Below are 55,044 nucleotides of genomic sequence, written 5' to 3'. Positions count from 1 at the left end.
TCCCCGGACCTCAGCCTGACCGACCACCCGGCCCGCGCCTTCCTGGCCGACCTCGGCGAGCGGTTGCCCAAGCCCTCGGCAGCGCTGGTGATCTCGGCGCATTTCGAAGCGCCGGGGCTGGTGCTGGGCAGTGCAGCGACGCCCGCTACCTGGCACGACTTCCACGGCTTTGCCGATGCCCTCTATCAGATGCATTACCCGGCTCGCGGCTTGCCCGAGATGGCCGGATCGTTGGCAGCCGAGCTCAATGACAACGGGATCGATACGCTCCTGGATCCCAAGCGGGCGCTGGACCACGGCATCTGGTCACCACTTTCGCTGCTGTGGCCGCAGGCCGAGGTCCCGCTGATCCCGGTCAGCGTGCCAATGGGGGCCGGCGCCGCCATGCAGCTCGAGATCGCCGCCTCGCTGGGCCGCTGGGCGGAAGCGAACGACCTGATGCTGATCGGCTCCGGTGCCGCCACCCACAACCTCGGCGCCCGGCACTTCATCCACGATGCGCCGGATACCTGGGCCAGGCAGTTTCACGACTGGGTCATCGACGTCGCCGCACGCGGCGATCTCGACGCGATGAAAGCGTGGCGGGATGCGCCGAACGCCCGCTACGCGCACCCGACGCCCGAGCACTTCCTGCCGTTGCTGATGTGCGTGGGTGCCATGGAGGGCCGACCGCTTCGGCCTCTTCACGAGAGCTTCATGTTCGGCAATCTGAGCATGCTGGCGCTGGGTAGCGAGGCTGTCGCTGCCTGAACTCCATCTCGTGTTTCCATGCTTCAAGACCCGTTTCAGGGTGAGTAATTATCCATGACGCGCTGATACTGACTCGGCGCCGCACCGATGTGACGACGAAAGAAGCGTGTGAAATGCCCCTGCTCGGAGAAGCCCAGCTCCTGAGCCAGATTGCCCAGAGAGCCTTGGCGGTTATCGGCCAGCCACTGAAACGCCGAACTCATGCGCCCCATGTTGGCCAGCATTTGGGGGGTCATCCCCGTGGTTTTCTTGAACAGCGAGAAGAAATGCGCGCGTGATAGTCCACACTGTCGAGCAATCACATCGAGATCCAGCTCGCCCGGCGCGGATTCGAGAATGAGCCCGATGCCTCGTCGTATACGGACGTCGTAGAAATCGCCCGCAGTACCCGCCTTCAATCTGGCCAGATGATGCCAATCGGAGTGCTTTTCGACGATCGATATCAAGAGATCAAACAGCAGGCTCTCCATTTTTTCCCGGGGCATCGGCCCAAACCCGAGCATCTCGCCGATCAGGATATCCGCCTGACGACGCATGTGGGGGGTCAGTTCGATACACGGCTGCGCGAAAAAATCGGGGCGAGCGCTGGTCGAGAGATCCGTTTGAAGCGCCGCGAGCCAGCGTGGTTCGATATACAGTGCCAGGATCACGCTCTCGGATACGCCGGCTTGGTGGTCGTAATAGTGAGGTTCCCAGGCGTTGACGAGCACGGCGGTGTCATCGGTGAGCGGTAGTCGACGCCCGCGCACCGAGAAATAGGTGTTCTGCCCGGTGGCCTTGATGAGGACGTGACACTCGGAATGGGCATGAGGCACCAGCGGCTCGTCCATATCCAACAAGGCGATTCGTCCGAACCCCCCATGAAAGATTCGATAAGCATTCGACATAGTGCCTCTCGGTCATCCCGATTATGTTGATGGCCAACAGCCCACAATATCATTCCGAAGCCGATCCAACGGTGGCATTGGACCAAAGATGAAACCGCTCACGAAGCGATGATTACCTGACGTCACGCCATCCCGATCTCGCCAGGTACCACCGCGCCTGCCTGTCACCGATGCACCGCCTAGACCCGGCTGCCGTCGACAGGAGCCTTCTCGCCCGGCGTTGCCGATACGCCATCGACGGGGGCCTCGCGCAATATTGCCGATACCACGATGCCAGCGACCAGTGCCCAGAATGGCGAACTGATCCCCAATAAACTCAATTTGCTCATCGCCACCACCAGCGCCACGAAGGCCCCGATCTGATAACCGGCCTGTTTGTTGAAGGCTTGCTGGAAAGCCGCCAGCAGCACACCGATCATCGCCACACCGGCAACACTGGCAATCAACGCCTTGGGCAGCGCCATGATCAGCGGCACCGCACCGCCCGCGAACAACCCGAAGGCGCAAAACAGCACGCCATTGACCAGCGTCGCGCCATAACGCTTTTCACGGTCGGCGCCGGCTTGATCGGAGGCGCAGATCGCCGTCATCGGTCCGGCAATGTTGGCGTTGTGCCCGCCGAGCAGCCCGGCCACAATGCCGCCGATGCCGCTGATGATCGTCATCGCGTTGACCGGCGGCCGATATCCCTCGGCTAGCAAGACCCCCGTCGCCTGGGCGTTTTCCGCCCCAAGCACCAGCGCTGCCAGCGGGATCGATATCGCCACGAAGGCATCGAACGAGAAATTCGGCCAGGTGAACTGTGGGGCCACCATCGCGATATCTACGCCGCCGGTCTGGATGGCACCCGTGAAATAGGCCATCAGAAAGCCCACTACCGCAGCGACCAGTACCGGGGGAACGGACTTCAAAAAGCGTGATGTCAGAAAGAAGGCAACGAGCGCCATTCCGGCAATCAGCGGCGCGGCGCCCACCGAGTCGACGGCCCCGACGCCGAAGCGAATCAACGCCCCGGCGATCATCGCCATGACGATCGGCATGGGCAGCCAGCGCATGATGCGCCCTACCCAGCCGCTGAGGCCCAGCAGAAGCACGATGAGGCCACTCAAGATGAACGCTCCGACCGCCTCGGCGAACGGTATCGTTACCAGCGCGACGCTCATGATCGCCGCCCCCGGGATGGAATAGGCTCCCGTAATGGGTTGGCGATATCTAAGCGCCATGATCAAGCTGATCAGACCGCCGAGAAAATAGACCGCAAATAGCCACGCCACCGTCTGCCCATTGGTCAAATGTCCCGCGTTCGCCGCACTGATCACGATCAGCGCGGGTCCCGAGCAACCGAACAGCGCTGCAACGATTCCGGTACTGATGGACTTGAAGGAAAGAGCCGAACGCAGGTCTTTCCCCCAATGGATACGGTCTCCTCCCGGCAACGCAGCCCGGGTATCTTTTTGAGACATGGCGTGACTCCTCGTTATCGTTTTCTAGTTATCGTGTCGTTGCTGGTGAGCGTTCAGCGGTCGCCGAATTTACTCCCCGCGGAACACCGCCTTGCGTTTGGCATGAAAGGCTTCGACCCCTTCGCGGAAGTCGTTCGAGCTGCGCAGACGGCTGTAGCAGTGGCCTTCCATCTCGATGGCAACCGACAGCGGCGAATCTTCGTTGTCGTTGATCAGCTTCTTGGCGGTGCGCTGTGCCAGCGGCGAAAAGCGACGCAACTCCTCGACCAGCGAGCGGGTGGCGGCTTCCAGCTGATCATCCGGTACGCATTCGGTAGCGATACCCCATTCCAGAGCCTGCGCCCCGGTAATGCGCTTGGCGCGCATGACCATGTGTTTGGTGCGGGTAATGCCGATGATCTTCTGCAGTCGAGCGGAGCCGCCGGATCCCGGAATCTGGCCCAAGTTCTGCTCGGGCAGGGCGTAGCGTGTGGTTTCGGAGGCGAGGCGGAAATCACACGCCAGCGAGAGTTCGAAGCCGACGCCGAAGGTATAACCGCGATTGGCGACGATGACCGGCTTCTCACACCGTGCCGGTGCCGCCACGTTCCACGCCAGCTTGGAGACATGTTCTGGCGAAGCCTCCAGAAACCCCTTGATGTCACCGCCGCTGGAGAAATGCTCTCCTTCGGCACGCAACACGATGACTCGCACATCGTCGTGGGCGTCGAGCGCCTCGAATACCTGCCGCAGCACCTCCCGCTGCGACATGGCGATCACGTTGAGCGGCGGACGATTGAGAACAATATCGGCCCGCTCGTGATCGGCATCGATTTGCACCTCGAAGCCGTCGAACTCGGAAGCCAGAAAATCCTTGATCGCGGGTTGAGTCATGACAGTTCCTTGATTGGGTTGAATCGGTCGTGGATCGGATCGAACGTGAATCGGACGCGAACCGACAGTTAGTCGGTGGCCAGGGAGTCGGCGCGGTCATCGAGGAGCACGCGACGCAGGACCTTGCCAACGGCGGATTTGGGAATGTCTTCGACGAAGATGTAGCGGCGCGGGCGTTTGAAGCGTGTGAGGCCAGCTTCGTTGCAGTGCTCGCTCAGAGCGTTTTCGTCCACCGCGCCACGCACCTTGACGAACGCCGTGACGATTTGGCCCCACTGCTCATCGGGCAGCCCGGCGACCACCACTTCCTCGACCTGCGGATGCAGCGAGAGCACGTTCTCGATCTCGGCGGGGCTGACGTTCTCGCCGCCGGTGATGATCAGGTCGTCGACACGGCCGGTGACGAACAGATCGCCGTCCTCGTCCAGGTAGCCCATGTCGCTGGTGAAGTACCACCCATCGCGGAGCGACTTCTGGTCGGCTTCGGGGCGCCGCCAATATCCCGAAAAAGCCTCGTCTCCGGCCAGGTCGGCGATGATTTCACCCTCTTGTCCCGCCGGCAGGACTTCGTCCGGGGATGCCGCATCGACTGGTACCACCCGGATGCGCTGATTGAGCGAGGCGCGACCGGAGGAGCCCGGCTTGCGGTTGGCTCGTTGATCGATGGTGAACGTGTATATCTCGGAGCAGCCGTAGTGATTGACGAACAGACTCGGCTCAAACGCAGCTTCGACGCGGGCCATCAGACCGGCGCTCATCGCCGCCCCGGCGAAACCGATCTTGTCGACGCTGGCCACACGCTCGGCTCGGAAGGTCGGATGCTCGATCAGCATGTGATAGAGCGTGGGAACGAGATAGAGGTTGGTCACCCGATCGCGCTCGATCGCTTCCAATGTGGCTTCCGGGTCGAAGCGCGGCACGCAGACGAAGGCGCCATCGATCAGCGCCATCGACAGCAGCGAACGTACCCCCATGGTGTGATAGAGCGGCATGACGCCTAGCGTGCGTTCGTCGTGGCGATAAAGATTCTGGGCCACGTGCGCCATCGCCGCAGCGCGCTCCGCTTGGTGCGTTCGCGGTACTCCCTTGGGCCTTCCGCTCGTGCCCGAGGTATAGAGCATCAGCGAGATATCTTGGGGTCGAGCGCGACACAGCGTCTCGCCCTGCCCGCCGAGCAGCGACTCGAATGCCACGGCCGCGTCGTCGCCGCAGCCGCCCACCGCGATACGAGAAATGGCGTAGGCTTCCTCGCAGGCCAGAACTGCCTCGGCGCCTGCGGCATCGAATGCGACACCACGGGCCTCGGCGTCTTCCAGACAGTAGCGCACGTCCCGGTCCGTCGAGCGCCAGTTGATCGGGGTGACGATAATGCCGGCAAACTGACAGGCCCAGTGCAGCGTTGCCATCTGCCAACGGTTTTGCATTACCACGATCAGATGGTCTCCACGGCCCAGCCCCAATGCTTCCAGCCCGCGTGCCACGCTCTGGATATCCTCGAGCCATTCGGCGTAGCTGCGCCGGAACTCACCATCCGTGATCGCTATCGACCGCGGACGTCGTTCTACCGTTGCGAGAAAACTGCGGCCAAGGTCGAACATTAGGGTGTCTCCTGTCGGTTGTTCTGTCTGGCCCGGGCCACTGCCAGCACGGCCTGGACGATGCCGGTGTAACCGGTACAGCGGCAGAGATGACCCGACAGCATGTCGCGCACCTCGGCTTCGCTCGGGTCCGTCACGCGGCCCAGAAATTCGTGGCAGGACATTAGTATCCCCGCCGTGCAGAATCCGCATTGCAGCGCGTGATGTTCCCGAAACGCGCGCTGCAGATCGTTGAGCTCGCCCTCTTTTGCCAACGACTCGATCGTTTCCACACGACGGCCTTCGACTTGTACGGCGAGCATCAGGCACGATCGTGTGGCGCGTCCGTCGACCATCACGGTGCAGGCGCCACATACGCCATGCTCACATCCGACGTGTGTCCCGGTAGCGCCGAGCGAGTGCCGCAGGAAGTCGCACAGCTGCGTGCGCGGTTCGGCATAGGCACTGCGCTCGCGACCATTGAGCGTTAGCGTGACGCGATAGCGTTCATCGAGCCGGACGTACATCGGCGGTCTCCTCCTGGACGATCTCTTCGGTCATCAGTCGCCGTCCCATTTCTCGTACCAGGTGACGGCGGTAAGTGGCAGAGGCGTGAATGTCGTCCTGCGCCTCGAGAGACCAGGCCAACGTGTTGAGGGCGTCGTCGAGATCGACGTCGCGGGGAATGCGTCGCACCACGGGCCGGTCGGCGACACCGCCCACGCCGAGGTGGTATTCGGTTTCGCCGATGTCGACGGCCAAGGCGACGATGGCGAAATCACCATGGCGCATGGCGACCTCCTGGAAGCGATAGCGATGCCCTGCCTTGCTGAGCGGAAAGCGCACTTCGGTGATCAACTCGTGGGGACGTCGAGCGGTGGTCAAGATCCCCTGAAAGAAGTCATCCCCGGTCACGCGACGCGGTTTACCACGCTTCGTCTCCAGCACCACTTCACCGCCCAGCGTGGCGAGGCATAGCGGCAGCTCGGCACTGGGGTCGGCGTGAGCGATGGACCCGCAGACGGTGCCGCGATTGCGGGTCTGGAAATGGCCGATCCAGGGCAGCATCTGTGCCAGCAGCGGCACTTCGTCAGCGAGTGCGGCGTACTCCGCCAGTTCGGCCTGGGTGGTGGCGGCGCCTACCGCAAGATAACCGTCGCGTCGCTCGATATAACGCAGCTCGTCGACGCCGCTGATGTCGATCAGCACCCGGGGCTGACTCAGGCGCATGTTGAGTACGGCCATCAGCGATTGGCCGCCGGCGATGATTCGAGCATCTTCCCCGCGTTCGACCAGTTGCTCGATGGCCTCGCGACGGGTCGTGGGTCGGTAGTAATCGAAGGCAGCGGGTTTCATTGGTCACCTCCGCGCTTGCCGGTCAGAGCGCGCAATCGTTGCCATAGCGATCTTTTGCTCGTGCTGCCACTCAACCGTTGCGAGAGCCGCGAGAAGATCTGACCGATGAGCATCTTCGAGGCGCTGGAGAGCATGCGTCCGCCCACCGAAGCGATCTTGCCGCCCACCGTCACCTCGTAGTCGTAATCCAGGCGGGTCTTGCCGCCTTCGATTTCGCTGAATCGAATTTTTGCCGCCCCAGCGGCATCGCCCATCCCGCTCTTGCCAGCACCGGAGAGACGCAGCGAGTGCGGTGGCTCGAGTTCGGCCAATTCGACGCGGGCATCGAAGCGGGCCCGGATCATGCCGACACCGACGGTGACGTCGGCGCGATAAGCGTTGTCGCCGGTCAGCTCCAGAGAATGGCAGCCCGGTATCATGGCTTTCAGCGTGTCGGGATCGAGAATGCTGTCGAAAACCTGCTGCGGCGACGCGGGAATTTCGACACTGTCACTAGCGCTCAGCTTGGAACCTCCACCCGCCGACGCCTGCGGGCTCTCTTCAGCCACACCTTCCGGCCTTGGCGGTTCCTCGATCCCCATCAGCATGCGGACTTTCGATGGCGTCAACGGCAGCTCGATGGCCCCCGGTTCGACCGCGTCACCCAGCGCATCTGCTACCGCGTTGGCAATGCACACCGGCGTACTCATGTTGTTGCCTTCACCGACGCCTTTCGCCCCCAGCGGCGTGAATGGGGAGGGCGTTTCCATGTGCAGAATGGTCGGATCCGGCACTTCAACGGTGGTGGGGATCAGGTAATCGGCCAGCGTGCCCGAGGCAAAGCTGCCATCCTCGTTGTAATGGAAGACCTCGTAGAGCGCGGCACCCACCGCCTGAGCGAAAGCGCCGCGCACCTGCCCGTCCACCAGCTGCGGATTGAGCATGCGTCCGGCGTCATGCAGCGTGACGTAGCGGTCGATCGTCACGCGACCGGTAAGCGAATCGAGCTCCACGCCGCAATAATCGAAAATGAAGCCGTAGCAGAGCGAGCTGTTGATACGCTCGTCGTCATCGGGCGCCGTCAGTTCGGCCGGCGTCCAGAAGGCGGTTTCGCGCAATCCGCCCGTTTCACCTTCAGGCAGCGTTCCCGGCGCCCAGTGAGTCGCGCCGGCGAGACGCTGAAATGACGTGGCGTGGACACCGTCGGCGGTATAGATTCGCCCTTCACCGAAGCGGATGTCCTCGACCGACACCTGCCACTGTTGCGCGGCGATGGCGTCCAGACGCGCACGAATCTTGAGCGCCGCGTTATGGACGGCGCCAGCCACCGCACCGGCAAAACGACTGGAATAGTTGCCCGAGGCGATCGACCAGGCATCCTTGCCGGTATCGAGCTCTACATCGACGCGGATGCTCTCGAGGGAAATTCCCAACACGTCGGCGACCACCTGGGCCGCGACGGTTCGATGCCCCTGACCTTGGGGCGTGGAAGAGACGTGGACGCTGACGCTACCCAGCGGGTCGACACTGATGGTGGCGGTACTCACCGCGCCGTTCTTGGGCCCGGCACGGCGCCGCTCCTCCGGCGTCTGCGCCATGGTGATGTAACCCATGTTGGAGATCGACGGCTCCACGGCCACCGTATAGCCGATTCCGTAATGGCGACCTTCGCGACGGGCAGACTCCCGACGCTGGCGCAACTCTTCGAGGCCGCCCTGCTCGACACCAAGTTCGATGCCGCGTCGATAATCACCGGAATCCAGCAGCGCCCCGGCGGCGCAGCGATAGGGAAAAGCCTCGGTGGGCACCAAGTTGCGACGAATCACATCGAGCGGGTCAAGATCCAGCGTCACGGCAATACGCTGCATCAGTCGCTCCAGTGCAAAGTAGACCTGAGGCCCGCCGAACCCACGATTGAGGCCGGTCGGCATCTTGTTGGTCATGACGATACGATTGCGAACCTGGAGGTGATGAATGTCGTAAGCGCCAGTGAGATTGCCGTGCATTCGATAGGTGGTGGCAGGCTCCGGGGCCCTTAGATAGGCGCCGCAATCATCGAGCTGATCGAAACGCAAGGCCGAGACCCGCCCGTCGCTCGCAAAGGCCGCTTCAATCGTGGTGACTCGGTTGGTGGCCGACGATGCGCCCTGCAAATGCTCGAGCCGATCCTCGACCCACTTCACTGGCGCCCCGACCTTGCGTGCCGCCAGCCCCATCATCACGACATAAGGAAAGACGCCCTGCTTGATCCCGAAACTGCCGCCGGAATCCGGCGGCGTACGCAGTCGCAGACGATTGGCGGGCACTTGCAGGGCGCGCGCCATCACCGAATGAATCGCGTAGGGCCCCTGGAAGTTGGCCATGACGTCGTAGCCACCCTCAGCGGGATCGTACTGGCCCAGAACGACGTAGCACTCGATCGGCGTGCAGGCACTACGGGGGTAGCGCACCTTGAGGGAAAGTCTGTGCGCTGCCTGCTCGAAAGCGGTATCCGCATCGCCATAATTGAAATAACGATCATTGACGACGTTACTGCCGACGGCCTCGTGCAGTACGCTGGCGTCATCGTTAGTGGCCATTTCGGGATCGATGGAGACGCCAAGAACGTCGTATTCGACCTCGACGGCATCCAGCACATCCTCGGCCAGATAACGATCCTCGGCGATGATCACCGCCACCGGTTCACCGACGTAGCGAACCTTGTCGACCGCCAGACACCAGTGCTCCATGGGCTGACGGACTCCCACGGGAAATGGCGCTGCCCAGCGTTTGACGTCTTCTCCCGTCAGCACACCTCGCACGCCCGGTATCTGCAAGGCAGCCTCTATCGCGACCCGCTGGATTCTGGCGTGCGCATGGGGCGACCGAACGACCGCCGCATGCAGTGTTCCCGGCGGGACGGCGAGATCGTCAGCGTAGCGCCCTAGGCCTCGTAATAACGCCTCGTCTTCGACACGCGGTTGACGCTTGCCGACGTAGGAGCGCGACTGCTGATGATGAAGCGGTGCTGCTGAATTCATCGAAGCCCCCTCGGTGGGCGTGAACCTGTGCCGAGGAGTCTATGATCGAGGGGGATTTCGATGCATTGCCGGTCGATACGGAATTTAGCCGCAGAGTCGGGCGGTTTACCGCTGAGTCTGATTTCAAGACCAAGGTCTAAAGATGGCTACCACTCGAAACCGGCGAGCGCTTCGATCTTGAATCTGAAGTCGCGTAAAGGAATGGAGCCTGGGAGATAGGCGATGAGAGAAACGGGCCTGCGTGGGGGAGCAGGCCCGGGAGGGTAGTGATCGGCTCCGCCGAGCCCAATCAGCGAGAAGCGATGATCTCTGCGGATACAGGCGAAGGCGAGAAAGAACTCACTCCCGAAAGTTGTCGTACTGCAGCGGCAAGTCGGGACCCTGCTCTCCCTTGAGCAACGCGATCGCCTGCTGCAGGTCGTCGCGCTTCTTGCCGCTGACGCGGACCTTGTCGCCCTGGATCGCCGGCTGCACCTTGAGCTTCGAGTCTTTCAGCAGCTTGACGATCGCCTTGGCGTCGGGCTGTTCCAGGCCCTGCTTGAGCTTGACCTGCTGGCGCGCCTTGACCCCGGAGGTCTGGGCGTCCTCGATCTCCATGCAGCGCGGGTCGATCCCGCGGGCGATCAGCTTGTTGCGCAGCACATCGATCATCTGCTGAAGTTGGAACTCGGCGTCCGCCTCGATCGACACGGTCTCGCCCTCCAGCGAGAAGCTGGCATCGACGCCGCGAAAATCGAAGCGGGTCTGTATCTCGCGGTTCGCCTGGTCGACGGCGTTGGTCGCTTCATGGCGATCGAATTCGGAGACGATATCGAAAGACGGCATGGGGATAGTCCTCAGTAAAAAATCCACCGCAGATGCGGCGAGGGTCAGTCGGCTGACGCCGTATCGGGCGTCCCGGGAGCGTCGAGTCGCTTGTCCATCTGCCAGGCGGCGCAGCCATCGGCATAATAGTCGTCCAACCAGCGATGGGCGATGAATCCCATCCGGCGATAGAGCCCCATCGCGACACGGTTGTCGGCACGCACCTCGAGCAGCAGGCGCTGGCTGCCGCGCTCCCGTGCGGCCTCTTCCAGCGCCTGGAGCAACTCCCGCCCCAGCCCGGTGCCGCGAGCGGCCGGATCGACACAGAAGGAGTAGAGCCGCGCCGTGACGCTGTTGCGCCGAAACAGCAGCGTGCCGTAGCCGACGACGCGCTGATCCTCGGCAACGGCCAGCAGGTTGACGGCATTGGCGCGGGTCAGCAGGTGCGCCAGTTGGCGGCGGCTGAAGCGATCACTGTCGAAGCAGCGCTCTTCCAGTTGGTACAAGGCGTCGCAGTCGGCGGGTAAGCCGCGACGAAGCGTGCGGAGCATGCGTGCGCTCTCATCAGATTCATCTAGAATTTCAGTGTCTTCAGGCCTTCATCGCCCTGAAACCGCGCCGGCGGGCCTCGAGAGGGGCCTTTCAAGCGCCGACGATGCTGAAATTATTTCACGCCGGCAACGACTTGTCGCCGCCTTCCCGTCGTCGCATGCTGTCTCCCCCGCAACCCCGACGCCTGCCGTATCGATCACCGCCGCTTCCCATCGGAAGACCGCGGGACAAGGAGCCACCGATTTCATGTCACGCCTGCGTATCGTCGTCGACCGCCTTGCCGACTGGCAACCCTACTACCCTTCCGAGGATCTGATCAGCGCCGACGCGTTCCTGGCGCTGGACGGCGCAGCGGCGGCGGATGACGCCACCCACGTCATCAACCTGTGTGCCAACCTCGACTACCTGGAGACCGGCTACTACGTCTCGTTGCTGGCCCAGGCCCGTGACCAGCGCGTCCTGCCCAGCGTGGAGACGCTCAACCAGCTGTCGCGCAAGGCCCTGATCGACATGCAACTGGCGGCCATCGATCCGTTGTTGATGGAACTGAACAAACGCGGCGTGCTGGCGGGCGACGCCTTCACCCTGCGCGTGTTCTTCGGTGAGTGCCGGGAGCCGGAGCTGCAGCGTCTGGCTAGAAGGCTGTTCGAGCGCCTGCCCCATCCATTGCTGGAAGCCCGCTTCGAGAGACGCCAGAGCGTCTGGCGGCTGGCGCGGCTCAAGCCGCTGGCACTGACCGCGCTGCAGTCCGGCGAGGAGGATCTGTTCGCGACGGCGCTGAACCGTCATTCGACCCGGGTCTGGCGCACACCGCGCGCCCGCCGTCGCTACCGTTTCGATCTGGCGATCCTGGTCGATCCGCAAGAGGCGTTGCCGCCCAGCAACCGGGGAGCCATCAAGCGTTTCATCCGCGCCGGCCGGCGGCTGGGCATCGATGTCAATCTGATCACGCATCGCGACGCCGGTCGGCTGGCCGAATTCGACGCCCTGTTCATCCGCGAGACGACCCGGCTGGACCACCACACCTACCGCATGGCCAAGAAGGCCGAACACGAGGGGCTGGTGGTGATCGACGACCCGCAATCGATCCTGCGCTGCACCAACAAGATTTTTCTCCACGAGCTGCTGGGCACCCACAAGATTCCCGCGCCCCGTGGCCAGCTGCTGTATCGCGGCGACATGGACCGGCTCGACGAGAAGCTGGCCCACCTGGAGTATCCGCTGGTGCTGAAGGTGCCGGACGGCGCCTTTTCCAAGGGCGTGGTCAAGATTCGATCGCGGGAGGAGCTGGTCGCGGAGGCCCCCAAGCTGTTCGAATCCTCCGCCCTGCTGCTGCTCCAGGAGTGGCTGCCCACCGACTTCGACTGGCGCATCGGCGTGCTCGACGGCCAGATGCTGTTCGCCAGCCGCTACTACATGGCTCGCGGCCACTGGCAGATCTACGACCACTCCAGCGGCAAGACGCGTAGCGGAGGGTTCACCACCCACGATCTGTCCGAAGTGCCGCCACCGGTGGTCAAGGCAGCGCTGCGGGCGACCAGGCTGATCGGCAACGGCCTCTACGGGGTCGATCTCAAGCAGATCGGCGACCGCGTCGTGGTCATCGAGGTCAACGACAATCCCAATCTGGACGCGGGGGTGGAGGACGCGGTGCTGAAGGATACGCTCTACGACCGGGTGATGGCGGTGTTCCTGAAACGCATGGAGCGCCAGCTCGAGCACAAGCCGCGCTGACGCTCCCGGTTCAGGCCGCTTCGGCGCTCACCGCGACCTGATAGCCGGCGAATTTGCGCAGGTTGACGACGCCGGTATCGAGGATCAGGTACTGCCCCTTGAGCCCCATCAGGGTGCCCTCGATGCGGGGCGTCTTGTCGAAATTGAACGAGACGATCTTGCGCGGCCACTCGAGCACCGGGTAGTCGATCGATAGTGGCGCGGCAGCATCGACCGCCTGGATGGCGTCGTGACCGAACCGTCGACGCAGCTCTCCGAGACCGGGCTCGAGCGATGCCAGCAGCCGATCGCGCTCGGCAACCAGGTCGAGCGGTTCGACCTCGCCCTTGAGCATCGCCCGCCAGTTGGTGCGATCGGAAACCTGCGCCTTGAACAGCGTCTCGACGAAACCCGACTGCTGACGGGTCTCCACGTCAAGAATCGGCAGCGCCTGGATCGCCCCCTGGTCGAGCCAGCGTGTCGGCATGTTGGTGCCACGCGTGATACCGACCTTGAGTCCGGAGGCGTTGGCCAGATACACGGTGTGCGGACGAAAGCAGTGACGTTCCCCCCAGGCGGGATCGCGGCAGGAGCCCTGGAAGTAGTGGCAGGTCTCCGGGCGCATCATGCAGAGATCGCAGTGCGCCAGCGACGAGAAGCAGGGATAGCAGTGCCCCTGACCGAAGCTCTTGCGCGTGGCCCGACCGCATTCGATACAGTGGATCTCGCCGGTGTGGCGCAGCACGATACGCCGGCCCAGCCAGGCATTGAGACCCACGCGCTGGTCGCCGGCCCGCAGCGTGTACTCCGCCGGGTGCCCCGCCGCCGGCAGGCGGATATCGAGCTTGCGCAACGGGCCCTGGGCCCGGTCATGCCGGCCCTCTCCCGGGAGGTACCCGCCACCGGAACGCGCAAGCGGGATCAGTTGATCCATTTGACCGCGGCTTCCTCGGCGGAAGAGTGGCCGCCGGAAGCGCACTCGTTGCGTTCCAGATAACCGACGCGCTGCGCCGCGGGAACGTCGTGGATCATCTCGTACTTGATCACGGCCTCCATGCACAGTTCGGTCTGCTCGGCGCTGAGCCGGCGGCCGTCCGGCCATTTGCGACGCTCGATGGCCTGCTTGAAGTTCTGGTACATCTCCGGCGTCATCTGCGCGACCATGCGGTCGAAATTCATCTCGCTCATTTCCTGTCTCCCGAGGCGTCGTGGCCGGCGCCTCCCGATGCGTTGCGGCTGGCGAACCAGCCCATGATCAACCCGATCAGCAGTCCCCCCAGATGCGCCTCGTTGGCGACGTTGCCGAAGCCGAAGGCATCGCCCAGGCCGGTCATGGTAAAGACCATCCAGCCCAGCATGAAGACCATCAGCATCTGGGGCACGAAGAGGCCGCTCTCGGGCCGGCGACGGGACATCAGCCAGACGTAGCCGAGCAGCGCATAGTCGACGCCGGACATTCCCCCGAACAGCACGGTGCCGGTGAAGTATTGGGCCAGATTCGAGAACAGCGCCGCCACGACGACGATGAGGCCCAGCCGGCGCCAGCCCTGGATCGACTCCACCTGCCGGCCGAAATACCACACCCACAGCATGTTGAAGATCAGGTGCATCCAGCCGAAGTGCAACAACGCCGGCGTGAACAGCCGCCATACCTGGCCGCCGGCCAGGGTGTCGGAGACGAGGTCGCCTGGCACCAGCCGGCGCCCCATCACCTCGAGAGGCACGATGGTGAAAGCGCGGACGATGGCGTCGCCGGCAAACGTCATGCAGAGAAAGACCGCCACGCAGGCGGCGATCAGCCCTGCCGCGAGCGGGGCCTGACCAAAAGCCTGGCCGGTGATGCTGGGCCGCCGACGAGGTGCCGACGGGGCAGCCGACGTCTCCAGCTCGCCGCGATGCCACAGCTCGATCAGCCGCGCCGCCTCGTTCCGCTGCTCGGGGTCCGCCAGCCACAGCACCTGCAGATCGGCCTGCTGCGTGAAGCGGTGGCCGATGTGATGGGCCCACATCGCCTGTCGGAGCGGACGCGTATCCAGATCGCCGGGCAGTTCGATTAACTTGTACATGGGGAAGGTCCGACCCGATTATCGAGAAAGCGTCGAAGCGAATCGACGACACCGAGGCCGCCGGGCAGACGGCCCGGGGCTCGACGATGTCGATGGTCGTTCGACGCCGCCATTCTACAGACCAGAAAAAGAAAAATCCGGCGGAAGGCCGCCGGATAAGAGCAAGGGATCATTCAAGGGAACACTGACTTTGAGGGTATCCGCCGGGCGGAGTTCCTCGGCGAAGGGAAAAAATCCCAATTTTTTCCCGATTGGCGCCGACGCCGTCATAAAACTCCCGCAAATCAATCGCTAAAATCATTGTAAAAAAATGCAAAGATCGCGGGGAACAAGCTCGCGCCCTCAACCGCGCGCACCCTCCCTCTCGACGTCGACCCAGACGAAACGGTTGGCATCGAGCCGCTCCTCTCCCTCCCAGCGGTAGGCCACCAGCCGACCGTACTTCACCGCGCTGTAGTCGAGACAGGCGATGTTCGCCCGCGGCAGCGCCGGTACCCCCTTGCACCAGTAGTGGCCCACGAACAGCGGCGGCGCCGATTCCGGGTAGTAGCTCAAGCGCTCCCGCTCGCCGGCGCTCAAGGGGCGATCCTCGAGCCCCAGCGGCAGATTGTCGGGCTGGAACACCACGTCGCCGTAGGTGCGCGGGTTCCGGCACCAGAAATGGGTGCGGAACGAGCGTCGCGTGAAGCCATCTCCGGAGCGGATCTCCACCCCCGGCGGCAACGGCAGTTGGGTGCCGCGTGTCAGACGGTCCAGGATACGCTGCGCCAGGCTGCCGTACTGGACCGACTCGACCAGAAAGTCGCGATCGATACGGGCATCGGGGCGGCGCGCCAGGAAGGCGGCGATCAGCGGCTCGTCCCAGCATGCGTGGACCACCCGCAATCCCCCCAGGTCGAGGCAGAGTGGCAGTGTCATGAACCAGGAGAGGCAGGCCTCCCACTCCAGCGGAAAGGCGTGAAACTGCTCCAGGGTGCGACCGATGATCCGATTGTTGCGCGGGGTATGATCCCGTAGCCACTCGCGCTCGCTGTCGCTCGGTGCCTGGTGACAGTAGGCCAGGGCGTTGACCTCGTGATTGCCCATCACGATATGGGCTTCGCCGGCGTCGACCATGCGCTTGGCCACCGAGACCGCCAGCCGGATGCTGGGACCGCGATCGATCAGATCGCCCAGAAAGATCACGCGGCGGCACGGGTGACGAAAGACCCCATCCTCTGCCCGATAGCCCAGCGCCTCGAGCAGGCGTATCAAGGTGTGACCGCAACCGTGCACGTCCCCGATCAGATCGTAGCCGTCGACGCCGTCGTCCTGGGCCATGTCAGTCTCCCAGCCTGCTGCTCCAGCCCAGCTTGGAGCGGCAGGCCTCGAAGAAACTGTGTCCACGCGGGTGGATCAACGTCAGCCGCTCGGCCTGACGGCGCACATAGAGCACATCGTCGGGCTTGCAGACGACCCGGGTCTGACCGTCGCAACTGACGTGGGGATAGGCCTGGTTGATATCGCCGATATGGACGCGAATCTCGCTGGCGGCGTCGATCACGATCGGCCGGCTGGAGAGCGTGTGCGGGAACATCGGCACCAGCGTGATGGCCTCGAGCCCCGGATGCACGATGGGCCCGCCTCCCGACAGCGCATAGGCGGTGGAGCCGGTCGGCGTCGCCATGATCAAGCCATCGGAGCGCTGGGAGTAGACGAAGCGGTCGTCGACGAACAGCTCGAACTCGATCATCCGGGCCGCCTTGCCGGGATGCACGACGACATCGTTGAGACTGGAGCCGGAGCCGATCAGCCGCTCGCCGCGATAGAGTTCCGCCTCGAGCAGGAAGCGTCGCTCGCTGTCGTACTGCCCTTCCAGAACCTCGGCGACCTTCTGCTCCACCTCGTCCGGCGAGATGTCGGTCAGAAACCCCAGCCGGCCGCGGTTGATGCCGAGCACCGGCGTCCCGCTGTGGCACAGCGCCCGCGCAGCGCCCAGCAGGCTGCCGTCGCCCCCCACCACGATCACCAGGTCGCAGAGCGTGCCCAGCTCGCGGCGGCGGGCCTCGTCATGGCCGTGTCCCTGCAGCAGCGCGGCAGTACGATCCTCGATCACGATGTCGAGACCACGACGTTCGAGGAAGATCACCAGACGCTTGAGCGTCTCGACCACCTTGTCGCTACCCAGGCGGCCGATCAGGCCGATGGTGTTGAACGATTCCATACAGCGTGTCTCTGCGCGGCGTGACGGCCCGCCATTATGCTGGCTGGCCTCGCTCCCCGGCAAACCCGACGCTCCGCTCCCGGCGGGCGGCGTGACCGGTCCCACACGCCAGGTGTCCCCGCCACCCCTGCGCGCCACGGCCGTCGAGAGCCCCCCGAATGTCTCTCGGGACCTGGAGCCAAGCCAATCGGCCTGGGGTTAACGACCTAAAATATTCTATACTTTGGCCGGCCCGGCGCAGGGAGTGCATGCACGCACGGCCCGTCACCAAGCGCTCTCGATGTGGTCTTTCCGGCCCGACCCCATATCGGATCGGGAAGACGACCGCCAGGCGCGCAAAACCGCTCTCATCAGGAGAAAAAAACTTCATGTCGCAATCTGGATCATTCAGGCCGGGCATCATCGTCATGCTCCTGGGCTCGCTCGCCGGGCTCGCCGTGGCACTCTATGCCTATTTCACGCCGCTCACCGGGGTCAACGGGTCGCTTGGCGCCCTCGTCGTCATTCTGTCGACGATCGCATTGGCCATCCTGACGCTGGTCCTGGCGCCACTGTCGTGCCGCAGCGGCCGGGTGGCACTGCGCGTGCTGATCCTGCTGGATCTCGTCGGCACCGGCTTCGCCGGGCTGCTGCTGCACCAGTGGTGGCTGACGGCCGCCATGGTGGTGGGCCTGATCGGCCTGCTGCTGGAGATGGCCGGTCGCGCCTCCTCCACCACGCCAGCCCATTCCTGAGGAGCCGAGTCATGCCCATATCCCTGTCACAGCCGTCCACACCGACCCTAAAACTCGCCGCCGCCCGCCTGGGTTCGGCAACGGCACTGGCGCTGCTGCTCGCCCCGCTGCCGCTGTTGGCCCAGGATCAGCCGACCGAATCCGACCGGACCTCGACGCGAAGCGAAACCCCGGCATCATCCGAAGCCGCCACCTCGTCCGAGACGGTGCAGGCCGACGATGAGGGTTCCAGGGACCTCGACACGGCGGACGCCAGCGATCGCCGGAATGCCGACCGGGCACCGATACCGCTGGTGCCCGAAAACCCGACCTGGGACAGCTTCCACGGTCAGCTCAACGCCCAGAAGTACAGCCCGCTCGACCAGATCACGGCGGATAACGTCGGTGATCTCGAGAAGGTCTGGGAATTCCATACCGGCGATGTCGCCGATGGGTCCGGCGATACGCCGGCGACCGTGTGGTCGGCGACCCCGGTCTTCGCCAACGACACCATCTACATCGGCACCCCCTTCTATCGTCTGATCGCACTCGATCCGGGTACCGGCAAGGAAAAATGGAGCTTCGACACCAAGTCTTCGCGTGAGGCGCTGACCCAGCCGGTGCTGAAGAACCGCGGTGTCTCCTACTGGGAGGCAGAGAACCCGGTCGCCGGTGAGCCGTGCCAGAAGATCGTCTACATGGGCACCATGGACGCGCAGCTGTTCGCACTGGACGCCGATACCGGCGAACTCTGCAAGGGCTTCGCCGACAACGGCGTGCTCAACGTCAACCAGTGGAACGACACCCACGCCGAGTGGCCGCTCTCCGTGCTGCAGCCGCCAACGGTGGTCGGCGATCACCTGATGCTGGGCTGGGCCGGCATGGACTGGGCCTACGAACAGGCACCGCCGGGAACGATCTTCTCGCTCGACGCCCAGACCGGCGAGCTCGAGTGGACATTCCAGGCGCTCTCCGACGAGATGCGCGAGAAGAGCGGTACCGCCAACGTCTGGACCCACATGTCCGCCGATCGCGAGAACGGCCTGCTCTATCTGCCGGTCTCCTCGCCGTCGCCCAACTACTGGGGCGGCAACCGCACCGAGGAAGCGCCGCTGGCGACGTCGACCACCGCGCTCGACATCGAGACCGGCAAGGTGGTGTGGTCCCGCCAGTGGGTCCACCACGATATCTGGGACTACGACATCAACTCCGCCCCGACGCTGATGGATATCACCGTCGACGGCGAGGAGATCCCGGCGTTGGTCCAGGCGACCAAGCAGGGCTTCCTGTTCGTGGTCAACCGCCTCACCGGCGAAGACGTCTGGCCCATCGAGGAGCGTCCGGTACCGCAGGGCGACGGTAGCGTCGAAGGTGAGGTCTATGCCCCGACCCAGCCTTTCCCGACCAAGCCGGCGCCGCTGCTGGATCAATCCGAGAAACCCAAGATCTGGAGCCTCGCCGATGCCGTGGGCGGCGGCCAGTGTTCGCGCCTGTGGGATGACCTGACCTACGAAGGCATGTACACGCCACCGACCACCAAGGGCGAAGGCGTGCTGGCCTATCCTGACAGCGCCGGTGGCGTGCAGTGGGGCGGCGTGGCGTTCGACCCCGAGAGTCAGACCGCAATCGTCAACACTTCGCATATCGTGCAGACCATCAAGCTGTACAACCGCGAGGACTACGAGGAAGCGGACAGCGGCTCCGGCAACGAGAGTGGCTTCGCCCCGCAGAAAGGCGCGCCTTACGGTCTGCGCCTGCAGGTGGCGACGAACTGGCTTGGCATGCCGTGCTGGGAGCCGCCCTTCGGCGAGCTGGTAGCGCTGGACATGCATACCGGTGACGTCAAGTGGCGTCGGCCGGTCGGCGCGTCACAGCAGTACGGCTTCTTCATGCCCGAGAAATGGGGCTCGCCCACCATCGGTGGTCCTGCGGTGACCGCGGGTGGCGTCGTCTTCATCGGTGCATCCATGGATGCCAAGCTGCGCGCCTTCTCGCTGGAGACGGGTGAAGAGCTCTGGTCGGATCAGGCCGAGGCCCCGGCCGTGGCCAACCCTTCGATCTACGAGTACAAGGGCCGGCAGTACGTCGCCTTCGTTGCCGGTGGCAACACCATCCTCAAGGATCAGGTTGGCGACCAGGTCGTGGTCTACGCCCTGCCAGAGGATTGATCACCTAGTCCGACAATCGACGGGCAGTGGCGATCATGATCGCATTGACGGGGTGGGCCTTGGCCCGCCCCGTTTTCGTTGCTGACGCCCATTACGCGACAGCCATCCAAAAAACAGAACACCTCGCGTCTTTCATTCGATCACGCTCTCTCTGGATACTCGGTGGACGACCTCTCCACCAACAACAAAGAGGTAACGATCGATGCCCCTCTCCAAACTGCTCGACTGGCGTCTTCACCTGCTGGTCGTCGTGGTCTCCCTGCTCAGCGAATGGATCGGCATTCTCAAGATCCCGCTCGGCCCGGGAACGCTTCTGCTACTGCCGCTGTTCTACGCCTTCGTGCTCGGCGTTCTGCTCAACCCGCACCTGTTCTCCGGGACCCGGCGCTTCCTGCCCGAAAGCGTCAGTCAGGCGGCCACCCCGCTGATCCTGATCTCGATCATGCCGTTCATCGCGCGCTTCGGTTCGACCATCGGCCCCGCCATCGACCAGCTCGTCAGCGCCGGACCCGCCCTGATCCTGCAGGAGCTGGGCAACCTCGGCACCATGCTGGTGGCACTGCCGGTGGCGGTGCTGGTTCTCAAGATGGGACGGGAAGCGATCGGCGCGACCTACTCGATCGCGCGCGAACCCAACATCGCGATCATCTCCGACAAGTACGGCCTCAAGGGACCGGAGGGCGTCGGCGTGATGGGCGTCTACGTCGTCGGCACCATGTTCGGTACGCTGTGGTTCGCGCTGATGGCCGGCTACCTGGCATCCCTGGGCTGGTTCGATCCGCGGGCGCTGGCGATGGCCTGCGGGGTCGGCAGCGGCAGCATGGTCGCGGCGTGCTCCGGCGCGCTGGCCGGCGCCATGCCCGATCTCGCCGACGATCTGCTCGCCTTTGCAGGTGCCAGCAACCTGTTGACCTACGCGACCGGGCTCTATGTCTCGCTGTTCATTGCCCTGCCCGTCGCCGAATGGCTCTATCGCCGCCTGGGCGGCCATCGCCGCGCTGCCAGCACGGTCGGCGCCACGACCGAGAACGACGCGGCCGGTCTGCCCCAGGAAGAGCGCCCGGAGGCGAACCTGGGCAAGACCGCCGCCGTGCTGGCCATGGCCTGCGTCGTCGGCTGGATCGCCAATACCATCAACGGCGCCTCGCTGATCGCTGCCCTGCCGGGCATGGTCATTCTCTACGTCATGACCCTGATCGGCCTGGCCATCACCCGGGCGGCACCGTTCTATCTCCCCGGCGTGGCCTGGGTGTCGCTGGTCAGCATCGTCATGACGCTGCCGTTTTTCCCAGGCAGCAGCTGGATCGTCGATCAGCTCGCCGCGGTCAACTTCCTCGCCATCGTCACCCCGGTACTCGCCTACGCCGGCCTGGCGCTCAGCCGGCGCGAGTTCGGCATGTTCCGCCGGACCGGCTGGAAACTGATCATCATCTCGCTGCTGGTGTTCACCGGTACCTATGTCGGCTCGGCCATGGTGGCCCAGGTACTGCTGTAGACGCCGTCCTTCATCGATGATCGGCGACGCGCCCGGCCCGCTCCGCCCCGTGGCGGGCACGCCTCCCGGTCACTCGATCAGATCATGAGCCATTGCCGGAGCAGACCATGAACCAGATCGCATCCTATCCCGACCCGAAGACGCTGACCGCATGGCGCCACGACTTCCATCGCCATCCGGAGATCGCCTTCGAGGAGACCCGCACTAGCGAGCGCATCGTCGCCATTCTGCGCGAAAACGGCCTCGAACCGGTCACCGGGCTGGGTGGGGGAACCGGCGTCGTCGTCACCATCGACGGCCGCCACGGCGCCGGACGCCGCATCGGGCTACGTGCCGATATCGATGCCCTGCCGATCGAGGAACTCAACGACGTCGATTACCGCTCGACGACACCGGGGCGCATGCACGCCTGCGGTCACGATGGCCACACCACCATGCTGCTGGGCGCGGCCTGCGCGCTGGCGAAAGATCCCGACTTCGCCGGCCAGGTTCACTGCATCTTCCAGCCAGCCGAGGAGAGCGAGGGCGGCGGCCGCGTGATGGTCGAAAAGGGGTTGTTCGAGCGCTTCCCGATGGAGGCGGTCTACGGACTGCACAACTGGCCGGGACTCGCCGTCGGCGAAGCCGCCGTCCACGATGGCCCGGTGATGGCGGCGTTCGATGTCTTCACGCTCAAGCTGACCGGGCGCGGCTGTCACGCGGCCATGCCGCATCTGGGCACGGACGTGGTGCTCGCCGCCTGCCAACTGGCGAACCAGTTACAGGGGCTGATCAGCCGCGAGACCCCACCGCATCAGTCCGCCGTGCTCAGCATTACCCAGTTCCACGCTGGCGACGCCTACAACGTCATTCCCGAAACGGTCGAGCTGCGCGGCACCGTGCGCTGCTTCGACGCGGCGCTGAAGGCGAGACTGGAACAGCGGTTCCGCGACGCCGTCGCGGCCACCGCCCAGTTTCACGGCCTCAAGGCCGATTTCGACTACCAGGCGCGCTACCCGGCCACGATCAACGCGCCTGGGCACGCCACCCGATGTGCCGAGGTGCTCGATGGGCTGCCCGGTATCGACAAGGTCCACCGCGACCTGGCGCCGAGCATGGGATCGGAGGATTTCGCCTTCATGCTGAACCGGTGCCCAGGCGCCTATATCTGGCTGGGCAATGGCGACAGCGCGGCGTTGCACAACCCGGCCTACGACTTCAACGACGCCATTTCCCCGCTTGGCGTCGCCTACTGGCAGGCGTTGGTGAAAAAGCTGCTGAACGACTGACGACGCCCCTGCCGAAACGCTTCATCCGAGAGCAAGCCTGGAGAACCTGATGAAAATCACTGTCATCGGCCTTGGCCAGATGGGCGGCAACATGGCGCTGACGCTCAAGCGCGCCGGCTTCGACGTCACCGGCAGCGATCTCTTCGAGACCGCCCGCGAGCGGCTGGCGGCGCAGGGCCTCGCGACCGTCAGCCCGGAGGCGATTGCCGCCAGCGACGTCTATCTGCTGTCACTGCCCACTTCCGATCACGTCAGAGAAGTCATCGAGACCTCACCCGGACTGCTCGCGCGCGCCCCCAAGGGCAGCGTAATCGTCGACACCTCCACCAGCGACCCGGTGGTGAGCCGCGAACTCGCCGCCCAGGTCGTCGCGGCCGGCCTCGAGTGGCTTGACGCACCGGTCAGCGGCGGGCCCAGAGGCGCGGCAAGCGGCAAACTCGGCATGCTGCTCGGTGGCGACATGGCGACGCTGGAGCGTGTCATGCCGATGCTGGAAGCGATGTCCGCCAAGCGTACCCACGTGGGCGGCCCGGGCAGCGGCCACGTGGTCAAGCTGGCCAACAACTATCTCTGCGCCACCAACCTGATCGCCACCGCCGAGGCCGTGGCCCTCGCCGCCAGGGCCGGCGTCGACCCGGCGGCTTGTCTCTCCGGACTCAACAGCGGCTCCGGCCGCAGCGCCATCAGCGAAGTCAATTTTCCCGAGTGGATCCTCTCCGGCCGCTTCGATTCCGGCTTCACCAGCGGCCTGATGCGCAAGGATCTGCGTCTGGCGCGGGACGCCGCCGACGATCTCGGGCTCGACCTGACACTGCTCCACCAGGTCGTCGCCGGCTGGCATGCCAACGCCGATCGCCCGGCGGACGGCGACGATTTCAATCACATCGTCTCGCCGATCCTGGCCCAGGCCGGGGTCGATTTCACCCAACCCTCTGCCAATGACGAGGAGACCTCCGCATGAACGCTCTCGATACCCAGGCACAGCAAGCCTTGCATCGTCTTCTCGCCCAGTTCGGCTTGTCGCTGGAACCCGGAGACACGCCCTGCTCCAACTGGATCGACGGCGATCTGGTCGCGGGCCGGGGCGACGCCATCGCGCTGACGAACCCGGCGACCGGGGGCGACCTGGTCAGCTACCGCGACGCGGGTGCCGACCTGCTCGATCGGGCCGTCGAGGCCGCGTCCCGTGCCCAGGTCGAATGGATGGCGCTGACCGCCAGCGAGCGCGGCCGGCGCATGAATGACGCCGTCCGTCGGCTGGAGGGCCACGAGGAGGATCTCGCCCAGCTCGAGAGCGTGATCGCCGGCAAGCCGATTCGGGACTGCCGAGGCGAGGTCGGCAAGGTCCGGGAGATGTTCGAGTACTACGCTGGCTGGTGCGACAAGCAGCACGGCGAGGTGATTCCGGTGCCCACCTCGCACCTCAACTACGTTCGCTACGTCCCCTTCGGCGTGGTCGGCCAGATCACACCCTGGAACGCACCGATGTTCACCTGCGCCTGGCAGTTGGCGCCGGCCATCGCCGCGGGCAACGGCGTCGTCCTCAAGCCCTCGGAGCTGACGCCATTCTCGTCGGTGGCGATCGCCCGCCTGCTCGAATGCGGTGGCCTGCCCAAGGGGTTGATCAATATCGTCAACGGCCTCGGCCCGACCACCGGCGCGGCCCTGACCGGCCACGACGGCATCAGCAAGCTGGTGTTCGTCGGCTCCCCCGACAGCGGCCGCCTGATCGCCGAGGCCGGCGCCCGCCGCCTGGTACCCAGCGTGCTCGAACTCGGCGGCAAATCCGCCAACATCGTGTTCGACGATGCCAGGCTGGACGATGCCGTGGCCGGGGCCCAGGCCGCGATTTTCGCCGCGGCCGGGCAGAGCTGCGTGGCCGGCTCGCGGCTGCTGGTCCAGCGCGACATCTTCGATGCCGTGGTCGAACGCGTCGGCCGCGCCGCCAGCCGGATCGCCGTGGGCCTCCCCGCCGACGAAGCGACCCGCATGGGGCCGTTGCAGAACGCCCGCCAGTACGAACGCGTCACCGCCATGATCGAGCGTGCCAGGGCCGCCGGCGCGCGCATCGTCACCGGCGGTCAGCGTCCCGAGGGCTTGCCGCAAGGCGCCGATGGCTACTACCTCGCGCCGACGGTGATCGCCGACGTCGACGCCTCGATGGAGATCGCCTGCGAGGAGGTGTTCGGCCCGGTGCTCGTCGCCATGCCGTTCGACGACGAAGCCGACGCCGTTCGGCTCGCCAATGGGACCCGCTTCGGCCTGGCCGGCGCCGTCTGGACGCAGGACCCGGCCCGGGCGCATCGTGTCGCTGGCCAGTTGCGCGCCGGCACGGTGTGGATCAACAGTTACAAGGCGATCAACGTGATGTCGCCCTTCGGCGGCTTCCGCGATAGCGGCTTCGGCCGTTCCAGCGGCCTCGACGGGCTGCGTGAATATACCGTCCCGCAGAGCGTCTGGGTCGAGACCGGTGTCGAAGCCAGCGTCGCCATGGGCTACGCCAGCGGGGAGGCATGAGGCACCGACGACGGCGGGAGGCGACTTCGCTCGCCCGGGCCCGAGTTTGGTTATCATGGCGGGCATGAGCCTGGAACCGACGAGGAGTCACCCCGTGCAGCCAGCCGACCTCTGTTATCTCAACAACGCCTCCGTCGGTCTGCAGAGCCCGGCGGTTTCGGCCCGCCTGCGGGATTGGCTGGAGGCGGAGATGGCGGCCTATCCGCGCCAGCGCCTCGAAAGCGCATTCTGGGATGGCCAGGCGACCAGAACCCGGCTGGGCCACTGGATCGGCGCGCCGGAGGCCCAGGTCGCGTTCGGCGCCAGCACCTCCCAGCTCATGGCCCAGGTCATCGGAAGCCTCAATCTCAGCGGAAGACGGCTGCTGGTCGCACCTGGCGAGTGGGCTTCCAACATCGTCATGCTCAGACGGCTCGGCAGGGAACCGCCGCGCGCCATCGAACTGCTGGCGACGGACGCGACCGGACGATTGGACATGGCCGCCATCGCCAGGCAGATCGACGACGATGTCGCGGCAATACTGACGCCGCTGGTGACCAGTATCGAAGGCCGACGCTACGAGGTGGAAGCGCTGGGCGACCTGCCCCGCCCGTCGCACTGTCCGTTGATCGTCGATGCGGCGCAGGGCCTGGGGCAGACGGAGATCGACGTGCGCCGTCTCGGCTGCGACGTGCTGGTCGCCACCACACGCAAGTGGCTGCGCGGACCTCGCGGCATGGCGCTGCTCTATGTCAGCCAGCCGGCAATGGCCATGATGCACCTCAATCCGACGCCAGAGCTGGCGGGGCTGAGACTGGAGACGGAAACCCAGCGGTTCGTCGATCTACCCCGGGCTCGACGTTTCGATGCCTCCGACCTTTCGGTCATGAGCCAGGTGGCGCTGACGGCTGCCCTGAACGAGTTGCAGCAGATCGCGCTGGAGCCGATGCGCGACCATCTGGCGGTGCTCGCCGGACGGGTCTACGACATCGCCCGGGAACAGGGGGTTCGGCCCCTGTTGCCCCATCCCGAGACGGGCATCGCCACGATCCACCTGCCGGATATCGAGCCTCTCCAGGTGCGTCAGCGGCTCGATGCTGCCGGGATCGTCGCCAAGACCTGCAGCACCTCGGCCGAGCCGCTGAACGTTCGGCTGCCGACGACCGGCACGCTATTGCGAATCTCGCCTCACTGGCATAACACGTCGGCGGATATCGACCGCGCCATGGCGGCGTTGAGATGAGAAAACGCGAGTCCGATCGCGTACCCTGTCTCCCTCGCCTCGCAATATTGGGCGATACTGCAGACAACGACGCTACGGGATGGAAGGCTCATGAGCTTCGGCATCGATCACCCTTTACTGGCGGTCAGTAATCTCGATCATGCCGCCCAGGCAGCCAGGGATCTCGGCTTCACCGTCAACCCGCGTCACCAGCATCCATGGGGCACGGATAATCACCTACTGTTCTTCAGCAACAACTTCATCGAACTGATCGGTATCGGTCGTCCGGAGTGCTTGGACTATCAGGATGACAATGGCTTCCAGTTCGGCCGCCTCGTCGAGGCGCGACTGACCACCGTTGGCGACGGCATCGCCATGGTGGCGCTGGACAGCGACAGCATCCAGCGCGATCACGCCCTGATCGCGGCACGCGGCTTTACCGAAGCTTGCCCGGTTATCTTCCGCCGCATGGCCCACCTGCCCGGCGATCGCGACGAGGATGTGAGCGTGGCGCTGGATATCCTGCACGACCCCGAACGCCCCTTCCTGACTCAGTTCCTCTGCCAGCAGCTACGCCCGGAGCTATTTCGCGTCGACCCGACGCAGGAGGCACATGCCAACACCGCGACATCGATCGCCGATGTCTGGTACATCAGCGATGAGCCGGATTTCGACATCGAGCACTTCCGCCGCATTCACGGTGCCGCCTCGGTCCGTGGCAGCGACGCGGTGTGGACGATTCACACTCATAAAGGGGATTGCCACCTGCTCGATGCCCGGACGCTGGCAGCGACCTTCCCCATTCTCGGTGAGGTCGAGGCGGAGCCCCCGCGCGCCGTGGCCCTGACTCTCACCTGTCGGGATCTGGAAGCGGCGATCGCCTGCTGGAATGATCACGGAATCGACTATCACCGTCACAGTGAGACCCAGGCCGACATCGCACCGGGCGTACTAGGCACCCTGCTTCGATTCGAGCAGCGTTAGCAAGACGACCCGACGACACAGGCCCGACGTCGGTGCCGCGGATTCAGCCGCTCACGAATGCCCTGCCGGGGCGCGAAAGGCCTGCATCCAGGCCCCCAGGTGGCGCAGCAGCGTGAGACTGGCCTGCGGCTGGCGCCGACCGATCCGGCTGATCATATGCGCCTGGGAGTTCTGGAAAAGCGCCGACGCCACCGGTAACGCCACCACGCTTCCTTCGGCCACCTCGTGAGCCACGGCGAAACGCGGCAGCAGCGTGATCCCCATGCCCGCGACCACCGAGCGACGCAGTACCGCCATCGAATTGGTCTCCACCGCGACTTGCGGACGCAGGCCCGCCTGAGCGAAAGCCTGATCCACCAGCCGGCGCACACCGTGACCGGGCTTCCAGAGCGCCATCGGAATCCCGCTGAGCCGCTGCAGCGAGATCGGGTCGGGGTCCCCGGCAAGCGGATGATCGGCGGGACAGATCGCCAACAGCGGCTGACCGCTGGAGGCCCAGAAGCGAATCTGGGGATGCACCCGTTCGTGGAACATCAGCCCGATATGCGCCCGATCCTCGACCACCGACTCGATGATTTCGTCCGTGCCCGCCTGCTCGATCTCCAGGCGTACGCCCCGGTAGCGCTCGGCGAAGGCCCTGAGCGGCGCATCGATCAGATCGTTGATGAAGCCCTCGCCCACCACCAGGGAGATGGTTCCGGTCTCCAGGCGCTGGTAGGCCTCCAGGCGGGTGATGAAGTCGTCGTCCAGGTCTCCGCGTCGACGACAGTAATCGAGCGCCATCTCCCCCACCGGCGTGGGGCGGATCCCTCTCGGCGTGCGTTCGAGCAACGGCGCCTCGAAAGCCGCCTCCAGCAGCGAAATCTGGCGGCTGACCGCCGAGGGTGCGATATCCAGCCGCGCCGCCGCCTTGCGCAGCGACCCGGACTCGACCGCGACGCGAAAGTAGACCAGGCGCTGATGGGGAATATCCATGAGTGTCGACCGGAGAACAGGAACCGTTGCTACGATTAGCCCACCAACTCGCGGCGGCGTCAACGCCATCGCTGGGACAGCGGCGCTTTCGACTCGACTTTCGGTATCGGATGCTGGCAATGTTGCCCAGTCATGCCTGAAAACTCGCGGTGACCGCCTCCATCGATTTTCTTACCGGACGCCGCTCTTCCCAGCAGGAGTCACTCCATGTTCATCGCCATGAACCGCTTTCGCGTCAATCCGGCGCGCACTCAGGAATTCGAGACAATATGGCTGGAGCGCGAAACGCACCTCCAGGGCCTGCCCGGATTCGTCGAATTCCAGATGCTGCGCGGCCCAGAGGAGGAGGACCATGTGCTCTACGCCTCCCACACCGTCTGGCGCTCTCGCGATGATTTCGAAGCCTGGACACACTCGGAGGCGTTTCGTGCGGCCCATGCCAACGCTGGTCAGAGCCGGCGCGAAGGCCTTTATCTCGGCCCGCCCAAGTTCGAGGGCTTCGACGTCATTCAGACGATCGGTAGCGATGAAAGCGCCGGCTGAGCGGGGCTATCGGCGACTGGCGATCGGCCTCGTCCTGGCCGGCCTGCTGTCGGGCGGCCCATCATCGGCATCGCCACCGCCGACCAAAGCCGAAATCGCGAAGCAGAAAGCCGTGCAACTCGAGCGGCGTGTGGTCGAGACGGACGAGATCGAACCGGCCCCCGAGGCGGTGCGACTGACCTCGGAAGGAACCGAGGCCGTCGATCCGCGAGGTTTGGCGCCGCTCGACGATGCGATCACCTGCCTGGCGCGATCGATCTACTGGGAGGCCAAGGGTACCGATCAGCGCGAGATGCAGGCGGTCGCCAACGTGATCATGAATCGGCTGGGCAATCCCGAGTTTCCCTCGAGCCTGTGCGACATCGTTCAACAAGGGTCGGAGAGCGGACACTGCCAGTTCTCCTGGTGGTGCGACGGCCGTCCCGACGAAGCCAACGAGCCCGATCAGTACGCGGCGGCCAGGGAAATGGCGCGCCGTGCGCTCAACGGAACGCTCCCCGACATCACCCATGGCGCCCTGTTCTTCCACCATCGCAGCATCTCGCCCGGCTGGATGTCGACACTGGTCAGAACGGCTCGAACCCGAGAGTTCAACTTCTATCGCCAGCCCGGATGAATCGGGTCACACCTTCCCGACGCAGGCCGGATCAACGACGATGAAACCAGGATTCGACGAAGAGGAAACCATGCCAGCCGACGCCGGATATCGATCGAGCGCATTATTGGGTCCGCTCGATGCCAACACCCTGACGACGCCACCACTGCCAGGGAAAGCGGCGCGGGAACGCGTCGAGGTGCTTCTCGGCCGACATCCCGTGATCGCGAGGGCTACCGAGCGGTACCTGGTCGCGCTGCTTCGCGAGGATGCCCGGATCGGCGCCACCGTGACCGGCCCCGCGACCAGACCGCGCTAAGCAATTCACGATGCTCGCCCCCTCGGAACCACGAGTCAGATTCGACATCTTCCAGCCGCCGGAAGCCCCACTGACGAACGATCTGGCGCGGCTTAGCCGGCCCTGGGTGCGCGACATCGCTTGGTTGCTGCATGCTCCGGACATGGCAACCCTCGACTGTCCCGGGCGCCCCACGCTGGCGGAACTCGGGCTCGATCGGCACGACCGCAGGCGGGCCTGGCTGGCCCAGCAGGAAACCCTGGATGCCGACTTTCAGCGACAGCGGCTGAAGCGGCACTCGCACCGCCTAGGCATCTATCACGAGACGCTATGGCAGTGGATCTTGGCGCGGGCCCCCCGCACTCGACTACTGGCGCACAACATCGCGCTACGCAAGGACAGGCAAACCCTGGGCGAGCTCGATCTCATGTACACGTCTGCGCCGACCATCGGCTCGCCGTGCGACGACCGCGCAACCGATGTCTTCCACGTCGAACTGGCGATCAAGTTTTTCCTCGGCCTGCCGGAGGGACCGGGAGACCGCTACGATGCCGCACGCTGGATCGGGGTGGGGAGCTTCGACTCGCTGGCCATCAAATGTCATCGCCTCCAGTCCCATCAGCTACCCGGAGGCCGATCCCCGGCCGCCCGGCGACAGCGCCAGGCACTGGGCGCCACCGGATCACTACGACAGCGGATCATCATGCCGGGGTGCCTCTACCACCCCTGGCATCGACGCTTGCCGCTGCCCCGACTTGCCAACGACAGCACGGCGCAAGGCCTGTGGTGTCACCAGGGTGCCTGGCCGGCGTTGGCGCGGCAATTACCCGAAGGCACGGGTGGCCACCTGCTGATCAAGCCTCACTGGCTCGCGCCGCCAACCACCGAGCCGTCGCCGCTGGCTGCGCTGGAAGACGCACTGGCACGGCATTTCAGCGACCTCGGCAAGTCGGCGCACCTGCTGCTGATCCTGCCGGATGGTGGGCAGTGCCGGGTTTTCGTGGTCAGGAACGAGTGGCCACCGGCGCTGCCGCTGCCCCCGCCGGCCCTCTTGCCCAGCGCGCGTTGAGCCATAGTGAACCGGCCAGGATCAGCGCGCCGACTCCCAGCCGCACGAGATCGGCGTCCCGGTTCCAGATCAGCAGGTTGACGATCAGCCCAGCCGGGATCAACGCATTGTTCATGATGGCCAGGGTACCGGCATCGACACGGCAGGCTCCCTTGTTCCAGAGGAAGTAGCCCAGCCCTGAGGCGACGATTCCCAGCCAGCCCAGTACGCCCCACTGGAGCGATGTGGTGGGTAGCTTGGCAGCGTCTCCCAGCACCCAGAAAGCCGGCAGCGCGATGCACAGCGCCCCCAGATAGAACCAGCCAAACAGATGGCGATGCGCCAGGTCGGTCGGCAGGCGCTGCGCCAGGTGCCGATACCCGACCTGGCCCAGCGCAAAGCAGAGGTTCGCACCCTGCACGACCAGAAAGCCGAGCCAGTAGTTGGCAGTGACCCCATCGTATCGAATGACCGCCGCGCCTATCACCGCCAGCACGGCCACCGCGAGATAGCGCGGCGAGAAGCGCTGCGCCAGCAGGTCATCGATCAGGGTGATATAGAGCGGCGTGAAGATGGTGAACAGCAGCACTTCCGGCACGGTCAGCAACAGAAACGAGTGGTAGAAGAAGAGATACATCACCCCGAGTTGGAGACTGCCGATGACCATGAGGCCCAGACGCGAGGACCAACGCAGCGCGGTGGGACGCAGGAACGGCAGAAAAATCAGCGTCGCCAACAGGATACGCACCATGACCGCAAAGTAGCTATCCACTTGCCCTGACAGGTAGACACCGATCAGACTGAAGGAGAAGGCCCAGAGCGCCGTGACGCCAACGAGGTAAGACATGCAGGTCAACCTGTGATAAACGATAAGTTGACAGCCATTATACGGCTAAGCGCGGTTTTGCCCAGTCTGTCGCGCTTCGAATTCGTGGCGCAATCGGGGGCGGCCTCGGAAGTGGGTTGGAACGGCTGGGGTACCGGCTCGGTCGACGTGGTTCGACAACAGGACAACGTGCGCTTTTTCGAGTCGGGGACCTTCACCCCCGATGGCCAGGATCGCAGCATACCGATGCGCAACGTCTATCGCTGGGATCTTCATGCCGAGCGGGTCTCGCTGTCCCACGAACGCCGTGGCGCCGCCGCTGCCGTCTGGCTTTTCGATCTCGTCGCCAGCGACGGGGACACCCTGGTCAGCGCCGAGGTACATCAATGCGCCGCCGATGCCTATAGCGCCACACTCACACTGGTATCGGACGGTATCGATCTGGAGTGGCGGATCGTCGGTCCCCGCAAGGACGAACGTATACTTTACCGTTATCGAGCCTGCTGAAACGACGACGGCTTCCCGAAGGAAGCCGAAGAAGGGAATCGCCGAAACCGTATCAGCGCGTCGCAATGATCCAGATGGCGTGAATGATGCCCGGGATGTAACCCAGCAGCGTCAACACGATATTGATCCAGAACTGCAGTCCCAGGCCAACCTGCAGGAACACCCCTACCGGCGGCAAGAGAATGGCGAAGATGATGCGAATGATGTCCATGTAGCCTCCTTTGCTCAGAACGACATCGTTGTTGGTATCCAACAATCCATTGTGGTGCCCCGAGGCGACCGGCGAACCTGCCACCTTGGGCAACGGGATGGCAATATCCCGATGACTTATCGTGATTCACCCCGCCACAGCATAGCGTTCTTTGGGGGTGAACGCTGCCGTTCATCAATGGCGGTCCTTGGTATCCTCGTCGGTGGAGCGCGTCTTGCTCACCTTGGCATGGATGGAGCGCGAATCCGAGGCGAGTTCCTCGTGATGCCGCTCCCAATCCTCCCAGTCATGCGGCGTGCCGCTCCTCGGGCCATGTTCGGCAGCCTCGCGGGCCCGCGCCCACGCTTTTTCCTCGAGCGACTGGGGCTTGTCCTGCTCCTTGTCGAGCGCTATACCCTGCTTGGCGAGATAATCTCGAGCATTCATCCGTTGTCCTCCAGTGCCGCGCATCGGGGCCCCCAACCCGTAGATATGGCTCCGTGCGATATCCTCTTAGATGGCACCTGGCGATCGCGACTTCAAGGTCTCTGGAAGAGCCGACGCCGTCGAATTTTCAACCGAATGAAATTTATGAACTACAGTAGGAGTGCATCCGGTTGCCTATCGCAGCCATCATCATCCTCTATGCAAAAGGAATTTGTCATGAGAAAGAATCTGATCGTTTCCACTATGGCCGCCATGCTGCTGATGGGTATCGCCGGTGGCGCCTTCGCGCAAAGCGATGCGATGGAAGAAGCCGAGCAGGCGAACAACGAACCGATGAACACGGGCAGCGGCGTCACGACGAATGGCAGCCAGGCCTCGGACAAAGCCAGCGGCCACAGCGATGCTGCCAATCAGTCCATGGATGCGGTCGAGGCCGAAACGAACGAAAAGACGGATATTCAGGAGTCTGAAGATCTGGACGACATCGACGCCGAGGGTCACAGCGACGCGGCTGGCGATGCCATCGAAAGTCAGTGATGGACTATTGGCGATAGCCGAGGGGCTTCGGCCCCTTTTTCACGCGACGAGAACGGAATGACGTAGAGCCAAGTCGTGTGACCGGCCCGGTGCCCTGAGAAACAGTGACGGCGCCAACCCAAAAAGGAGCACCTCGTCTTGAACTCATTTGTCGTTCGCCACTCCTTCGACCAATGCAACACGGCGGGCGCCAGAATGGCTCGTCGTCGATCAACGCTACGACGATGGTGCCGAGCCGTGCTGGGTCATCTCTCGGCACGCCTTCTCGGAGGAAGCCGAGATGGAAGCCGAGCGCCTCAACGGCAACGATACGGCCCCTATCGGTAGCGTCGACTAGTGTGGCCGGCACGAATAACGATCTTGAACACCACACGATCTCTGATGACGAACTCAACACCACCACCGATTGGGATGATGCCATGAAAAAGATGATCGGCGCCGCCATCGCCAACTGGCTGAGAAAGCCGGAGAACCGTGAAAAAGCCAAGCACACGGCCAAGCAGGCATACGCCAAATACCAGCGTCGCAAGGGGAATTCGACTCCTGAAGCGGGCCCCAAGTCTCGCTAGGTGTGTGGCCCGCCTGAGAACTGGCTGCTACATTACTGAAGCGGTGGATCGTTTCCCGGAAGCCCCGCCGCCCTTTGACATCGTTGGCACCAATGATTCCTCGCCAAGGCTCTGAGTGTTTTACTCTCTTCGCCCAACCACGGTAACGCGTGCCGATAAAGCGCTTATCCTCCAGTATCTTGACGTCCCACAGTGTGTTCGGAAGACAACATACTTTAAATAAGGTTATAAAATTAACCAAGCATCTAGCTGTATCACTCTTTCTTCACATCACGACGACAGGAAAGATAATATTCGACGTGCATCTAAGAGAAAGCTCAGTGCGCACTCCTTGATACAAAACGAGATCAAACACTGGCGATGATGGGAGCAAACGCATGTCAAACCGCTATTTCGTTCGAACGGTCAACCCCAAAACCCCAATGGAACACTTCGTGGTCGCCGACTTTCATCGGGAGGGGGCATGCATGAACGTCTATTTTAACCGCCCTGCTGCGATTGAAGAAGCAAGATGGCTGAATCGCTACCATCACCGCCAGCGACTCAAAGACGCGCGTTTCGAATGGCAGCACGACTTTCACTCACCCAGGGAACTTCACCCCCAGATCGAGCCAACAGAGGGAAGCTTCGAGGAAAGGGAAAGTGATTGCCCCTCAAGGTCCTCAAAAGCAACGACCCAGGCCGGCAAGCCAGAGGACAGTCTCTCTCGACGCGGCTCACAACCCCGAAAAACGGCAGAGCAGGTGATGAAGAGCCTGATGAAGCGGCGATTGGTCAATTAAGCTCTGTCTAAAAAATCGACGAGCGATAGCCAGACAAGGCAAAAATCGCCGAAAACGGACCGGGCTGGCGTACCAGTTTACGCGGGGTAAATGGGGCTGGCGCTCCAGTCGATTTTTAACGCCGTATGAGTGAGCGCAGGCATTTTTCAGACAAAGCGTAGGGAGTGGACGAACCCGCCCGGGTTGGAGGAAAGAGACCCGTGACAGCCAGGACTGTCTGGAGCGGGTGAAGGGAATCGAACAAGCCCTGCTATTACTTGCATCCTATCTATTTTCTCACCGGTACATACATCTCCCCATACACGATATCACGCGCTAGCCTCCTCCCCTGCGTTGCTTCGCCCGCATACGCCGATGATGCTGGGCGCTGTATATCTTTCCAAAATCAAAACTACCGAAGCCGCACCATACCTGGCCTCGGCCCATACAGTCTATAAGCTCTGACAGCGCCAAAACGGCATAGTTTGGCGCTCGGTTTGCCCCATTTTTGCCCCATGCACTCAAGCCAGCCTTTCCAACTCCTCGTATAGTGGCGTCGGAATCGACACGCCGTGCTCGAGACTCCGCTCACGCGCTTCGAAACGACGCTGGGAGGGTAACCGTGCGCCCTGCTCCAGAATCCGATCGAACAGCGCTTCAGCATGGGTGAGTTGAGACTCGCTCTGTGCACCGAGGAACGTCTCTGGCGAGAACGCGATGACGATCTCACCATGCTGTGGTCTGCCGGTGCCGGCATCATTGGCAGGTGAAGTCTCATGGCTCAGTGCGTCACCGATCAGCGGTCCGGCAAGTAGCTCAATCATCGTGGAAAGCGCTGCCCCCTTGTGGCCGCCGAAAGGGAGCATGGCTCCCTCAAGGGCCGCGGCCGGATCGGTGGTCGGGTCACCCTCTGTGTTCAGCGCCCACCCTTCCGGGATCGAGTTGCCGGCGCGTCGATGCAGCTCTATCTCCCCGCGTGCGACGACACTCGTGGCAAAGTCGAAAACGTAGGGCAACCGGCCCGGCCGTGGCCAGGCAAAGGCAAAGGGGTTAGTGCCGAGCAGAGGCTTTGTACCGCCGGTCGGCGCGACAAAGGCGTGGGTTGGGTTCATTGCCAGCGCGGCTAGCCCCAGTTCAGCAAGCGCTTCCACCTCGGACCAAAGGGCGGAGAAGTGAAAGCAATGATTGATGCCTAGCACCGCTACACCGTTGCGCTCCGCTTTCTCTTTCAGGTGCGCCTTGCCGGTCTCGAACGATAGTAGCGAGCATCCGCCACGAGCGTCGATCTTGACGACGCCCGGCGCTTGGTCATGAACCACCGGTTCGGCCTGGGGATCCAGGCCGCCCTTTCTCGCGGCATCCACACAATTGATCAGACGATAGAGCCCGTGGGAATGGCACTCATCGCGCTGGGCTGCAACGACGCTGCGCGTGATGGCATTCGCATGGGCTGGGCTGAATCCCGCTTTATCCAGAATGCGTAGACTCAGCGCCTCTGCCTCTTTAAGGCAGAGAGAAACATCATGGGTCATCGTCGACTCGACCTCGGGAATTTGTCATACATCATAAATTTCTGACGGCGCGACTGGCTATCGTCATGCGCTAGACGAAAGTGGCAAGAGTTGATTTGCCTCTCCGTGGCTCTTTTTTGATTCACCGGAGAGTGACGTAGAGCGATTGGAGAAAGCCAGTGCCGCCATGGATGAGCTGAACCGCAGGATGGGACGGGGCACAGTGAGATTGGGCGGGACGAGAGGAAAAGCGGCGTGGAAGCTCAAGGCGGACTTACTAACGCAGCGCTACACCACCAGGTGGGATGAGCTGCCGACGGTGAGAGTCTGAAAAGTTTCTCAGAAGAAGGCACTGGGATGGAGCGGTATACTCCGGAGACTCGTAATCAGAAAAAATGTTATGGAGTCCACCCTATGGCACGATTAGCACCAGCACCAAGCGCTCGATGATCCTAATGAAAATGGAACTCGATATGAAACCTGAAGTCATCTCCTTCAGCTTTAAAAAGTGGATCGGGCTACTCGCAATCTGCATGCCGATAGTATCGGCCTGTGCTATCGAGCAGCCGCGCGACGCAAACCCCGTCGCAAAAGAAATGGTACAGGAAGCTAGCGGTTGCGAGCTGATGCCAGATAGAGATCGATCCACAATCGTAATCTACGTGCCTTCGAGTGAAACGAAACTGGTGTGTAATGCGCCGCGCTCAAGAGAACGTTTTATCCCAGCCTCTACTTACAAAATCCCCCACTCGCTTATCGCCTTGGAGGTGGGAGCCGTAGATGACGAAAATCAGAAATTCCAATGGGACGGCCGGGGCCGTGGTGTGGACGCCTGGAATACGAATACTAGCATGGCCGACGCAGTGTCGGCATCAACCGTATGGGTCTTCCAGGAAATCGCAGACAAGATCGGCCAGCCACGCGAGCAAGAATGGGTCGAGAAGCTGGAGTACGGCAATGCCAATGTCGGATCGGCCGACGACCTACGACATTTCTGGCTCCGGGGCCCTCTTAAAATAAGTGCAGAAGAGCAGGTCGCGTTCCTTCAACGGTTACATAATGGACAGTTGAACGCTGATGCATCCAGCATGACACGAACGATTCGCATGATCCAAAGCGGTCAGGCAAAGGATGGAAGCATCATCTACGGCAAGACGGGCGCGATGCTCCCTATTGATGATGAAGGGTTCCTACGCTCCGATACACCTGGTCTTCTACCGAACGCTACGGAGCGAACTGGCTGGTTTGTTGGATGGATTGAACGCCCGGTGGAATCCGGAGGGCCTGTTTACTTCGCTTTAAATCTAGACTTGGAACTACCCAATACGATGAGAGCACGAACCAAGGCTACATACGCGTTGCTTAAATCCAATGGGTTCCCTGTACCGAACGCCATCGATAAAGATTGATACAATCTTGAAGTGGCAGAGCCCAAAACACAGCGCAGCGGAAAAGAAACACGTTAGAGTGGCCTCAAACCGCTGCCATCTTTGCCTTAACATCACGGCGTCCTGCCATACATCCCTGTGATGCCGCTTCCTGCAGCCGAATCCCTTGATATTCCTAGACACCACACCTCGCTGGTAGGGTCTAGGACACGGATGATTCGACCCAGATTGGACAATGAAATAGCACCGACTGCTATCAGCCGATGGCATCCGCGCGCGCGAGCATACAAGGCATCCTCACCTCGCCTCTCAATACCCGAGAAGGCGGGCTCAGCGTAGTTGCTGACACGAAGTCAGTGTGAATATAGAAGCGATGAGGGCCACTTGATATTTATAAAAAACCCGACCTCATGAGCCGGGAAAACTTCTTCATCGCGGGGATGTCTTAAATGGCTTCTCTTCGCCTAAAACATAAAGGATATCGACATCGCGCCGCGAAACTTGCGTGTAAATTTACCGACGCGATGTGTCAGCAGTTGCCTGCAGCGGAGTGATCAACTCAGCGTTATCATCGTTGCCATGCTTTGACCGACATGCTCACTGGCCAGTGCTCGACGAGATTGGAGCCGATATGCTGTGTGACGCCGCGAATCGAGTCGCGGTCGATAAACGCAGGGCTCTTGCTCCAGATCGATATATCAACCAGACAGCGCGGCCGCACAATCTGTACATACGGCACCTGCTGGTATCCATCACAACATTCGACGCCGGCCTCGAGGGTCTTAAGCCGCAGAGATGGTGGTAAGTCGAAGCCAAGACGCAGGGACGATGTCATGAGTAGAAACTACCCTATAGGCAGACCTGCAAGCGCTTACTGATGACATTGGTTGTTTCCCATAAAATCAGTCGTGAGCGGGATCCGGGCCTCATAATTCAGCTTTTACTCCACATCGTTCGATCTATAAAATGATCATGAAAAAGTAATGCTATTGTCGTATTTTTTTTATATCCTTCAAGGCATAAAATAATGTTAGCAGCATACTAAAAACCCAATAAACTCAAGGGGTAAGTCATAATGTCGGAGCCGTTCCTTGGTCAAATATGCCTAGTTGGATATCCCTTCGCGCAACGCGGTTTTGCTCTATGCCAAGGTCAATTGATGCCTATAGCGCAGAATTCTGCATTGTTTTCTCTGCTTGGCACGATCTACGGGGGCGATGGGAGAACCACTTTTGCTCTTCCCGATCTTTCAGGGCGGATGGCCATCGGACAGGGAGAGGGGGGAAACCGGTCACGCCGCGAAATTGGGAGTAGCGGAGGCTCTGAGACAACTACGCTGAGTGCGTCAAACCTTCCGCCTCATAATCACACCGCCACCCTCAACGCCGAAACAGGAAGCGCGACCGTAAAAACCCCCTCCGGGATGCTATTAGGTTTAGCCCAAATTTATACACAACCGAGTGTTTCCCCTAATAGACAGATGTCCTCTGAAGCAATTACCATCAATGAGACCGGTGATGGAGAAGCATTCAATTCCATGCCGCCTTATCTTGTCCTTAATTATGAAATCGCGTTACAAGGGATATTCCCATCACGAGAATGATCTTAGACGACACTTTCCACACATTGGCATGTATTATAGCAGCAAGATACCTGCAACACTCATCTCTCTAAGCCTACTTAGGGAATGGCTACTCTAATCGCATCTGTTACATTATAAAAACAACGGAGTTCCCTTAATGTTCGCTCGTCGAAAAGGCATATATTTTCGGATAATTCATCAGCCAGATAATCTATTTCTCATGAATCTCTATGCGAGCACTAGAGAATGGGAGTTTGCGCTCACTGTCTGGCCAGAGGATGAAAAAAAAGATTTTTTGAAGAGGCAATTTGAGGCACAAAAGCTACATTATGAACGACTTTTTCCTAACGCAGTATGTAGAATTATTGTTCTCGATAACGTGGATATTGGGCGGCTTTACTTGAATAAAGAAGACGAGTGCCTTAGAATCATCGAGATGTCTCTATTGCCGACCTATCAACGTCGTGGTATTGGAACAGATATACTCCGAAGTCTTCTAAATGAAGCAAGTGGAGGGAAAGTTCCCGTTCGCCTCAAAGTCGAGAAGGATAGCCCTGCTCGCCATCTCTATTTACGGCACCATTTTGTATCAACCGGTCTATACGGGCACCATCTGTCACTGGAGTGGCAACCCGACAGATGCTCACTCGAAATTTAACTGGTACTTAGTTGAAGACCACCTCGTAGAGAATGCAATCTTGGTCCTTCCTAAATGGGGATATGAAAAGTGCTAGGGTGCCGATCTGTTTATGCGAGAGGCTGAGCATCCCGCTGACCAGGATTGGTTTCACCGGTCCCACAAAGGTTAAGGCGAAGGCTTGCCGTGGAAGGTACTTGATCCCATCAATGACCAGCTTGCTATCACGAACATCTGAGTTCTTGAAAATTTTGACGTTATCTAACGTTAAGAGGATCTTCTCCGGAGCGCTATCGGTAATGAACGTGTCGCCTACATAGGGTAAGAAGGTATCTGACGTCGCTGTGATAGTATCGAGAGGCATAATTGACTCTTTCAGATTGAATAAAACGTCAATAAATTCAAGGTGTAACGGATGTTCGGCTTCACAGTCTGCTGCTTTGCAGCATGATTACCTACGAGGAGCAAAAGTCGAATGGACGAGGTTACCGTCTGCATGTAGATTTTACCTAGCTATACCTAAATACAACTAATGAGGCTTAAATGCAATGGCTGCTTACGAAGGCACATCACACCTATATCTCGATGGAGATCTTGCGCTCTCTGACTTCGTACCTGGCGAGATCGTGACTGATGACGGAGGAGATACGGTTTTTTCTCCGGGGGAAACTGTAGGCGATACAAGCGATTCCTTTGCTGATGGCAGTGGAACATTTGTCGGTACGATCAATATTGAAGGTACGGACTATCCTATTTTCAGTGATGCGAATACTGGTGGCACACTTGACGATTACACTCTGTATGTAGTCACCCCGTCAGGTTTTGACTCGTCAACGCTACCTGAAAATCTGGACAGTGCAACGGATTCATCGCTAGCAGAATGCTTTTTGGAAGGCACAGCAATCACAACACCTCAGGGCAGCGTACGAGTTGAAGAACTGCGTATAGGTGATGCTATTTTGACAGCAGACGGAGAAAGCGTTCCTGTGCGCTGGGTTGGCCGGCAAAAAGTTGTTTGTGCATTCCATCCACCGGAGCGTCTGATGCCAATCAGGGTCTGTGCCGGCGCGCTAGGTGATGGCCTTCCCCTCCGCGATCTACTCGTCACCGCCAACCACGCGCTCATGGTCGATGGCCTACTGCTCAATGCTTCCGCACTGGTCAATGACACAAGTATCGAATGGGTCCCTCTGATAGAACTCGGCAAAGGGTATACTGTTTATCATATCGAGACGGAAAACCATTCACTAATCTTAGCCGAAGGGGTGCCTGCGGAAACCTATATCGATTATGTATCGCGTAGCAGCTTTGATAATTATGATGAATATTTAAACCTCTACGGCATGGATATAACAATTCCGGAGATGGCTTTGTCTCGCATTTCCGCCAGCCGATACGTCCCATTGCGTGTCCTCCAGCGCCTAGCGAGTGCCAAGGTCGCTTGATCGCGGCCTACTGGACAAGGACCGCGTAATTCTAACTGAGTCTGAGTAGAGCGGAGAATCTTGCCCTGCTGGCAGAAATGGACTGCTTGTCGGGGCTGACGCGGGTGTTGCCTCACCCACACCGGTCGCTCCTCTCTATTTCAGAACGGCACTGTTACTTCCCCGCACGCCCACCTTCGCGCGGGCGTAGCGCATCAACGCATCGCGAGCAGTACTGTCGATGTGTAATGCCCCCCTGTTTTCTGCACAACCTACGCAGCTAATGTTGAGATGTGCTCGGGGTGCCACATAGTCCAGAGACTGATGTGGCCGCTCTTCGTTGTAGTACCGAATCCAGCGATCGATCACGATCCTGGCTTGGCCCAGCGACTCGAAACGATGGAGCCAAATGCACTCCTCCTTCAAGGAACGGAAGAAGCGCTCCACGAGCCCGTCCTGTTCCGGTGTATACGGCGTCGTGAACTCCTGCGTGAGGCCATAGGCCTTTACCGTGCCTGTGTAGTGGCGACTGCTGAAAACGAGCCCGTTATCTGACCGTAGGGATAGCGGCCGAGACCCATCCAGGCCCAGCGCCCGGTAGCTGGCTTCTTAATAGCGGAGCTCCCACCGCTTCCGGCCGGAGGGGGCGACAACGAAATAGAGTTGGTCGAGACCGAAGCTTTCACGATATTCTCGGGACTCGGGTTCAAGTTTAACGAGTACTGTATCCGCCAGCGGGCGCCGCTTGATTTGATCGCGCTTCATCTAACCTTTCTTGTATGGCTGAAACCTAGCCATACATTAGGCCATACAAGAGGGTGATTGCTATCACTGTTAATGCCTGGACGCATTTGAATTGGAGATGCTAGATGGTGTGCGGGCTGGAGGGCGATTCGAGGATATTTTTGGACATGTCTAATTAATAAAATGGAGCGGGTGAAGGGAATCGAACCCTCGTCTTAAGCTTGGGAAGCTTCTGCTCTACCATTGAGCTACACCCGCCGCGGGCATGATCGTAAATCCGGAGACTTGGCGTTTGCAAGCCCGCATTTGCTTGCCACCCATCTCTGTCACTGACAAGAGAGAGCCCGGCCCTCATTAGGAGGGCCGGGCTCTCAATCAGCCTGTGCCTAACCAGCTGACGGTCGGGAATACCTGATCCCGCTTCCCTGGCACCGCCTTCCTTGGAGGCTCTCCCTGATGTCTTCCCTGGCCAACAACTGCAAAGTTCAGCCACCATTCGATAGAATGGCATCCCACTGAGCAGCCACATGATCTTGCACGCACGGCGATAATTTTAGAACCAATGCAAGTTAATTAAAAAGGAAGTATTCGGTAGCGATTTGTAACAAAGCCTCGGAGCGGCAATCGGAAAAACAAGTGGCAGGACGGCAGAGGCAAAAGATCGGAGAAGAGATAAATAAGACCCATAAAAAAATCCCCGGCCAGAGCCGGGGAACCAAGGATCTACAACGAATCGTTATCTTATCCTCTCCCAGGAGGAGAAAATAGACCGGATGATCCGATCTTTTGTAAGACATTGCCGACAAAATAGAATCAATCCTATATACCTTCCACCTTTCTCCCGCGACGATCCTGCCAGCGCAGGCTTCCTTAAACGACGTCACGCACCCGTTCCCAGGCATGCTCGAGATGTTCGCTCAAGGCCGTCACCAAGGCCGGCGCATCCCGTCGCTCGAGGGATTCGATCATCGATTCATGTTCGGCAACGGCCGCAGCCCACTTCTCCTCGCCTTCGTGTCCGATGAATCGCACCCGCTTGAGTTTCGACTGGAGTGAACCATGAACCTGAATCAGCGATTCATTATGACTCAGCGCAACGATGGCAGAGTGGATGCGTTGATTCGTCTTGTAGTAATCGAGCCGATTCCCATCGCGATAGTAATCCAACATTTCGTCATGAAGCTCCCGGACCCCCGCGACCTCCTCATCGCTCGCTTCGCTGCAAGCCAGGCGCCCCGCCAACTCCTCGAGCGTGCGAATCAGCACCAGCATGTCCTGGATATCCTTTGCCGAAAAATGGCGAACCGAGGCGCCGCGCTGCGGCGTCAACTCCACCAGCCCTTCACTGGCCAGATAGCGAAGCGCCTCTCGCAGCGGCGTCCGCGAGACACCGAGCCGTTCGCAAAGGGGTCCCTCGTAGATCCGCTTCCCAGGTTCGAGTTCGCCCTCGATGATCATGTCACGAAGATGGCTGGTGATCGCATCGTGCAGCGAGTGTCTGGCAATCGCGGATCGCGGCGACGTCGTGTCGGACATGGCTGATCTCTTCATGTATGGGGACTCGTTCGTCGAAATAGGCGCCTGGAATGTCTCGATTCAGCCGGGAGCCGTCCATGAGACACGGCCCTCCCGAACAGCGTGAAGACATCATACTGCGCTTGCCGACCGCTGTGCCTCAATACCAACGTATAATGTATACATTTTGATTTTAAGCGCAATCTCCTCTCAACCAAGCACGCCGCCTCAGAGACCAGGAGATATCATGACGCCTTCACCCCCGCGCAAAGACGCTTCCGAGTTGCCGGTCATCGCCCTGGCGATGGGCGATCCTGCCGGCATCAGCCCCGAGTTGACGGCCAAGCTGGCAGCGGATGATACCGTCAACCGGGCCGTCCGCCTGGTCATCATCGGCGATCGTCGAATATTCGACGAAGGCGCACGCATCGCCGGCCTCTCGCCGCAACTCCATGTCGTCGACGGACGAAGTCCGCTCGAGGGTCTGGCGACCGCACCGGCCTTTCTCGATCTCGCCAACCTGGCGCTGGAAGCGGTCGATCAGGGCCAGGCCACCCCGGCCGGCGGTGAATTCGCCTCGGCCAACTTCCGCCGCGCGCTCGCACTGGCCAATGAGGGTCAGGTCGATGCGGTCTGTTTCACCCCGTTCAACAAGAAGGCGATGCGTTATGCCAACCCCGGCTACGACGACGAGATTCGCTTCGTGGCGGACGCCATCGGCTTCGACGGCAAAGCCCGCGAGTTCAACATTCTCGAATCGGTCTGGAATGCACGGGTCACTTCCCACATCCCGCTGAAAGACGTCGCCGCGGCCCTGAGCCCGGAGTCGATCGTCGACGAGCTGACGCTGACCCACCGCTGCCTTCAGCAGGCCGGACATGATCGTCCGCGTATCGCCGTTGCCGGTCTCAATCCCCACGCCGGCGATGGCGGCAGCTTCGGCATGGAGGAGATCGACATCATCGAGCCGGCGATTCGGCGCGCGCGCGAGCAGGGGATGGACGTCGAAGGCCCCTTCCCCGCCGACACCGTCTTCCTCCGCGCCGTGAAGGAGGGGTTCCACGCGGTGCTGACCATGTACCACGACCAGGGTCAGATCGCGATGAAGATGATGGGGTTCGATAGCGGCGTGACGATGCTCGGCGGCCTTCCGTTTCCCGTCTGCACCCCGGCCCACGGCACGGCCTACGACATCGTCGGCCGCGGCATCGCCGATCTCGGTGCCTCCCGACAGGCGCTGCTGCTTGCCTCACGCATGGCGGGCCAGGCGCGCAGGGCGGGCGTCTGAAGTTTCACCGCCACGGGCGGTTGCCGGTGGCGGTGAAGGGTAGTGGAAGTCCGATTCAACGAGACAGTTCACGAGCGACACCCACAAGAGCAACAACGCGAGAACCGACAGGAGAAACGCCATGTACAAGCGCAACCCCCTTTCCGCCCATCAGCTCAAGCCTCTGGCCCTGTTCTTTGCCGCACTCACCGTTTCCGGGAGCGCGCTGGCCTGGCAACCGGAGCGCCCCGTCGAATTCGTGGTGACCTCGGGCGCCGGTGGCGGTACCGATACCTTCGCACGCACCGTGCAGTCGATCATCGGCAAGCACAAGCTGATGGACGAGTCGATCATCGTCTCCAACAAGGGCGGTGGCAGCGGCGCCGAGGGCTACGTCTATTCGGCCTCTTCCAAGGACGACCCCTACAAGCTGACATTCGGCACCAACAACGAGTATCTGCTGCCCGAGGTCGGCGAAATGCCCTACGCCGCCGAGGATCTGCAACCGGTGGCGGCCATGGCCATGGACGAATTCCTGATCTGGGTGAACGGCGATGCCGACTATGCCAGTGCCAAGGATTTCATCGACGCCGCCAAGCAGAATCCCGGCAAGATGCAGTTCGCCGGCAGTCAGTCCAAGGACACCGACCAGACGCTGGTCAGCATGATCGAGGAGGCCACCGGGGCCGATTTCCGCTACGTGCCCTTCAACGGCGGTAGCCAGGCGCTGGTGCAACTGGCCGGCGGCCACGTCGACGCCAACGTCAACAACCCCAACGAGAACCTCGGCCAGTGGCAGGCCGGCATGGTCAAGCCGCTGTGCGTGTTCAGCCCGGAACAGCTGCCCAAGGGCGAGCCTGTCTACGAAGACAAGGGCTGGGGCGATATTCCCACCTGCATCTCCCAGGGTATCGACATCAGCGAATACCGCATGCCGCGGACCGTCTGGCTGCCGGCCGACGCGCCCCAGGAGGCGGTGACCTACTACCAGGAGCTGCTCAGGAAGGTCAGCGAGACCCCCGAGTGGAAGGATTACACCACCCGGACCGTGCAGACCAGTCAGTTCCTGACCGGTGACGAGCTCGAGCAGTACATCGATGACAACGCCGAGACCGTCAGGAAGGTATTCGAACAGGAAGGCTGGAACGCGTCCTGAGCCCACGCCGGCGGGCAGCCACTGGCGCCCGCCACGCCTCGGAGGGAATCAGCATGACCCACAACGGCATTTCCCGTTACAGCATGGAGATCGCCACGGCGTTGCTGACCGGCGGAATCGGTCTCGCGATCTGCTACGGCGCCTGGCAGGTCGGTACCGGGTGGACCCCGAGCGGTCCGGACTCCGGCTACTTCCCGTTCTGGATCGGCGTACTGGTCGTGGCCGGTAGCGTCGTCAACCTCTTGCGCGCGATCGTCGGACAGCGCCACAAGGACGAGATATTTCTGGACGCTGCCAGGCTCAAATCCCTCGCCCGATTCGTCCTGCCGATCCTCGGCTTCGCGGTGGTCTCGCTACTGCTGGGGCTCTATGTCGGGACCACGCTCTACGTGCTGTTCGCCATGCGACTTCAGGGTCATTACACCTGGTGGAGATCGCTGGCCAGCGGCGTGGCGATCAGCGTCTGCTTCTACCTGCTGTTCGAACTCGTATTCCAGGTGCCGTTGCTGAAAGGCCCCCTGGAGCACGCGTTCGGCGTCTACTAAGCGCCCGTCTTCAGGGGATCGCACCATGAACAACCTATCACTGCTGATGGATGGTTTTGCCACCATCCTGACCTGGAATCATCTGCTGATCATGGTGATTGGCGTGATGCTGGGCATGCTGGTCGGCGTGCTGCCGGGGCTGGGCGCCCCCAACGGCGTGTCGTTGCTGCTGCCGCTGACTTTTACCATGGACCCGGTCTCGGCGATCATTCTGCTGAGCTGCATGTACTGGGGGGCGCTGTTCGGCGGCTCCACCACCTCGATCCTGTTCAACATCCCGGGAGAGCCTTCATCGGTCGCCACGACCTTCGACGGCTACCCGATGGCGCGCAACGGCGAGGCGACCCGCGCGCTGACCCTGGCGTTCATGTCCGCCGGCCTCGGTGCGCTCGCCGGCGTGGTCATGATCACGCTGCTGGCCAGTTCGGTGGCCCAGTTCGGCCTGAGGTTCTCCTCGCCGGAGTACTTCGCGGTCTACTTCCTGGCGTTCTGCAGTTTCATCGGCATGAGCTCCAGCGCGCCGTCGAAGACGCTGGTCTCGATGATGCTGGGACTGGCCTTCGCCACGGTGGGAATGGATAGCGTCTCCGGCGGGCTGCGCCTGACCTTCGGCATTCCCGATCTGGTCAAGGGCATCAGCTTCCTGGTCGCGGTCATGGGTCTGTTCGGGATCGCCGAACTCATGGTCACCACCGAAGAGGGCCTGAGCTTCAACGGCATCAAGAGCCGCATCCGGGTCCGGGACATCCTGCGCACCATGGCGGAGCTGCCGCGTTACTGGGCATCGCTGATCCGCAGCATCCTGATCGGGATCTGGATGGGCATCACACCCGCCGGGCCGACCGCCGCCTCGTTCATGAGTCACGGCATCGCCAAGCGCTTCTCCCGGCATCCCGAACGCTTCGGCAAGGGCGAGCCCAACGGCATCGTCTCGCCGGAAGCGGCGGACCACTCCGCGGGGACCTCCGCGCTGCTGCCGATGCTGGCACTCGGCGTGCCGGGTTCGGCAACGGCGGCGGTGATGATGGGCGGGTTGATGATCTGGGGACTGACGCCGGGGCCGATGTTGTTCATCACCCGCCCCGACTTCGTGTGGGGACTGGTCGCCAGCATGTACCTGGGCAACGTGGTCGCGGTCATCCTGGTCCTGTCAACGGTACCGCTCTACGCCTCGATCCTGCGGGTGCCCTTCGCCATCATCGGCCCGGTGATCGTGGCGGTCATCTTCACCGGCGTCTACCAGGTCGCCAACTCCACCTTCGATTTCTGGCTGCTGCTGTTCTTCGCCCTGCTGGGTTACCTGTTCAAGAAGCTCGATTACCCGGTCGCCCCGCTGGTGCTGACTATGGTGCTCGGCCATCGCGCCGAGGAAGCCTTCCGTCAGTCGATGGTGATGTCCGACGGCTCGCTGACCGTGTTCTGGTCCAACTCGCTGGTGACCACGATCATGGGGCTCGGGGTGTTGATGCTGGTGTGGCCGCTGTTCTCCCGCATGCTGGGATTGAGAGGCTGGCGCCGGCGGCTGCATCGCCAGAAGCCACAGGCCTCGAAGCCGGCAACACCCGACTCGCGTCCCTGAGACAAGGAAATACCGATGCATCTCTCCCACTATCTCGATGGTGACGCACCGATTCGCTGCTGCGTGATCGGCTCGGGTGGCTTCGGCCGCAGCTTCATCCTCCACGCACGACATCTGGCAGCCGTGGAGGCGCGCGTAGTGATCGACCTGGATCCGGCGCTTGCGGCCAAGGCACTGGTCGACGCCGGTATCGAGTCGGCCCGAATCCGCCACTGCCGTACGCCGGCAGAAGCCAGCCGCGCCTGGGACCGAGGCGACTGGATCGTCGGCGACCGGCTGGAAGCCGTGATCGACCTCCCCCTGGACGTCGTCATCGAGGCCACCGGTCACCCCGAGGCCGGCGCCCGTCACGCCGCGCTGGTACTGGAGGCCGGCCACCATGTGGCCCTGGTCACCAAGGAGGTCGACAGCGTGGTCGGCCCCGGCCTGGCGGCCATGGCCCGCAAGCGCGGCTGCGTGATCAGCCCGGTGGATGGCGATCAGCCGGCGCTGGCGATCGGCCTGGTCAGCTGGGCCGAAACGGTGGGCCTGGAGATCCTCGCCGCGGGCAAGTCGAGCGAATACGACTTCGTCTTCGACCCATCGACGGAAACCCTGGCCAGCAATGGCAAGCGCATCGACGTCCGTGGCTTCGGGGAGCGCTGGGAGTTGCCCGCGGGGCTGGACAGCGAGGGTCACCGCCAGTGGGGGACGGATCGTGCCCGCCTGGCCGGCGCACTGCCGCAGCACGCGGTGCCGGACCTGTGCGAGATGGCGATCGTCGCCAACGCGACCGGCGTGATGCCGGATCGTCCATCACTGCACTACCCCATCGCCCGTCTCGGCGAGATCGCCGATCTGTTCGTGCCGACTGCCGACGGGGGCCTGTTGACGCGAACGCCGGCGCTGGAGGTCTTCCACTGCCTGCGGCGGCCGGACGAGTTCAGTCTTGCCGGCGGCGTATTCGTGGTCGTGCGCGGCCATGATCGCGCCAGTTGGCAGATGCTGGCCGAGAAAGGCCATCTGGTCGGCCGGCGCGGCGACAGCGCGATGCTGCCGCTGCCCCGCCACCTGCTCGGACTGGAAGCCGCCACCACCCTGCTGGAAATGGTGCGCTGCGGCGTTCCCAGTAGCGTCGGCCAGCCGAGACCTCATGTCGACCTGATCGCCGTGGCCGGAACCAACCTGAGCGAAGGCACCACGCTCACCGCTCACGGCCACCACCACAGCATCGACCACGTATCGTCGGCGCTGGTGCCGGCCAGTCCGCTCGGCGACGACGCGCCACTGCCCTACTATCTCGCCGCCAACCGGGTGTTGATGCGCCCGGTCCGCGCTGGTGAGCCCATTCGCCTGCGCGATGTCGCCATCGACGACAGCTCATCGCTGTGGAAGCTACGCCAGGATCAGGACGCGCTGTTCTTCGCCGACGCCATGACATCGACCCACGCCACTATCGAGCCCCCCAGAATCGAGGCCCCCAGATGACCACCGATCTTGCCGACTGGCCCATCGCTGCTGCCATGCTGCCGTTCTCCAGCCGTCTGCCGGACGGCTCTCCGCTGCAGACGGCCAGCGCCGAGCAGTGGCACCCGCTGTTCCAGGAGATCGCCGAGGCCGGTTTCGATCACGTCGATCTCTCCGACAACTGCTTTCGTCCCGGCGACATGCCGGACGACCAACTGGACGCTCTCGCCAGCGTGATCAAGTTGGCGCGCCTGAAACCCAGTTCGATCTCGGTGGTGCGCTCGAGCGTGATCGACGAGCGCCATGGCGACGATCACCTGGCCTATAGCCACCGCTCGCTGGAGGCCGCCACCAGACTCGGCATCGGCACCGTCTCGATCGGCCTGCACCGGCCACTGACCGAGGCCCAGCAGCGGCAGCTCTGGTTCTGGACCGTGGCAGGCCACCGCGACGATCCCGACGATCGGGCGCAGTGGCAGAAGGCGGTGACGCGAATCCGTGAACTCGGCCAGCACGCCGCCGAGCTCGGTATCGTGCTGTCGCTGGAGATGTACGAGGATACCTATCTCGGGAGTGCCGATTCGGCGGTGGCCATGGTCGAGGAGATCGGCCTGGCCTCGGTGGGATTGAATCCGGACATCGGCAACCTGATCCGGCTGCACCGGCCGGTGGAGCCTTGGCTCGATGCCTTGCGCAAGGTGCTACCGTGGTCGAACTTCTGGCATGCCAAGAACTACATGCGCGACGAGGACGCCGAACGAGACCATTACGTCGCTTTCCCCGCACCGATGGAGAGCGGCCTGATCGATTATCGCCAGGCGATGAAACTCGCCGTCGAGGCGGGCTTTCGCGGCGTGATCTGCCTGGAGCACTATGGTGGTGACGGCCTCAGCGTCTGCGCCGCCAACCAGCGCTATCTACGCGAGCGGGTCCTGCCCGCCTGTCGTCACGTCACGCCGCACGCCAGCCGGGTCAGGCAGCCGCACCGAGGCTGATGCTCCGCCGCTCACCTCGCGGGCAGCTATGCTGACGCCAACCGATTGCCCACGAGGTTTGCATGAACATCAGCCATCTCGAACACGCCATCATCGCTGTCGCCTTTCAATGTCTGCTATGGCCGCTCGTTGGTCGCTGGGTAGGCGGTTCGCTGATCGTCGCGGTGTTTCTCGGGCGCGAGATCGCCCAGCACGAGTATGCCGGCGGAGGACCCAACGCGGTCGGTTATTTCTACGGACTCGTTCACCATTGGTCGCTGGACTCGATCTTCGACGTTCTCTCCCCGGCGGTCGCCTGTCTTCTTCTGGCGCTGATCGTCCCCGGCAGCCCGTTGTGGCGAACGCTGCAAGCCCGACGAACGAATGCCGTCAGTCGCGGTCAACCGTGAACAGATCTCCAGGAGATATCCCATGGGACTTCGCTTTCGTCGCGTGCTGCGGCTGGCCCCAGGGCTACGGATTCGGCTCGACGGCCAGGGTCCGACGCTCTTGATCGGCCCCCGCGGCGCCAACCTGAATGTCAGCCGGCGCGGCATTCACAGCCATGCGGGCATCCCCGGATCCGGCGTCTGTCACCGGCAAGCATTATGGAAACGAACATCACGGACTGGGAAAGCAGGAAAGAAACGGCGTTAGCGGACAAGCATCGAAAAAGCCCCGGCCCGAGGGTCGGGCAAGTACGCAGGGGATAGTCCCCAGCGCCATTATCGATCGACGGGCGCCCCTCATCGGGTTGAATTGTCTCGTCAATCCGAGAGAGATTGCGCCCGCGACCGGCTACTCGCCCAAGGCAAATTCGAGCCCCATTTCGACATGCAGCGTGGTCGTGTCGTAGAGCGGCAGGTCGCAATCCTGCTGCCGGAGCAGCAACGCGATTTCCGTACACCCCAGAATCACACCCTGCGCGCCCTGGGCCTGGAGCCTGGTGACGATCTCCCGATAGACGTGCCGCGATGGTTCGGTGATGACGCCATGAACCAGTTCCTCGAAGATGATCCGATGAACGCGGTCCCGGTCTTCCCGGGTCGGCACCAGGCAGGAGATGCCATGCTCGTCGAGCAGCCGGCCCCGATAGAACTCCTGCTCCATCGTGAAGCGCGTCCCCAGCAAGCCGACCTGCTCGACGCCAGCGGCGCGTAATCGTGAACCGGTGCCATCGGCAATATGAAGAAAGGGGATGCTCAGTGCCGACTCGATCGCGTCGGCCACCTTGTGCATGGTGTTGGTCGCCAGCAACAGGCACTCGGCGCCTGCGGCTTCGACCTGACGGGCCGCCAACGCCAGCTTGTCCCCTGCCTTGTCCCAATCGCCACTTTGCTGCAGCGCCTCGATCTCGGCAAAGTCGACGCTCACCATCGCTATCCTCGCCGAGTGATACCCGCCGAGACGCTCGCGCACGCCCTCGTTGAGCATGCGGTAGTAACTCTGGGTGGACTCCCAGCTCATGCCGCCCAGTACACCAATGGTTTTCATCCCGGTCCCCGCCGCGTGGCCTCTCCTCGAGACTTTAATCATACCGTCTTTGGATCGTGACGGGGCTCGACGACACCGGGGAATGCTCGGCTTTTCCTTTCCCCCAGGGCCCTATTCTAGATATGAAAAAGCCGGCTACTCGAGCCGGCTGATTCAGAATTCGTGGCGGACCACGCGTGATAGCGATGAGAACCATGTCTACTCCATAGCCCTCTGTGCCCCTCGAAATAGGCATAAGGACACGGCAGAGATGGCTGACACAACCAAGAGATGTTCGCGTCGCGCCCCATTCGGTCGTTCGCCAGAGAAGAGACCGGTCACGAAAGCGGCCATTTTTTCATTGGCCAAGCAAGAGCTTTGTCTTCGCGCGTCCTTTGCGCGGAGCTGTCCGTCCGGGACGCAATGGAGTTGGATAGCGCGGGCGACCGACGGAATCTCGGCTTGAATTCAGGCTGTCCGCATCGCGTCGGTGTCTCGCGACCTGGATGATGGGTTTTCCCGAGACCCTTTTTGAGCAGCAATTCGAAATTTTTGCGGCGAGTTGCCCGTCATGCGTTTGAAGGCATTGCTGAAGGCGCTTTCGGACGTATACCCAAGCGACCTGGCGATCGCCGCCACGGGGGTTTCCTCCTCCCGCAACGCGCGTTCCGCAAGCCGCATGCGCCACTCGGCAAGGTAGGTCAGCGGCGGGACCCCCGCCACTGCTCGGAAGTGGTAGGCAAAGCTCGTTCGGGACATGGCGCACGTCCTGGCCAGGTCTTCCAGGTGCCAGGAGCGACCGGGCTCGCCATGCATCAGGCGCAGCGCCGGAGCAATTCGCGGGTCCGCCAGGGCCCGCAACCACCCGGCAGGCATATGGTCGGACGTTTGCAGGTGGGCACGCAGGATCTGGATGAAAAGCAGTTGCGCGAGCTGCGCCGTTGCGAGCTGTGCTCCGGGCAGATCGCCAGCCCGCTCCTCGACAAGCTGGTCGAGAAGCCATCGAAACGCTGTCGCTTGCGCAGATGCGGCCGGCACATGAATCCACGCGGGAAGGACATCCCTCAGAAGCCGCCCACCGACGGGATCGAGCAGCACATGACCGCCGATATGGGCAAAGTCCTGGCCGTCGCCAAGTTGTGTGGTCGATCGTCCGGCCCCTGAGAACAGCGCCATCGCATCGAGCGGTTCGACATCCGGAGCACTGGACAGAACGAAAGACCGCGGCGCCGTCAGAAGCCCCACGTCTCCGGTTTCAAAGTGAACCGGTTCTGCCTCACTCTCGATGCTGACCCAGCAATGTCCCTTCACGACCGCGAAGAACTTGATCTTGTCCGGCGCCGGGAAGCGGATCGCCCAGGGGCCGCCCGCCGTGAAGCCGCCCGTCACCAGGGATTCGGCGTTTGTGAACTTCAGGATCTCGGAAAAGGGATCAGTACTCATATTTGAACTATCGCGCAATTAATACGGATTATCAAGCATTCAAAGTCCGGAACCCGCGCCTTAAGCTAGTGCAACAAACCGTGCAATCCGGCGGCAACGCATGGCTGCAGAGCATTGTCGAGCCTCGCCGTGCATCGCAGGCATTTACCAAAGCCAGATCATCAGGAGACGATTTTCATGACATTGAGCAAACGACGCCTTGGCAATCAGGGACTGGAAGTCGGCGCGGTCGCCCTCGGCTGCATGGGGATGAGCCAGTCCTATGGCCCGGCGGACGAGGCGGAGTCGATCGCGACCCTGCACCGCGCCGTGGAGCTGGGATGCAATTTCTTCGACACCGCCGAGGGCTATGGTCCCTATACTAATGAGGAACTGCTCGGCCGGGCATTCAAGGACCGACGCGACAGCGTGATTCTCGCCACCAAAGTCGGCTTCCGCTTCGAGAACGGCCGTCAGGTCGGCGCCGAGACCGACAGTCGCCCCGAAGCGGTCCGCGCCGCGGTGGAGGGCTGCCTCCAGCGGCTACAGACCGACCATATCGATCTGCTCTACCAGCACCGGCTCGACCGCAAGGTGCCGATCGAGGAATTCGCCGGGGTCGTCGGCGACCTCGTGCGCGAAGGCAAGGTGCGCTACCTCGGTTTCTCCGAGATCGGCGCCGCCAATCTGCGCCGCGCGCATGCCGTGCACCCGGTCTCCGCGCTGCAAAGCGAATATTCGCTATGGGAGCGCAATCTGGAGCCGGACATCATGCCCGTTCTCGAGGAATTGGGAATCGGCCTCGTGCCATTCTGTCCGCTCGGCCGCGGCTTCCTCGCCGGCAGCGTCATGCGCGCAGAGGACTATCCCGAGGGCGACACCCGCCGTATCGATCCGCGCTACCAGGGTGAAAACTACGACGCCAATGTGAAGGCGGCGCGCATCGTGTTCGACATGGCCGAGGCCAAGAGCGTGAAGCCGGGGCAGATCGCGCTCGCCTGGCTGCTGCACAAGGGCGATCACATCGTGCCCATTCCCGGTACCAAGCGGCGCACGCACCTCGAGGACAACCTCGCCGCCGATGCAATCCGCCTCACCGCCGATGACATGCGCGCGCTCGACGATGCGCTGGTGGCGGGCACGGTTGCCGGCAATCGCTATCCCGACTTCGTCATGGCGACGATCGATCGCTGAACGTTTTCAAGGCAACAAACCCGCCACGCACCTTTCCAAAAAGTGATGAGACATGAGTGAGATGACAACGCTGCCCACGACGAGACTGGGCCAACACGGGCCGACCGTCGGCCTTCAGGGCCTCGGCTGCATGGCCATGGCGACCGGCTATTACGGTCCGACCGACGGCAAGGAAGGGCGGTCTCGATAACCAAGTGCAACACCCGAACTGTTAGCTAAGGTGTTGTCATGACTCATTGCTATCACCATCTCTGCGCCGAAGAGAGAGCTGCCATCATGTTGATGCAGGCAACTCATTCCAT

59 protein-coding genes and 1 tRNA gene (1 of these 60 only partly in view) are annotated in these 55,044 nt (G+C 62.2%); 34 read left to right on the top strand and 26 right to left on the bottom strand.

Going from position 1 to position 55,044, the window contains the following annotated elements; genetic code table 11:
• Positions 1-750, top strand: the 3' portion of a protein-coding gene (locus F0A16_RS15325) for a DODA-type extradiol aromatic ring-opening family dioxygenase (RefSeq protein ID WP_187776040.1). Its footprint begins 36 nt before the window's first position; the window shows 750 of its 786 coding nt (coding positions 37-786); the start codon falls outside the window, past its left edge; it ends in the stop codon at positions 748-750.
• A gap of 35 nt (positions 751-785) precedes the next feature.
• On the opposite strand, the gene F0A16_RS15320 is transcribed toward F0A16_RS15325, so the two are convergent.
• The 9 genes from F0A16_RS15320 to F0A16_RS15280 all read right to left on the bottom strand — a co-directional run bounded on the left by F0A16_RS15320 (position 786) and on the right by F0A16_RS15280 (position 11,260).
• Positions 786-1,637: a helix-turn-helix transcriptional regulator gene (locus F0A16_RS15320; RefSeq protein WP_149436278.1), complete on the bottom strand. Its 852-nt coding sequence runs from the start codon at positions 1,635-1,637 to the stop codon at positions 786-788.
• Between the two features lie 179 nt (positions 1,638-1,816).
• Positions 1,817-3,100: a benzoate/H(+) symporter BenE family transporter gene (locus F0A16_RS15315; RefSeq protein ID WP_149436277.1), complete on the bottom strand. Its 1,284-nt coding sequence runs from the start codon at positions 3,098-3,100 to the stop codon at positions 1,817-1,819.
• 69 nt (positions 3,101-3,169) lie between these two features.
• The gene (locus tag F0A16_RS15310; protein ID WP_149436276.1) at positions 3,170-3,973 is read right to left on the bottom strand and encodes an enoyl-CoA hydratase/isomerase family protein; all 804 of its coding nucleotides are present in this window, start codon (positions 3,971-3,973) and stop codon (positions 3,170-3,172) included.
• A gap of 68 nt (positions 3,974-4,041) precedes the next feature.
• Positions 4,042-5,571, bottom strand: coding sequence for an AMP-binding protein (locus tag F0A16_RS15305; protein WP_149436275.1), 1,530 nt, complete (start codon positions 5,569-5,571; stop codon positions 4,042-4,044).
• Positions 5,571-6,077 carry a (2Fe-2S)-binding protein gene (locus F0A16_RS15300; RefSeq protein ID WP_149436274.1) on the bottom strand — a complete coding sequence of 169 codons (507 nt, stop codon included), beginning with the start codon at positions 6,075-6,077 and terminating at the stop codon, positions 5,571-5,573. The genes F0A16_RS15305 and F0A16_RS15300 overlap by 1 nt, the downstream gene beginning before the upstream one ends.
• Positions 6,058-6,906 (bottom strand): FAD binding domain-containing protein, encoded by an 849-nt coding sequence (locus F0A16_RS15295; RefSeq protein ID WP_149436273.1) that lies wholly within the window; start codon positions 6,904-6,906, stop codon positions 6,058-6,060. Before F0A16_RS15295 ends, F0A16_RS15300 begins: the two co-directional genes overlap by 20 nt.
• The gene (locus tag F0A16_RS15290; RefSeq protein WP_149436272.1) at positions 6,903-9,905 is read right to left on the bottom strand and encodes a xanthine dehydrogenase family protein molybdopterin-binding subunit; all 3,003 of its coding nucleotides are present in this window, start codon (positions 9,903-9,905) and stop codon (positions 6,903-6,905) included. Before F0A16_RS15290 ends, F0A16_RS15295 begins: the two co-directional genes overlap by 4 nt.
• A gap of 339 nt (positions 9,906-10,244) precedes the next feature.
• Entirely contained in the window at positions 10,245-10,730 is a 486-nt protein-coding gene (locus F0A16_RS15285) for a YajQ family cyclic di-GMP-binding protein (protein WP_149436271.1), read from the bottom strand.
• Between the two features lie 44 nt (positions 10,731-10,774).
• Positions 10,775-11,260, bottom strand: a complete 486-nt coding sequence (locus F0A16_RS15280) for a GNAT family N-acetyltransferase (RefSeq protein WP_149436270.1) — start codon at positions 11,258-11,260, stop codon at positions 10,775-10,777.
• Between the two features lie 247 nt (positions 11,261-11,507).
• Here F0A16_RS15280 and F0A16_RS15275 point away from each other — a divergent pair, with 247 nt between their 5' ends.
• Positions 11,508-12,995, top strand: a complete 1,488-nt coding sequence (locus tag F0A16_RS15275; RefSeq protein WP_149436269.1) for a RimK family protein — start codon at positions 11,508-11,510, stop codon at positions 12,993-12,995.
• Between the two features lie 10 nt (positions 12,996-13,005).
• Here the strand turns inward: F0A16_RS15275 and F0A16_RS15270 are convergent, their stop codons facing one another.
• The 5 genes from F0A16_RS15270 to F0A16_RS15250 form a co-directional block, all read right to left on the bottom strand.
• A complete protein-coding gene (locus F0A16_RS15270; RefSeq protein ID WP_149436268.1) occupies positions 13,006-13,908 on the bottom strand; it encodes a DUF2797 domain-containing protein in 903 nt (300 codons plus the stop codon).
• The gene (locus F0A16_RS15265; protein ID WP_149436267.1) at positions 13,896-14,162 is read right to left on the bottom strand and encodes a YeaC family protein; all 267 of its coding nucleotides are present in this window, start codon (positions 14,160-14,162) and stop codon (positions 13,896-13,898) included. The genes F0A16_RS15270 and F0A16_RS15265 overlap by 13 nt, the downstream gene beginning before the upstream one ends.
• The gene (locus tag F0A16_RS15260) at positions 14,159-15,040 is read right to left on the bottom strand and encodes a rhomboid family intramembrane serine protease (protein ID WP_149436266.1); all 882 of its coding nucleotides are present in this window, start codon (positions 15,038-15,040) and stop codon (positions 14,159-14,161) included. The genes F0A16_RS15265 and F0A16_RS15260 overlap by 4 nt, the downstream gene beginning before the upstream one ends.
• Before the next feature lie 342 nt (positions 15,041-15,382).
• A complete protein-coding gene (locus F0A16_RS15255; RefSeq protein ID WP_149436265.1) occupies positions 15,383-16,360 on the bottom strand; it encodes a metallophosphoesterase in 978 nt (325 codons plus the stop codon).
• 1 nt (position 16,361) lies between these two features.
• Entirely contained in the window at positions 16,362-17,243 is an 882-nt protein-coding gene (locus F0A16_RS15250) for an NAD(+) kinase (protein ID WP_149436264.1), read from the bottom strand.
• A 368-nt stretch (positions 17,244-17,611) separates the two neighbouring features.
• Between F0A16_RS15250 and F0A16_RS15245 the strand changes: the two genes are divergently transcribed.
• The 8 genes from F0A16_RS15245 (at position 17,612) to F0A16_RS15210 (ending at position 27,589) form a co-directional block, all read left to right on the top strand.
• Positions 17,612-17,977, top strand: a complete 366-nt coding sequence (locus tag F0A16_RS15245; protein ID WP_149436263.1) for a hypothetical protein — start codon at positions 17,612-17,614, stop codon at positions 17,975-17,977.
• 11 nt (positions 17,978-17,988) lie between these two features.
• Positions 17,989-20,124: a pyrroloquinoline quinone-dependent dehydrogenase gene (locus F0A16_RS15240; RefSeq protein WP_149436262.1), complete on the top strand. Its 2,136-nt coding sequence runs from the start codon at positions 17,989-17,991 to the stop codon at positions 20,122-20,124.
• 202 nt (positions 20,125-20,326) lie between these two features.
• Positions 20,327-21,619 (top strand): DUF3100 domain-containing protein, encoded by a 1,293-nt coding sequence (locus F0A16_RS15235; RefSeq protein ID WP_149436261.1) that lies wholly within the window; start codon positions 20,327-20,329, stop codon positions 21,617-21,619.
• A 107-nt stretch (positions 21,620-21,726) separates the two neighbouring features.
• Positions 21,727-22,887, top strand: a complete 1,161-nt coding sequence (locus F0A16_RS15230; RefSeq protein WP_149436260.1) for a M20 aminoacylase family protein — start codon at positions 21,727-21,729, stop codon at positions 22,885-22,887.
• A gap of 49 nt (positions 22,888-22,936) precedes the next feature.
• A complete protein-coding gene (locus F0A16_RS15225; RefSeq protein WP_149436259.1) occupies positions 22,937-23,848 on the top strand; it encodes an NAD(P)-dependent oxidoreductase in 912 nt (303 codons plus the stop codon).
• A complete protein-coding gene (locus F0A16_RS15220; RefSeq protein WP_149436258.1) occupies positions 23,845-25,404 on the top strand; it encodes an aldehyde dehydrogenase family protein in 1,560 nt (519 codons plus the stop codon). Before F0A16_RS15225 ends, F0A16_RS15220 begins: the two co-directional genes overlap by 4 nt.
• Before the next feature lie 94 nt (positions 25,405-25,498).
• Complete coding sequence (locus F0A16_RS15215) at positions 25,499-26,626, top strand: aminotransferase class V-fold PLP-dependent enzyme (protein WP_187776039.1); 1,128 nt, start codon at positions 25,499-25,501, stop codon at positions 26,624-26,626.
• Between the two features lie 90 nt (positions 26,627-26,716).
• On the top strand, positions 26,717-27,589 hold the full coding sequence (locus tag F0A16_RS15210; protein ID WP_149436256.1) for a VOC family protein: 873 nt from the start codon (positions 26,717-26,719) through the stop codon (positions 27,587-27,589).
• A gap of 51 nt (positions 27,590-27,640) precedes the next feature.
• Here the strand turns inward: F0A16_RS15210 and F0A16_RS15205 are convergent, their stop codons facing one another.
• A complete protein-coding gene (locus F0A16_RS15205) occupies positions 27,641-28,564 on the bottom strand; it encodes a LysR family transcriptional regulator (RefSeq protein WP_149436255.1) in 924 nt (307 codons plus the stop codon).
• A gap of 207 nt (positions 28,565-28,771) precedes the next feature.
• Here F0A16_RS15205 and hmuQ point away from each other — a divergent pair, with 207 nt between their 5' ends.
• Genes hmuQ through F0A16_RS15185 form a run of 4 tightly spaced genes read left to right on the top strand, consistent with a single transcriptional unit; the run spans position 28,772 to position 31,069 of the window.
• Positions 28,772-29,107 (top strand): heme-degrading protein HmuQ, encoded by a 336-nt coding sequence (gene hmuQ, locus F0A16_RS15200; protein ID WP_149436254.1) that lies wholly within the window; start codon positions 28,772-28,774, stop codon positions 29,105-29,107.
• The gene (locus tag F0A16_RS15195) at positions 29,091-29,723 is read left to right on the top strand and encodes a cell wall hydrolase (RefSeq protein ID WP_149436253.1); all 633 of its coding nucleotides are present in this window, start codon (positions 29,091-29,093) and stop codon (positions 29,721-29,723) included. Before hmuQ ends, F0A16_RS15195 begins: the two co-directional genes overlap by 17 nt.
• Before the next feature lie 40 nt (positions 29,724-29,763).
• Positions 29,764-30,021, top strand: coding sequence for a hypothetical protein (locus F0A16_RS15190; RefSeq protein ID WP_149436252.1), 258 nt, complete (start codon positions 29,764-29,766; stop codon positions 30,019-30,021).
• A gap of 10 nt (positions 30,022-30,031) precedes the next feature.
• The gene (locus F0A16_RS15185) at positions 30,032-31,069 is read left to right on the top strand and encodes a DUF1853 family protein (protein ID WP_149436251.1); all 1,038 of its coding nucleotides are present in this window, start codon (positions 30,032-30,034) and stop codon (positions 31,067-31,069) included.
• Here F0A16_RS15185 and F0A16_RS15180 read toward each other — a convergent pair.
• Complete coding sequence (locus F0A16_RS15180) at positions 31,005-31,895, bottom strand: carboxylate/amino acid/amine transporter (protein ID WP_149436250.1); 891 nt, start codon at positions 31,893-31,895, stop codon at positions 31,005-31,007. The two genes, F0A16_RS15185 and F0A16_RS15180, sit on opposite strands and share 65 nt — an antisense overlap.
• Before the next feature lie 57 nt (positions 31,896-31,952).
• Here F0A16_RS15180 and F0A16_RS15175 point away from each other — a divergent pair, with 57 nt between their 5' ends.
• Positions 31,953-32,381 carry a DUF6314 family protein gene (locus F0A16_RS15175; RefSeq protein WP_149436249.1) on the top strand — a complete coding sequence of 143 codons (429 nt, stop codon included), beginning with the start codon at positions 31,953-31,955 and terminating at the stop codon, positions 32,379-32,381.
• A 52-nt stretch (positions 32,382-32,433) separates the two neighbouring features.
• Here the strand turns inward: F0A16_RS15175 and F0A16_RS15170 are convergent, their stop codons facing one another.
• Complete coding sequence (locus tag F0A16_RS15170; RefSeq protein WP_110600857.1) at positions 32,434-32,592, bottom strand: YqaE/Pmp3 family membrane protein; 159 nt, start codon at positions 32,590-32,592, stop codon at positions 32,434-32,436.
• Positions 32,593-32,766: 174 nt separating this feature from the next.
• Positions 32,767-33,018: a hypothetical protein gene (locus F0A16_RS15165; RefSeq protein WP_149436248.1), complete on the bottom strand. Its 252-nt coding sequence runs from the start codon at positions 33,016-33,018 to the stop codon at positions 32,767-32,769.
• Between the two features lie 198 nt (positions 33,019-33,216).
• On the opposite strand from F0A16_RS15165, the gene F0A16_RS15160 reads away from it, so the two are divergent.
• The 4 genes from F0A16_RS15160 to F0A16_RS15145 all read left to right on the top strand — a co-directional run bounded on the left by F0A16_RS15160 (position 33,217) and on the right by F0A16_RS15145 (position 34,906).
• Positions 33,217-33,555, top strand: a complete 339-nt coding sequence (locus F0A16_RS15160) for a hypothetical protein (RefSeq protein WP_187776038.1) — start codon at positions 33,217-33,219, stop codon at positions 33,553-33,555.
• A 148-nt stretch (positions 33,556-33,703) separates the two neighbouring features.
• Positions 33,704-33,892, top strand: a complete 189-nt coding sequence (locus F0A16_RS15155) for a hypothetical protein (RefSeq protein WP_149436246.1) — start codon at positions 33,704-33,706, stop codon at positions 33,890-33,892.
• Between the two features lie 82 nt (positions 33,893-33,974).
• Positions 33,975-34,124: a hypothetical protein gene (locus F0A16_RS21785; protein ID WP_187776037.1), complete on the top strand. Its 150-nt coding sequence runs from the start codon at positions 33,975-33,977 to the stop codon at positions 34,122-34,124.
• Between the two features lie 377 nt (positions 34,125-34,501).
• Positions 34,502-34,906 carry a hypothetical protein gene (locus F0A16_RS15145; protein ID WP_149436244.1) on the top strand — a complete coding sequence of 135 codons (405 nt, stop codon included), beginning with the start codon at positions 34,502-34,504 and terminating at the stop codon, positions 34,904-34,906.
• Between the two features lie 500 nt (positions 34,907-35,406).
• Here F0A16_RS15145 and F0A16_RS15140 read toward each other — a convergent pair whose 3' ends face one another.
• Positions 35,407-36,417, bottom strand: coding sequence for an Ldh family oxidoreductase (locus F0A16_RS15140; RefSeq protein WP_149436243.1), 1,011 nt, complete (start codon positions 36,415-36,417; stop codon positions 35,407-35,409).
• 166 nt (positions 36,418-36,583) lie between these two features.
• Here F0A16_RS15140 and F0A16_RS22280 point away from each other — a divergent pair, with 166 nt between their 5' ends.
• Together F0A16_RS22280 and F0A16_RS15130 are read left to right on the top strand one after the other, a co-directional pair.
• Positions 36,584-36,727 carry a DUF4113 domain-containing protein gene (locus F0A16_RS22280; RefSeq protein WP_149436242.1) on the top strand — a complete coding sequence of 48 codons (144 nt, stop codon included), beginning with the start codon at positions 36,584-36,586 and terminating at the stop codon, positions 36,725-36,727.
• A 124-nt stretch (positions 36,728-36,851) separates the two neighbouring features.
• Positions 36,852-37,805 carry a class D beta-lactamase gene (locus tag F0A16_RS15130; RefSeq protein ID WP_187776036.1) on the top strand — a complete coding sequence of 318 codons (954 nt, stop codon included), beginning with the start codon at positions 36,852-36,854 and terminating at the stop codon, positions 37,803-37,805.
• A gap of 547 nt (positions 37,806-38,352) precedes the next feature.
• Here the strand turns inward: F0A16_RS15130 and F0A16_RS15125 are convergent.
• Positions 38,353-38,619: a hypothetical protein gene (locus F0A16_RS15125; protein WP_149436240.1), complete on the bottom strand. Its 267-nt coding sequence runs from the start codon at positions 38,617-38,619 to the stop codon at positions 38,353-38,355.
• Positions 38,620-38,859: 240 nt separating this feature from the next.
• Here F0A16_RS15125 and F0A16_RS22275 point away from each other — a divergent pair, with 240 nt between their 5' ends.
• Positions 38,860-39,387, top strand: coding sequence for a phage tail protein (locus F0A16_RS22275; protein WP_149436239.1), 528 nt, complete (start codon positions 38,860-38,862; stop codon positions 39,385-39,387).
• A gap of 136 nt (positions 39,388-39,523) precedes the next feature.
• Positions 39,524-40,024 carry a GNAT family N-acetyltransferase gene (locus F0A16_RS22270; RefSeq protein WP_149436238.1) on the top strand — a complete coding sequence of 167 codons (501 nt, stop codon included), beginning with the start codon at positions 39,524-39,526 and terminating at the stop codon, positions 40,022-40,024.
• A gap of 7 nt (positions 40,025-40,031) precedes the next feature.
• On the opposite strand, the gene F0A16_RS15110 is transcribed toward F0A16_RS22270, so the two are convergent.
• A complete protein-coding gene (locus F0A16_RS15110) occupies positions 40,032-40,367 on the bottom strand; it encodes a DUF6916 family protein (RefSeq protein WP_149436237.1) in 336 nt (111 codons plus the stop codon).
• 184 nt (positions 40,368-40,551) lie between these two features.
• Between F0A16_RS15110 and F0A16_RS15105 the strand changes: the two genes are divergently transcribed.
• Positions 40,552-41,448, top strand: a complete 897-nt coding sequence (locus F0A16_RS15105; protein WP_149436236.1) for a Hint domain-containing protein — start codon at positions 40,552-40,554, stop codon at positions 41,446-41,448.
• A gap of 135 nt (positions 41,449-41,583) precedes the next feature.
• On the opposite strand, the gene F0A16_RS15100 is transcribed toward F0A16_RS15105, so the two are convergent.
• From F0A16_RS15100 to F0A16_RS15090, 3 genes are all read right to left on the bottom strand, one after another.
• Positions 41,584-42,012, bottom strand: coding sequence for an integrase core domain-containing protein (locus F0A16_RS15100; RefSeq protein WP_275401762.1), 429 nt, complete (start codon positions 42,010-42,012; stop codon positions 41,584-41,586).
• 343 nt (positions 42,013-42,355) lie between these two features.
• Positions 42,356-42,429 (bottom strand) — tRNA-Gly (locus F0A16_RS15095).
• A gap of 612 nt (positions 42,430-43,041) precedes the next feature.
• Positions 43,042-43,707, bottom strand: a complete 666-nt coding sequence (locus tag F0A16_RS15090) for a GntR family transcriptional regulator (RefSeq protein ID WP_187776035.1) — start codon at positions 43,705-43,707, stop codon at positions 43,042-43,044.
• A gap of 226 nt (positions 43,708-43,933) precedes the next feature.
• Here F0A16_RS15090 and F0A16_RS15085 point away from each other — a divergent pair, with 226 nt between their 5' ends.
• From F0A16_RS15085 to F0A16_RS22265, 8 genes are all read left to right on the top strand, one after another.
• Complete coding sequence (locus F0A16_RS15085) at positions 43,934-44,974, top strand: 4-hydroxythreonine-4-phosphate dehydrogenase PdxA (protein ID WP_149436234.1); 1,041 nt, start codon at positions 43,934-43,936, stop codon at positions 44,972-44,974.
• 121 nt (positions 44,975-45,095) lie between these two features.
• Positions 45,096-46,109 carry a Bug family tripartite tricarboxylate transporter substrate binding protein gene (locus F0A16_RS15080; protein ID WP_149436233.1) on the top strand — a complete coding sequence of 338 codons (1,014 nt, stop codon included), beginning with the start codon at positions 45,096-45,098 and terminating at the stop codon, positions 46,107-46,109.
• A gap of 53 nt (positions 46,110-46,162) precedes the next feature.
• Complete coding sequence (locus tag F0A16_RS15075) at positions 46,163-46,654, top strand: tripartite tricarboxylate transporter TctB family protein (protein ID WP_149436232.1); 492 nt, start codon at positions 46,163-46,165, stop codon at positions 46,652-46,654.
• Between the two features lie 25 nt (positions 46,655-46,679).
• Positions 46,680-48,233 carry a tripartite tricarboxylate transporter permease gene (locus tag F0A16_RS15070; protein WP_149436231.1) on the top strand — a complete coding sequence of 518 codons (1,554 nt, stop codon included), beginning with the start codon at positions 46,680-46,682 and terminating at the stop codon, positions 48,231-48,233.
• Positions 48,234-48,248: 15 nt separating this feature from the next.
• Positions 48,249-49,700 (top strand): NAD(P)H-dependent oxidoreductase, encoded by a 1,452-nt coding sequence (locus F0A16_RS15065; protein ID WP_149436230.1) that lies wholly within the window; start codon positions 48,249-48,251, stop codon positions 49,698-49,700.
• Positions 49,697-50,674, top strand: a complete 978-nt coding sequence (locus F0A16_RS15060) for a sugar phosphate isomerase/epimerase family protein (protein ID WP_149436229.1) — start codon at positions 49,697-49,699, stop codon at positions 50,672-50,674. The genes F0A16_RS15065 and F0A16_RS15060 overlap by 4 nt, the downstream gene beginning before the upstream one ends.
• 62 nt (positions 50,675-50,736) lie before the next feature.
• A complete protein-coding gene (locus F0A16_RS15055) occupies positions 50,737-51,063 on the top strand; it encodes a hypothetical protein (protein ID WP_149436228.1) in 327 nt (108 codons plus the stop codon).
• On the top strand, positions 51,038-51,310 hold the full coding sequence (locus tag F0A16_RS22265; RefSeq protein WP_149436227.1) for a DUF4236 domain-containing protein: 273 nt from the start codon (positions 51,038-51,040) through the stop codon (positions 51,308-51,310). Before F0A16_RS15055 ends, F0A16_RS22265 begins: the two co-directional genes overlap by 26 nt.
• 141 nt (positions 51,311-51,451) lie before the next feature.
• On the opposite strand, the gene F0A16_RS15045 is transcribed toward F0A16_RS22265, so the two are convergent.
• Both F0A16_RS15045 and F0A16_RS15040 read right to left on the bottom strand, forming a co-directional pair.
• Positions 51,452-52,147: an aspartate/glutamate racemase family protein gene (locus tag F0A16_RS15045; protein WP_149436226.1), complete on the bottom strand. Its 696-nt coding sequence runs from the start codon at positions 52,145-52,147 to the stop codon at positions 51,452-51,454.
• Between the two features lie 447 nt (positions 52,148-52,594).
• On the bottom strand, positions 52,595-53,569 hold the full coding sequence (locus F0A16_RS15040; RefSeq protein WP_149436225.1) for an AraC family transcriptional regulator: 975 nt from the start codon (positions 53,567-53,569) through the stop codon (positions 52,595-52,597).
• Between the two features lie 183 nt (positions 53,570-53,752).
• On the opposite strand from F0A16_RS15040, the gene F0A16_RS15035 reads away from it, so the two are divergent.
• Both F0A16_RS15035 and F0A16_RS21780 read left to right on the top strand, forming a co-directional pair.
• Entirely contained in the window at positions 53,753-54,742 is a 990-nt protein-coding gene (locus tag F0A16_RS15035) for an aldo/keto reductase (protein WP_223119804.1), read from the top strand.
• A 52-nt stretch (positions 54,743-54,794) separates the two neighbouring features.
• Positions 54,795-54,932 carry a hypothetical protein gene (locus tag F0A16_RS21780; protein WP_187776033.1) on the top strand — a complete coding sequence of 46 codons (138 nt, stop codon included), beginning with the start codon at positions 54,795-54,797 and terminating at the stop codon, positions 54,930-54,932.
• Positions 54,933-55,044 lie beyond the last annotated feature (112 nt).

This window comes from Salinicola corii (assembly GCF_008298015.1).
GTDB lineage: Bacteria > Pseudomonadota > Gammaproteobacteria > Pseudomonadales > Halomonadaceae > Salinicola > Salinicola corii.
This window is presented reverse-complemented; position numbering and strand designations above follow the sequence as displayed.

Excerpts from the sequence above, each read along its gene's own strand:
- F0A16_RS15320 (WP_149436278.1), bottom strand. The coding sequence starts at position 1,637 with ATGTCGAATGCTTATCGAATCTTTCATGGGGGGTTCGGACGAATCGCC.
- F0A16_RS15315 (WP_149436277.1), bottom strand. The coding sequence starts at position 3,100 with ATGTCTCAAAAAGATACCCGGGCTGCGTTGCCGGGAGGAGACCGTATC.
- F0A16_RS15310 (WP_149436276.1), bottom strand. The coding sequence starts at position 3,973 with ATGACTCAACCCGCGATCAAGGATTTTCTGGCTTCCGAGTTCGACGGC.
- F0A16_RS15305 (WP_149436275.1), bottom strand. The coding sequence starts at position 5,571 with ATGTTCGACCTTGGCCGCAGTTTTCTCGCAACGGTAGAACGACGTCCG.
- F0A16_RS15300 (WP_149436274.1), bottom strand. The coding sequence starts at position 6,077 with ATGTACGTCCGGCTCGATGAACGCTATCGCGTCACGCTAACGCTCAAT.
- F0A16_RS15295 (WP_149436273.1), bottom strand. The coding sequence starts at position 6,906 with ATGAAACCCGCTGCCTTCGATTACTACCGACCCACGACCCGTCGCGAG.
- F0A16_RS15290 (WP_149436272.1), bottom strand. The coding sequence starts at position 9,905 with ATGAATTCAGCAGCACCGCTTCATCATCAGCAGTCGCGCTCCTACGTC.
- F0A16_RS15285 (WP_149436271.1), bottom strand. The coding sequence starts at position 10,730 with ATGCCGTCTTTCGATATCGTCTCCGAATTCGATCGCCATGAAGCGACC.
- F0A16_RS15280 (WP_149436270.1), bottom strand. The coding sequence starts at position 11,260 with ATGCTCCGCACGCTTCGTCGCGGCTTACCCGCCGACTGCGACGCCTTG.
- F0A16_RS15275 (WP_149436269.1), top strand. The coding sequence starts at position 11,508 with ATGTCACGCCTGCGTATCGTCGTCGACCGCCTTGCCGACTGGCAACCC.
- F0A16_RS15270 (WP_149436268.1), bottom strand. The coding sequence starts at position 13,908 with ATGGATCAACTGATCCCGCTTGCGCGTTCCGGTGGCGGGTACCTCCCG.
- F0A16_RS15265 (WP_149436267.1), bottom strand. The coding sequence starts at position 14,162 with ATGAGCGAGATGAATTTCGACCGCATGGTCGCGCAGATGACGCCGGAG.
- F0A16_RS15260 (WP_149436266.1), bottom strand. The coding sequence starts at position 15,040 with ATGTACAAGTTAATCGAACTGCCCGGCGATCTGGATACGCGTCCGCTC.
- F0A16_RS15255 (WP_149436265.1), bottom strand. The coding sequence starts at position 16,360 with ATGGCCCAGGACGACGGCGTCGACGGCTACGATCTGATCGGGGACGTG.
- F0A16_RS15250 (WP_149436264.1), bottom strand. The coding sequence starts at position 17,243 with ATGGAATCGTTCAACACCATCGGCCTGATCGGCCGCCTGGGTAGCGAC.
- F0A16_RS15245 (WP_149436263.1), top strand. The coding sequence starts at position 17,612 with ATGTCGCAATCTGGATCATTCAGGCCGGGCATCATCGTCATGCTCCTG.
- F0A16_RS15240 (WP_149436262.1), top strand. The coding sequence starts at position 17,989 with ATGCCCATATCCCTGTCACAGCCGTCCACACCGACCCTAAAACTCGCC.
- F0A16_RS15235 (WP_149436261.1), top strand. The coding sequence starts at position 20,327 with ATGCCCCTCTCCAAACTGCTCGACTGGCGTCTTCACCTGCTGGTCGTC.
- F0A16_RS15230 (WP_149436260.1), top strand. The coding sequence starts at position 21,727 with ATGAACCAGATCGCATCCTATCCCGACCCGAAGACGCTGACCGCATGG.
- F0A16_RS15225 (WP_149436259.1), top strand. The coding sequence starts at position 22,937 with ATGAAAATCACTGTCATCGGCCTTGGCCAGATGGGCGGCAACATGGCG.
- F0A16_RS15220 (WP_149436258.1), top strand. The coding sequence starts at position 23,845 with ATGAACGCTCTCGATACCCAGGCACAGCAAGCCTTGCATCGTCTTCTC.
- F0A16_RS15210 (WP_149436256.1), top strand. The coding sequence starts at position 26,717 with ATGAGCTTCGGCATCGATCACCCTTTACTGGCGGTCAGTAATCTCGAT.
- F0A16_RS15205 (WP_149436255.1), bottom strand. The coding sequence starts at position 28,564 with ATGGATATTCCCCATCAGCGCCTGGTCTACTTTCGCGTCGCGGTCGAG.
- hmuQ (WP_149436254.1), top strand. The coding sequence starts at position 28,772 with ATGTTCATCGCCATGAACCGCTTTCGCGTCAATCCGGCGCGCACTCAG.
- F0A16_RS15195 (WP_149436253.1), top strand. The coding sequence starts at position 29,091 with ATGAAAGCGCCGGCTGAGCGGGGCTATCGGCGACTGGCGATCGGCCTC.
- F0A16_RS15190 (WP_149436252.1), top strand. The coding sequence starts at position 29,764 with ATGAAACCAGGATTCGACGAAGAGGAAACCATGCCAGCCGACGCCGGA.
- F0A16_RS15185 (WP_149436251.1), top strand. The coding sequence starts at position 30,032 with ATGCTCGCCCCCTCGGAACCACGAGTCAGATTCGACATCTTCCAGCCG.
- F0A16_RS15180 (WP_149436250.1), bottom strand. The coding sequence starts at position 31,895 with ATGTCTTACCTCGTTGGCGTCACGGCGCTCTGGGCCTTCTCCTTCAGT.
- F0A16_RS15170 (WP_110600857.1), bottom strand. The coding sequence starts at position 32,592 with ATGGACATCATTCGCATCATCTTCGCCATTCTCTTGCCGCCGGTAGGG.
- F0A16_RS15165 (WP_149436248.1), bottom strand. The coding sequence starts at position 33,018 with ATGAATGCTCGAGATTATCTCGCCAAGCAGGGTATAGCGCTCGACAAG.
- F0A16_RS15160 (WP_187776038.1), top strand. The coding sequence starts at position 33,217 with ATGCAAAAGGAATTTGTCATGAGAAAGAATCTGATCGTTTCCACTATG.
- F0A16_RS21785 (WP_187776037.1), top strand. The coding sequence starts at position 33,975 with ATGAAAAAGATGATCGGCGCCGCCATCGCCAACTGGCTGAGAAAGCCG.
- F0A16_RS15145 (WP_149436244.1), top strand. The coding sequence starts at position 34,502 with ATGTCAAACCGCTATTTCGTTCGAACGGTCAACCCCAAAACCCCAATG.
- F0A16_RS15140 (WP_149436243.1), bottom strand. The coding sequence starts at position 36,417 with ATGACCCATGATGTTTCTCTCTGCCTTAAAGAGGCAGAGGCGCTGAGT.
- F0A16_RS22280 (WP_149436242.1), top strand. The coding sequence starts at position 36,584 with ATGGATGAGCTGAACCGCAGGATGGGACGGGGCACAGTGAGATTGGGC.
- F0A16_RS15130 (WP_187776036.1), top strand. The coding sequence starts at position 36,852 with ATGAAAATGGAACTCGATATGAAACCTGAAGTCATCTCCTTCAGCTTT.
- F0A16_RS15125 (WP_149436240.1), bottom strand. The coding sequence starts at position 38,619 with ATGACATCGTCCCTGCGTCTTGGCTTCGACTTACCACCATCTCTGCGG.
- F0A16_RS22275 (WP_149436239.1), top strand. The coding sequence starts at position 38,860 with ATGTCGGAGCCGTTCCTTGGTCAAATATGCCTAGTTGGATATCCCTTC.
- F0A16_RS22270 (WP_149436238.1), top strand. The coding sequence starts at position 39,524 with ATGTTCGCTCGTCGAAAAGGCATATATTTTCGGATAATTCATCAGCCA.
- F0A16_RS15110 (WP_149436237.1), bottom strand. The coding sequence starts at position 40,367 with ATGCCTCTCGATACTATCACAGCGACGTCAGATACCTTCTTACCCTAT.
- F0A16_RS15105 (WP_149436236.1), top strand. The coding sequence starts at position 40,552 with ATGGCTGCTTACGAAGGCACATCACACCTATATCTCGATGGAGATCTT.
- F0A16_RS15090 (WP_187776035.1), bottom strand. The coding sequence starts at position 43,707 with ATGTCCGACACGACGTCGCCGCGATCCGCGATTGCCAGACACTCGCTG.
- F0A16_RS15085 (WP_149436234.1), top strand. The coding sequence starts at position 43,934 with ATGACGCCTTCACCCCCGCGCAAAGACGCTTCCGAGTTGCCGGTCATC.
- F0A16_RS15080 (WP_149436233.1), top strand. The coding sequence starts at position 45,096 with ATGTACAAGCGCAACCCCCTTTCCGCCCATCAGCTCAAGCCTCTGGCC.
- F0A16_RS15075 (WP_149436232.1), top strand. The coding sequence starts at position 46,163 with ATGACCCACAACGGCATTTCCCGTTACAGCATGGAGATCGCCACGGCG.
- F0A16_RS15070 (WP_149436231.1), top strand. The coding sequence starts at position 46,680 with ATGAACAACCTATCACTGCTGATGGATGGTTTTGCCACCATCCTGACC.
- F0A16_RS15065 (WP_149436230.1), top strand. The coding sequence starts at position 48,249 with ATGCATCTCTCCCACTATCTCGATGGTGACGCACCGATTCGCTGCTGC.
- F0A16_RS15060 (WP_149436229.1), top strand. The coding sequence starts at position 49,697 with ATGACCACCGATCTTGCCGACTGGCCCATCGCTGCTGCCATGCTGCCG.
- F0A16_RS15055 (WP_149436228.1), top strand. The coding sequence starts at position 50,737 with ATGAACATCAGCCATCTCGAACACGCCATCATCGCTGTCGCCTTTCAA.
- F0A16_RS22265 (WP_149436227.1), top strand. The coding sequence starts at position 51,038 with ATGCCGTCAGTCGCGGTCAACCGTGAACAGATCTCCAGGAGATATCCC.
- F0A16_RS15045 (WP_149436226.1), bottom strand. The coding sequence starts at position 52,147 with ATGAAAACCATTGGTGTACTGGGCGGCATGAGCTGGGAGTCCACCCAG.
- F0A16_RS15040 (WP_149436225.1), bottom strand. The coding sequence starts at position 53,569 with ATGAGTACTGATCCCTTTTCCGAGATCCTGAAGTTCACAAACGCCGAA.
- F0A16_RS21780 (WP_187776033.1), top strand. The coding sequence starts at position 54,795 with ATGAGTGAGATGACAACGCTGCCCACGACGAGACTGGGCCAACACGGG.